Source organism: Neobacillus rhizosphaerae, from assembly GCF_050477885.1.
Classification (GTDB): domain Bacteria; phylum Bacillota; class Bacilli; order Bacillales; family Cytobacillaceae; genus Neobacillus; species Neobacillus rhizosphaerae_A.
This window is the reverse complement of sequence record NZ_JBCNAC010000031.1, coordinates 1-57,671: the sequence shown is the minus strand read 5'-3', so window position 1 is coordinate 57,671 and position 57,671 is coordinate 1. Positions and strand designations below refer to the sequence as shown.

The window sequence follows — 57,671 nt, the reverse complement described above, 5'->3', positions numbered from 1 at the left end:
AAAGAAGACAGAGGAAAAGCCAAAATTTATTAGTATTCTTACAGGCGGTACAGGGGGGACCTATTATCCGCTAGGTGGATCGTTTGCAAAAATAATTAAGGATGCAACAGGAATTGAAGCAAATGCGGAAACCTCTGGAGCATCTGCAGAAAATATGACAACTCTTAAAATGGGCGATGGCGAAATTGCATTTACCCAAACAGATATTGCTTCATATGCCAGTCAAGGGCAGTTGATGTTTAAAGATAATAAGGTAGACAATGTCAAAGCAATTGCTACTCTATACCCTGAAACTATTCAACTAGTAACAACCAAAAAATCTGGGATTAAATCCGTAGAAGATTTAAAAGGTAAAAAGGTATCCATTGGTGCTCCTGGTTCTGGAACGGCTGCGAATGCTGAACAAATCCTAGAAGTGCACGGGATGAGCTTAAATGATATAAAGAAACAAGACCTATCATTTGATGAATCCACACAAGGAATTCAAGATGGAACCATTGATGCAGCATTTGTGACTGCAGGTACACCAACAGGCGCTGTCGAAGGACTTTCGGCAACTGAGGATGTAGTAATTGTCCCAATTGAACAGGACAAAATTGATGCCCTTATCAAAAAGTATCCTTATTATGTAAAGGATGAAGTGCCTGCGGGTACGTATGGCTTAAAGGATAAGGTAACCACTGTCGCTGTTCAAGCAATGTTAGTGGTAAGAAGTGATCTTTCTGAAAATGTAGTCTACGATATTACGAAGGCCATTTTCGAAAATCTAGACCAAGTAACCCATGCAAAAGGGAAATTAATAAAAGTTGAAAATGCGCTAAACGGTGTAGGGATTGATGTCCATCCGGGGGCACAAAAATATTTTGATGAAAAGGGAGTAAAGGCACCGTAAGGAATAGGGTTCATTATTGACCAGTGACCGGCAGCTAAAGCATGCCGGTCTACCTTTTCTAGTTTTCTACACTCGATAGTAAGGAGGTTATATGAAAAAAGAAAATTCGTTATTAGTTATCACTATGCTAGCGATTTGCTTTGGTTTAGCTATATTCCTATTAGTACATATTCCACTAACGCTAGCAATTGTTTTTCAACCCGTTCATTCTAATGCCAAGCTAGCATATATTCCAATAACTGACGAATCTCAGTTTAAGATTAAATACACCCATTCCATTCATTTAACAGATGTAGTCGAAAGCTACAAAATTACAACTAATCAGCAAATACAACAATATGAGTTGATGTATGAGAATTTTTCGATAGGTATGCCTTCTAATGCGGAGGAGGGTGAAACATTCGAACAAAAAAATGGAAAATACTACATTAAGAATATGGCAAGGGTCTTTCCTTATTTTTATTTACGCATAGGTCAGGTTCGGGCTAATCATCGGGTGATTTTTCATAAAAGGGAATATCCTTTATCCCGATCGATTAAACCCGGAACCTCCGTAAAAGTAGAAATACAAAAATTATCCTTTTTTCAACAGTGGAAAGGAGTGAATATCCTTGAGTCATTATGATGGAACGCTTTCTGATAAAAAACAACAAGAATTATTAGAGAAATATGACCCAGAAGCCGGAACAAGGAAATTAAAGGGTATTTTAGGATGGGTTGTATTTGCGGGATTATTAGCCTTTTCTTTGTTTCATCTATATACGGGAATCTTTGGTATGTTAACCGCACAGCTTCAACGTTCGATTCACTTAGGCTTTGCTCTTGCACTCATTTTTTTACTTTTTCCTGCACGAAAAAAAAATAGAGGGAAAGAACATAAAGTAGCCTGGTACGATATGATTCTGGCTGGTATTTCAGTTGTTGTCGGTGCCTACTGGCCATTAATGATCGACGAATTAGTACTAAGAACGGGTAACTTAACTAATCTTGATTTTTATGTTGGATTGGCAGGGATTTTATTAGTTTTAGAAGCAACTCGTCGTGCGGTAGGTCTTCCAATTACCATTATCGCTATACTCTTTATGGGTTATGCTATTTTTGGTCAGTACATGCCTGGGTTTATTGCCCATAGAGGGCTTGACTTAAGTCGTTTAGTACAAACAATGTTCTTTACAACTGAAGGTATACTAGGTACTCCACTTGGTGTGTCCTCGACTTTTATTTTCCTCTTCTTATTGTTTGGATCATTTCTTGTTAAAACAGGTGTCGGACAATACTTTAATGACCTTGCTATTGCAGTTGCTGGAAGGAGTATAGGAGGCCCTGCAAAAGTAGCCGTTTTTTCTAGTGCCCTACAAGGAACAATAAGTGGAAGTTCTGTAGCAAATGTTGTGACTTCAGGATCCTTCACCATTCCAATGATGAAAAAATTAGGTTATAAAAAGGAGTTTGCTGGTGCTGTAGAAGCTGCCGCATCAACTGGAGGTCAATTGATGCCCCCTATTATGGGAGCAGCAGCCTTCCTAATGGTTGAATTTATTGGGGGTGGCATTACTTATTGGGACATTGCTAAAGCCGCAGCTATTCCTGCTGTCCTTTATTTTAGCGGGATTTGGATCATGACCCATTTTGAAGCCAAACGAATTGGCCTACGTGGCTTAACGAAAGAAGAAATGCCAAATAGAAAAGAAGTACTTAAAAAGATTTATTTATTACTCCCAATAATAGCAATCATTTTATTGCTAATGTCAGGTATGAGTGTAATCCGGGCAGCGTTATGGGCAATCGTAATCACAGTTGTAGTAAGTGCGATAAAAAAGGATACTAGAATTGGTTTTAAAGGGTTCGTTGAAGCCCTTGTAGATGGAGCTCGCTCGGCGCTAGGAGTAGCGGCTGCTACTGCAGCAGCTGGTATCATAGTTGGTGTGGTTACCAAAACTGGTTTGGGATTGAAGCTTGCTAATGGTTTATTAGATTTAGCAGGTGGTGCATTACTACCGACCTTATTCTTAACAATGATTACCGCCATCGTGCTTGGAATGGGTTCACCGACGACTGCCAACTATGTCATAACCTCTACGATTGCAGCACCAGCAATTATTTTGTTAGGAATTCCTGATTTATCTGCCCATTTGTTTGTATTTTATTTTGGAATTATTGCAGACATTACGCCTCCTGTTGCATTAGCGGCTTTTGCAGCAAGTGCAATTTCAGGTGGGGAGCCATTTCGAACGGGTGTAAATTCTTCAAAACTAGCTATTTCTGCTTTTATTATTCCATATATGTTTGTGCTGTCACCTGAATTATTAATGATAGATACGACTTGGACTTACTTAATATGGGTAGTCTTTACAGCCTTTTGTGGGATGTTTGCTATTAGTACCGGTGTCATTGGATTCTGGGTTCGCGAAATGTTTTGGTATGAAAGGGTTGTTGCGATTGTTGCCGGTTTATGCCTAATCTATCCGGAAAATATTACCGATATCACTGGACTTGTTGCATTTGGTGTATTATTTACCTTGCAACTTATGATTAAGAGGAATCGAATGCCGCGTACTGGAATATAAACCAGCTCACTGAATAAATAATTGTTGGGTCCTCATATATGTGAGGACTTTTGTTTATTAGGACTTTCAACATAAAAATTGACTACAAGGCATTCATCAGAGCAGCACTATCACATTCCAATATGACTAATTGTGCAATTTTCGACATTTCCTGTTGGAACCTTTTCCAAAGTTTAGTAGAATAGTAGGAAAGATAAAGTGCGAAACTATTTCTGATAGGGTAACTTTCTCACTATATAAAATACCAGTATAGTTTGCTAAAATAACAATATGTAGAATTGATTTCTACAAAATACATAGTAACAAAGTCTATGATGAATTTTTTGAATAATGTGGCAACGTGGTAGCCGAGTAGGAGGAATTATTAATGTGGGATTTTAATATGGACATAGATCAGGTAGCCAGAATAAAAGTAATAGGTGTTGGCGGTGGAGGAAACAATGCCGTTAACCGAATGATTGAGGCAGGAATTCAAGGTGTGGAATTTATTGCAGTTAATACTGACGCACAAGCTCTCAATCTTTCAAAAGCAGAGATTAGGATGCAAATTGGTGCAACATTGACAAGAGGGTTAGGTGCAGGCGCAAATCCAGAAGTAGGTAGGAAAGCAGTCGAGGAAAGCAAGAGTCAACTACAAGAGGTGTTAAAGGGTGCAGATATGGTTTTCGTTACAGCCGGAATGGGCGGAGGAACCGGAACAGGTGCTGCGCCTGCGATTGCCCAAATTTCCCGTGAACTCGGGGCATTAACTATTGGAGTAGTTACACGTCCGTTTGGATTTGAAGGAAAAAAGCGTGCAACAAACGCTCAGAACGGAATCGAATTAATGAGGAAAGCGGTCGACACTCTTATAATTATTCCAAATGATCGCTTATTACAAATTGTAGATAAAAAAACACCGATGATCCAAGCCTTCCGAGAAGCAGATAATGTTCTCCGCCAAGGGGTACAAGGGATCTCGGATTTGATTGCAGTTCCGGGATTAATCAATCTTGATTTTGCTGACGTTAAAACGATCATGTCTAATCAAGGTACAGCTCTAATGGGGATTGGAGTAGCAAAAGGCGATGGACGTGCAGTGGAAGCGGCCAAAAAGGCAATTTCTAGTCCATTACTCGAGACTTCAATCAATGGTGCACAAGGGATCTTGATGAATATTACAGGAGGAACTGATTTAAGTTTATACGAGGTACAAGAAGCGGCAGACCTAGTCGCTTCTGCAGCAGACCACGAATTAAACATGATTTTTGGTTCTATAATTAATGAAAATTTTAAAAATGAAATTATGATAACTGTTATTGCAACTGGTTTCTCACATGATGAGATTGAAACCAAAAATGTTCCATCATCTCCTACAAGGGAAGGTAAGTCCAGACCACAGTTTGGCACTTTCCAAACCAAACAGGAATCAATGGTACATGAGGAATCAGTTCTTGAAAACAGTCGAAAATGGCAGGAGAAGGAAGAATTAAAATCTGATCATAGTCATCATCAAGTACAGGAGTCGGATGATTCACTTGATATTCCAACATTCTTACGAAACCGGAATAGAAGGAATAGATAGATTCCGTTTGGGTAAGTGGACTAATTGAAATAATAAAAGTGAGCTCATTTCTTTTATAGAGATGAGCTTTCCTTTTGGGATATGATAAATTAGTCATAGGTCAGGAAAATTGAACAAGAACCCAACCGATTTTTTCGACATTAAGTTGGAATATTCGCAAAATAAATTTTATTGAAAGCGTATGCTATAATGATGATATAAAAATCACTGCAAGGAGTAATCGCTATGTTGAAAGATATTTTTATGAGTTTATCTCAAAACCAATTTCTGAATAGTGCTGCCAAAAAATATGGTTTAAAAATGGGGGCACAAAGTGTCGTTGCAGGAACGAATATTGAAGAAGTTATTAAAAGTATAAAAGAGCTGAACTCACACGGAATTTCTTGTACAGTGGATAATTTAGGAGAGTTCGTTTTTAAAGAAGAAGAGGCAAATGCTGCAAAAGAACAAATCCTTAATGTAATTGAAGCTATTCATGAGTCTAAAGTGGATGCGCATATCTCATTAAAACCAACACAGATAGGCTTAGATATTGAATATACTTTTTGTTTAAATAACTTAAGAGAAATCGTAGACCTAGCTAATCGTTATGGTATTTTCGTAAATATTGATATGGAGGATTATAGCCATTTAAGTCCTACATTTGATTTACTTGACGATCTTTCTTTAGAGTACGATAACGTTGGAACAGTTATTCAGGCTTATTTCCATCAGGCACAAGAATATCTTGAAAAATATAAAAATTATCGTATTCGAATTGTAAAAGGTGCATATAAAGAATCACCAGAAATCGCTTACCAAGATAAAAATGATATTGATTCTAATTTTATTAAAATATCTGAATGGCATTTATTAAATGGTAAATTTACATCAATTGCTACACATGACCATAGAATAATAAACTACTTAAAAGATTTTATTAAAAAGAACAATATCCCAAATGATCAATACGAGTTTCAAATGTTATATGGGTTTAGAAAAGAGCTTCAATTAAAGTTGGCAAGTGAAGGGTACAATTTCTGCACATATGTTCCTTTTGGTAATGACTGGTATGGATATTTCATGAGACGTCTAGCTGAACGGCCACAAAACTTAAATCTTGTGGCTAAACAAGTGTTCAACAAAAAAACAAATACCATTATTGGTGTAGCAGCAGGTGCATTCCTATTAGGTAAAATGACCAATAAGCAAACCAAGAAAAAAAGAAAATAATACAAACAATAATCCTTTCATCAAATAGATGAGAGGATTTTTTATTACAGGTGAAAATTTGCCTCCCTTATGGATTTAAAAAAGGCACCTAGCCTTTGTGGTTATACAATCACAAAGGTTAGGCACCCGGTTTTACGGCATTATAGGAAAAATTAGTATCATCCCATTGGAATATGCCTTCTTGAAGCTTTATTCTAAAATCAAAGGGACACGTAGAAGGGTTTATGTTTGACTCTTCTTCTCCGGTTGTCATTTGCTCCAATATTAGTTGCTTGAAACGTAGCAAATCTGTTTTAGATGCAATCCGAATTATTCGATCTAAAGTAATACTTTTCTCACTGATTCCATGACAGTTACATATGCTTGTTTGAAAACCTTTATTAAACTGAATCATCATGTGTAAATCATTGATACTCGCAACCCCAAAAACCTCTTTTATTACATCCTCATAACGTAGCTGTTTCCCAGTTGCAAATTTAATCATATTCCTCTCAGGATTTTCTAAGAAATAAACGGTTTCAATCGAACCTTCCATGTATAGCACCTTTTTTCCAATTATTTTTCTATCGCAATGAATAAAGAATGGTGGTGGAATGATAAACCTTCTTCTAAAAAAACACTCATTCTAATCCCTTCTATTCATATTATACCATACTTTATATGGTTGCCGGAAAAGCAATCGTTTTGTGTCGATATAACCACAGTAATAATGACATGCAGTGGCGAATAAAATGGGTGAATGGGATTGATTCCCATAGTAATCAATAAATTGGGATTAGAACACCACTGAATATTCAATAAGAGGAGTAGTTGGGCAATGAGCAAACGAAATTGGGCTATTTCTATTTTTGTCATTAGTAGTCTAATAGGATTGACGGGGTGTACAGAGGAAACAACAAAAGAGGTGGCACGAGAGAAAAAGGTTATACAACCTCAAAAGCAGCCCGAAAAACAGCCGAAAGAAGAACCACCGAAGGTAGAGGCACCAAAGCAAATTGTTGTTAATGTCATTGACCCGAATACGAAAAAAATTATTAAGAGCTTTATACCGAAGGATTTGGGGTTTGAAAACAACAAAGAGACCTACCAAAAGGAAATTGAAAAATGGGCTAAAGATTTAGCGAGAGGAACTGAAACGTCAACGGGGTATGACCAGCGAATGGTACTCGATAAAATTGATGCAAATGGGCAAATCATTAAAGGAAAACCGAAAGTGATATTAGAGGAATCGGAATTAGTAGAAAAAGTTATGACCGCATCTCTTGTAGGTGGAGAAGTTGAACTACCCTTGTATGTTACTGAAAGTGGCTATAAGCCTGAGGATATTGCTCATTTAGGTGAAGTAGTGATAGGAAGATTTACAACAAGATTTAGTAGCGGAGTGGTGGGGCGTTCAAAGAATATCGAGTTATCAGCACAAGCTATCAACAATATCATTGTTGGATCCGAAGATATTTTTTCCTTTAATACTACAGTTGGACCTAGTGATGCTGCACACGGATATCAAAAGGCAAAAGAAATTGTAAATAAAAAGATGGTCGATGGGATTGGTGGGGGAATATGCCAGACTTCTTCCACGTTATTTAATGCGGTGGATTTATTAGCAGTTAACTATGTAGAAAAACATCACCACTCATTATCAGTTGGTTATGTTCCCCCCGGTCGTGATGCAACAGTTTCATATGGAGGCCCAGATTTTCAATTTAAGAATACAACAGGGTATCCTTTTTTAATTAAAGCAATTTATGGCAAAGGTACATTAACTGTGGAAGTAAGAACATCAGCTGCTTACCAAAACCTCATAGCAAAGAGATAAAAAAGAACACAAAAGGTGACAGGCACTGCATTTGCTTGTCACCTTTTATTATTATACAGCAAATGCATATTCCACCTTTATCAAGCAAAAAATACATTTGGTTCTTTTAGTTAAAAATAGGAGGTAATATATGAAATGGTTTTATAGGATAATTATGTATTCAGTAATACTTGTCTTATTTGGGTGGGCCGGACAGCATCAAGCTTTAGCACGGGTATTAGATGATCAGAATCATTATGGTGCAAACAAAACAAAAAAAGATGTTCTTCAAGTAGCAAGGCAATATCCTCCAGGGGATCAAGGCCTATCCGAAGAATATCATGGACATCAATCTGATCGTCCTGAAGCCAAAAATCCTAAAAAGGCTAAGCCACCTTCAGCTGACAACCGGCTTGTTCAAGTTCAACTTTTAGGTATCAATGATTTACATGGTCAGTTAAATGTTACTCGTAAAGTAAATGGTAAGCCTGCAGGGCGCATTGACTATTTAGCTACTTATCTAAAACAAAGAGAAGCGGAGAATAAAAACACGCTTCTTGTTCAGGATGGAGATATGGTTGGAGCAAGCCCACCAGTATCGGCACTTTTACAAGATGAACCAACTATTGAGCTACTTAACAAACTTGGATTCGATATTGGAACTGTTGGAAATCACGAATTTGATGAAGGTTTAAATGAACTCCTTCGTCTAATTAATGGTGGCTCCCATCCAAAAACAGGGAATTTTGCTGGTTCCACATTTCCATGGATAGTAGCAAATGTAATCAATGAAAAAACAGGAAAAACCATTTTACCTCCCTATCACGTGATAAAGGTAAATGGAATGCCAATTGGTTTCATCGGGGTGGTAACAACTGAGACACCGACTGTCGTTGTACCAAGTGGTGTAGCAGGCTTAAAATTCACCGATGAGGTAGAAGCGATTAACCGCAATGTAGCTGAATTAAAAAAACAAGGAGTAAAATCAATTGTTGTTTTGGCCCATAATCCAGGTTCATCTGGCCCAAATGGAGAAAACCCTACAGGCCAGCTTGTAGATATCGCTAATCGAGTAGACGATGAAGTAGATATTATTTTTGGCGGTCATAATCATGCCTATATGAATGCTACAATTGATAATAAATTGGTGGTTCAGTCATATTCCTATGGGACGGCTTTTTCAGACGTTGATATTGAAATTGATCCGAAAACGAAAGATATTGTTTCCAAGCGGGCAGAGATTGTGACAACTTTTCAAGAAGGAATAGAGCCAGATCCTGAGATTAAGAAAATGCTTGAAGGCTATGAAGCGAAGGTAGAACCAATTGTTAAACGTATTGTTGGATCTACAACAGATAACTTAACAGCAAAGCAAAATGAAAATGGTGAATCTGTTCTTGGGGATTTCATTGCCGATGCACAAAGAAAGGCGATGAATACAGATTTCGCCTTTATGAACCCTGGAGGTATACGAGCCGATATTGATCCAGGTGATATTACCTGGGGTGAGGTATATACGGTACAGCCTTTTAATAATGAATTGGTAAAAATGACAATGACCGGGCAGCAAATTCGTGACTTACTTAACCAGCAATGGGGTACAAGAACTGCGATCCTGCAAATTTCTGGTTTAACATATACATGGGACCCTAATAAACCTGTTGGTAACAGGGTAGTGAGTGTCAAGCTTTCGGACGGTACAGAACTTGATTCTGCTAAGTCATATACGGTAACAGCAAACATCTTCTTATCTGGTGGGGGAGATGGTTTTACGGAATTCACTAAAGCCCAAAATAAAGAAGTTGGTCCAGTTGATTTAGAAGCAGTTGTAAATTACATTGGGGAACAACCAAAACCGTTCTCCTATCTTATTCAAAATAGGATTCAGAGAGTTCAATAAAACAATAAGGATGACTCTTCTGTAAATGAGTCATCCTTATTGTTTAGTTAGGCTTTACTTAAATTAGATAGAACATTTAGAATAATATATAAACGATCCTTTTTAATGAAAGGGGGAAGTATCGATGTATAAAAAAATAATTGAGCCACGTGTTTCTGAAACAGATGGGGTCGGGCACATCAATAACACTACCATACCGATTTGGTTTGAAGCTGCTAGAAATGAGATTTTTAAATTATTTACCCCTGACAGTTCCTTTGAAAATTGGAAAATGATTATTTTAAACATGAACGTGGACTATATGAAGCAAATTTATTTCGGTAAGGATGTGGAAGTTTTTACATGGGTCAAAAAAATCGGAAATTCCAGTTTACAACTTTATGAGGAAATCCACCAAGAAGGAAGAGTTTGTGCAAAGGGAACAGTCACCTATGTAAATTTTAATCTCAAAAAACAACAATCTGAAACAATACCACAAGAGATTAGAAAAGAATTGGAGTTGCGCCTTTATCAATTGAATAAGTGATTAGTTGAATGTAACCTTTCAAAAAAATTTTGAAAAAGGTTCTTGAAATAGATTAATAAATAGACTATTATTTTATTTAACCGCTAAGTACTACATATCGTTATTAATTGAAATAAAAACAACTATATATTGTGTTTGCCTTGAGAAAAGATGCCATTAGGCTTAAAAGGGAATCTGGTGGAATTCCAGAACTGCCCCCGCAACTGTAAATGCTGACGAAATGAGAAAACCACTGTATAAGAGAGTTTAATTGATTAGGCGCTTATACGGGAAGGGCTCAAAGTAGGGAGATGCATAAGTCAGGAGACCTGTCTTTCTTAAGATGTTTCAACTTCTTCGGGGATTGAGAAGATGAAATGGTGGCGACAGGAGACACTTGACTACTTTTTTCATCCTTCTGTATTGTTATCGTTTCATCCGCTCAATTCACCTTGAGCGGATTTTTTAATTTAGGGGGAAAAAATATGACTACTAGGGTACGATCTGAACTTGATTGTTTTTTAGAATCTATTAATCAAGTTGAACAGAAATACAACATTGATGCTTCTGAACTGAGGAAGCAAATTAGTCATCTGGAAGGAACAGCGACTGAAATGAATAAGCATGCATTATTCTATGCAGTCAATCAAATAGCGATAGATCAACCAGATTGGACGTTCGTTGCTGCCAGTTTCTATCTGAATGAATTATATTTTAAGGCGGCCGAAAACCGAGGTTATAAGAGTTCAAATAAATATGGAGACTTTTATGGATTACTAAAACAACTAACGGATATAGGAGTCTATTCCAATGATTTATTAAGTCTTTATAGTAAAGATGAAATAGATACATTAGCGAAAGCGATTAATCCAGAAAAGGATCATTTATTTACTTACATAGGATTATATCTATTAGCAGATCGATATCTTGCCCGTGATTATAACCGAAATATTTATGAACTTCCCCAAGAGCGATTTATGATTATTGCTATGACACTAATGAAGTTTGAAAAAGAAACCATTCGTCTAAGTTTAGTGAAAGAGGCATATTGGGCTTTAAGCAACTTATATATGACAGTTGCAACTCCTACCTTAGCGAATGCCGGAAAAAGCTTTGGTCAGCTCTCCTCATGTTTTATTGATACGGTTGATGATTCACTTGATAGTATTTATTTAAATAATTGGGATATTTCTCGGTTAAGCAAAGATGGCGGTGGCATCGGGGTTTATTATGGAAAGGTTCGTGCTCTTGGTTCTGATATAAAGAAATTTAAAGAAAACTCATCCGGGGTAGTTCCATGGATAAAATTAGTGAACGATACGGCTGTTAGTGTTGATCAGTTAGGTCAGCGGCAGGGAGCCATTGCTGTATATTTAGATCTATTTCACAAAGATATTATGAGTGGATTTCTTGACTTAAAAACGAATAATGGCGACGAGAGACGGAAAGCTCATGATATATTTACCGGCGTGACCATACCAGACTTATTTATGCAAAGGCTTGAAGAAATAGATGAGAACGGAAGGAGTATTGGAGAGTGGCATGCATTTTGTCCTCATCAGGTAAAACAAATCATGGGCTGGAAAGATGAAAAGGGTAACCCTCTAGGCTTGGAAGATTTTTATGATGAAAGTAATCATAAATATTTTACCGAGAAATATGAGGAGGCAGTAAGAAACCCACTTCTTCCTCGTAAAACATATCGAGCTATGGATATTATGGCACGAATCATGGTTTCACAACTAGAAACAGGGACTCCGTACATGTTTTACCGTGACGAAGTGAACCGGCAAAATCCGAATAAACATCTTTTAGGCAAGGGGCGTACTTCTATCTATTGCAGCAACTTATGTACAGAAATCACGCAAAATATGTCACCTACAATGATTGTTAAGGAATATCAGGACGAAGAGGGAAACCTCGTAATGGTACGTAAACCAGGGGATTTTGTTGTATGTAATTTATCCTCTGTTAATCTTGCAAAAGCTGTACCAGCGAACGTCTTAGAACGACTAATACGGATACAAGTAAGAATGTTAGACAATGTCATTGACTTAAATACAATCTCAGTGGGTCAGGCGCAACTTACGAATAAAAAGTTTAGAGCTGTTGGACTTGGTACCTTTGGGTGGCATCATCTTCTTGCACTAAAGGGAATTCACTGGGAATCCAATGATGCCGTTCATTTTGCAGATGTATTATATGAAGACATTGCTTTTTACACGATTCGGTCGTCAATGGAACTAGCAATGGAGAAAGGTTCGTATAGTCAGTTTAGTGGTTCTGAGTGGCAGACTGGTGACTATTTTACACGTAGAAATTACCAGACTGATAGGTGGAATGATTTAAAGAGGAAGGTAGCTATTCATGGACTACGAAATGGGTGGCTTATGGCTATTGCACCAAACTCTTCAACAGCAAAAATTGGTGGTTCAACAGATGGAATTGATCCCATCTATTCAGTTGAATACGCTGAAGAGAAGAAAAATTTTAAATTTAAAGTGACAGCACCTGACCTAAACCATCACACTTACAATTATTATCGTCGTGTAAGGCATGAAATTGATCAAGTTTGGAGTATTAAACAGAATGCTGCTCGTGGACGTCATATTGATCAGGCAATTAGTTTCAACCTGTATGTTCGACATGACATAAAAGCGAAAGAGTTATTAAATCTTCATTTGGCATCTTGGAAGCAGGGGCTGAAGACAACTTATTATGTAAGAAGCACCACACAATCTGAAATAGAAGATTGCGAGGCGTGCCATAGTTAATGGGAGGAGAACTCAATGGACATTCATTCACCTTTATTAAAAATTAAACTACTAAATCCGAAGTTTCCGAATAAAACGACAGGAATAATTAATGGGCAGTCTTCAGGATTGCTTAACTGGAATGATATCGCTTACCCACAAATGTACGATTTGTATCAAACATTATTATCAAATTTTTGGAAAGCACAAGAAATTAATATGCAAGATGATATTAAGCAGTGGGACCAACTTAGCTTACCAGAGAAAGATGTATTTTTGCGCATTAATACCCAACTGGCCTCATTGGACAGCCTGCAAACACCAACGATGTGCCAGGTGATGGATTATGTGTCAGATTCAAGTATGAAAGCCATATTTGCAGTGATTGCTCAGCAGGAGGCGGTACATAACGAATCATATTCCTATATTCTAAGTTCTCTTGTACCTTTAAGTGAGCAAAATGACCGATTCAATCAAGCGAAAAGTGATCCAATCGTCCAAAAAAGAAACCAACTCATATTAAATTCGTATGAAAGTTTTCGAGAAAATCCTACTCCGCAAAATCTATTTAAATTAGGTGTAAATTCTATCAATCTAGAGGGTATTTATTTTTATGCAGGCTTTGCTTTTTTCTATTATCTTGCCGGACAGCAAAAAATGTTAAAAACAAGCACAATGATTAGCTATATTCAACGTGATGAAATGCAACATGCTTATTTTATGGCTCAGTTTTTACGGATTCTTTTAACAGAAAATCCAAAATTAAATAATGAGGCAAACATTGATTATATTTATCATACAGTTGGACAAGCTGTTGAGCTAGAAAAAGAATGGGCACGAGTGATTTTCCGAGAGATAGATGGCATTGATTTGAATGAGTATGAGGAGTACACCGAATATCTTGCTAATAAACGGTTACGTCAGCTTGGTTTGCAAAATCTCTACGAGGACAGAAGTAATCCAATGCCGTGGATTCATGTGTTCAGCGATGAAATGATGAATGAAACGAAGTCTGATTTTTTTGAACAAAAATCAAGGACTTATTCAAAGGTTACACAATCCAATGGATTTGATGAATTATGAAAATAGCTATCGTGTATTCTTCTAAAACTGGGAATACAGAAGAATTAATTCATTTGATTCAAGAGCTATTCATTAAGAAGAATGTTGTTGTTAATCTTTTTAGAATTGAGCAATTTCAATTCAATGTTTTAAAAAACTATGAAGCTATTGTGATTGGAACCTATACATGGGGAAACGGAAATATACCACATGAAATGATGGACCTTTTTCGTGCTTTTGAAACGCAAGACGTGAAGAATATAGTTACTGCAGTTGTCGGGACAGGGGACAGTGGCTATCCAAATTTTTGTGGGGCTGTTGATGAATTTAAAAGCATGCTTTATTATCACACTCATTTAGCTGTTACACTTAAAATTGAGGTTTCACTTCAACAGAAAGACATGAGCCGCTGCATACGGTTTGTTGAAATTGTTTTGGAAAAAATTCTACTTTATCGAAGCAATCTAAAGATAAAGAGTTAAAAGGAAACAAGAAGAGGTTGCAATGGAGGCAACCTCTTCTTTACTAATTACTTAAATGAATCTTCTAATTCATCTATCAATGAACCTACAAAAGCCACAGCTCTACTGATAGGTTCTGGCGTAGACATATCAATTCCGGCATGTCTCAACAACTCAAGTGGCTCCATTGTTCCACCTGCACGCAGTACCTCTAACCATCTATCTACGGCAGGCTGGCCTTCTTCTTGAATCATTTGCGCAACAGCTGTTGATGCAGTTAACCCTGCAGAATAGGTGTATGGATATAATCCCATGTAATAGTGTGGTTGGCGCATCCAAGTTAAGCTTGCTCCTTCATCTATTACAACCGTATCTCCCCAAAACTCGGTAAGTACGGATTTGGTTACTTCTGTTAATATTTTAGCTGTTAGTGCTTTTCCATCTTCAGCAAGAGTGTATATTCTACGTTGATATTCCGCTTCAAGTAAATGGGTGACAAAATTATGATAATAGGTTCCTAGCAGTTGAAGAACAACCCAACGGCGCATTTGTTTATCTTTATATTTATGGAGTAAATGCTGGCCTAATAGCATTTCGTTCATAGTTGATGGTGCTTCTACAAAATACATGGAAGGGCGCACATTCATGATTCGTTGATTTTTATTGGCTAAAAAGAAATGTCCTGCATGCCCAAATTCATGTGTTAAGGTAAAGCATCCACGCATATTATCCTGCCAAGTAATAAGGATATATGGATGAGACCCATACGGGCTGGAGCAAAAAGCTCCTGTGGATTTGCCAACATTATCTGCTAAGTCAACCCATCTTTCCTTAAATCCTCTTTCCATGATTTCGGAATATTCAGGACCCATTATTTTTAAAGAATCCAATATGAGTTGGGTCGCCTCTTCATAAGTAGTTTTTGGGTCGAAGTCTGGGTCAAGTGGTGCTTTCAAATCACAAAAAAGCATTTGCGGAAGACCAAGAACTTTTTGTTTTAATTGGGCAAATCTCCTCATATGTGGGGCAAGTTCTTTATATATAATGTCTATTTGATTATTATACATCTCCAATGTTACCTGCTGGGGCTCTAGTAACATATGGGTAACGGACTCGTAATTCCGTAAGTGTGCAAGAGTGACTTGCTTCTTTACCTCTGTAGCATAGGTTGCAGCCATCGTATTTGTGTACTTTTTTAAAGTTTCAACAAAAGAGTAATAGGCCTTTCTTCGAACCTCTGTATTTGCTGAGAATTCGTAGCGGCTCTCAAATAAAGAAAAAGAAACAGGCAACTCTTGACCACTTTCATCTTTTATCGGAGAAAAATCCATATCCGCCAATTTTGTCATTTGGTAGATTTGATAGGGGGCTCCTTGTAGTTCACCTAAAGCAGCGAGGGCTTCTTCTGTTTCAGGAGAAAGTCTATGTTTTTTCGTTTCTAGAATCTCCATTAAACTTTTTTGGAAGGCCTCGAAATCAGGCTCCGCTTGGATGTATTTTTCGACAATTCCTTCATCAAGGGCAAGAATTTCAGAATGAATGAACGATAATGCAGCGATACATTTCGTTTGTAATGCTGAAAATTTTGCTGAGTTTTCCTGATTAACTGGGTCAGTTCCATCTGCGGATTGTCTAAGGTTCGCATATGTCCCAGCCTTTGTAATTTTCATGGAAAGCTGTTCCTGTGCACATAGGCAATCTAATAATGCCTTTGCACCTGTATGTAAAGTTCCCTTATATTGATCAAACTTGTTGATTTCATGGTCAATTGTTATTAGTTCTTCTTCCCATGACTTCTCTGAGGGGAATAAGTCATCCAGATTCCATGTTAAATGTTCGGGTACTTCTGAGCGGTTTAACCGTTTCACTACTGGTTTTTTCATCAATTCTCCTCCTAACATTCTTTCGAGCTACTAAATTTATCATATATTATTAGAAAATTAAGTCAAATAAAAACTAATTCACCATCTGTAGGGTTTTCCTAATTTTTTGACTATTTATTGACCATTTATTTTTTTGAATGATATCATATTATTGGAAACGCTTACTATAAAAGGGGGTAACTACGATGGGTTTCGGTAATCAAGTGCAATTTAAAGTTTATCAAGAAATAGAGAATAATATTGTTCCGGTTTCATATGAAGAGTTAGAAGCTAAGGCTAAAGAGCAACTTGAGGCAAAACCCTATTACTATGTTGCCGCATCAGCTGGTGCTGAAGTAACAGCAAGGAACAATAACAAGTCATTTGAAAAGTGGCATATCGTCCCACGCATGTTATGTGATACCGTATCAAGAGATCTAAGTATCGAGTTGTTTGGCAAAAAACTTCAGTATCCTTTATTGCTCGCACCAATAGGAGTTCAATCGATCGTCCATCCTGAAGGCGAGCTAGCAACTGCACGGGCTGCGGCTGACATGGGTGTGCCTCTCGTGGCTAGTACTGCTTCTACATATAGTCTTGAAAAAATCTCTGCAGAAATGGGAGAAGGGGATAGATGGTTTCAGCTGTATTGGAGTAGCGACAGGGAAATTGCTGCAAGTATGGTAAAAAGAGCTGAGGCAGCGGGATATAGTGCTATAGTGATTACACTTGATACCCCAATGATGGCATGGCGTGAAAAAGATATTGAACATGCATATTTGCCATTCTTAGAAGCAAAAGGTATTGGTAACTATTTAGAAGATCCTGTTTTTTGTTCACGCTTAGAGAAGTCCCCAAAAGAGGATATAAAATCTGCCATCATGCTTTGGGCTCAAGTATTCGGAAATCCTTCATTAACTTGGAAAGACATTGAATATATCAAAGGACACACCACTCTACCTATTTTGTTAAAAGGGATTTTACATCCTGAAGATGCCAAGCTGGCATTAGAGCATGGTGTGGATGGAATTATAGTCAGCAATCATGGTGGCAGGCAAGTGGATGGAGCAATTACAGCTATTGATGCATTACCAGAAATTGTAGATATTGTGAGAGACGAAATCCCAGTTTTAATGGACAGTGGGATTAGAAGAGGCTCTGATGTAATCAAAGCGATTGCATTAGGGGCAAAAGCTGTACTTGTAGGACGCCCTTATATGTATGGATTAGCTTTGGCGGGAGAGGAAGGAGTTAAACAGGTACTTCGAAACCTGATTGCAGATTTTGACTTAACCCTAGCCTTGTCAGGAAAGCGTACGGTAAGCGAGTTAAATCGGGATTTATTGAAGAAACTATAAGATTTGGGGGAGAAACAGTGGAAGAAAAACTAGTTAGAGCAATTCAAGATGAATATCCTGATGATTTTGCCTGGTGCTATGGTTGTGGCAGATTAAATGAAGAGGGGCACCACTTTCGTACTTGTTGGCAAGAACAACAGACGGTGACAATCTTCAACCCGGAGTCAAGGCATCTAGCATTACCAGGATTCGTTTATGGTGGAATAGTTGCTTCGTTAATTGATTGTCATGGAACTGGGTCAGCATCATTGGCCCTTCATCGTAAAAACGGTCATGAACCAGGAGATGGGGCGGAACCTCCGCGGTTTGTCACAGCTTCACTGAGCGTGAATTTTATCAAGCCTACTCCTCATGGTGTGCCATTAAAAGCGGTTGGTACAGTACATGAAATACACCCGAAGAAATTTAAAGTAGAAACAGAGGTTTATGCAAATGATACTCTCTGTGCTCGTGGTGAGGTTGTGGCGGTCGTAATGCCAAATTCGTTTTTACAGAAAGAATGATCTAATAACCCGAGGCTAACTCAAGAACTAAGGAGTTAGTTTCTTGTTCTATTGTCATCAAAATGAAATGTTTTCTTTTGAAACAAAAAAAGACCTCCTGCCGTCAAATATTATAGGAATTGTTTGAACGGGAGGTTAACTGATGGGGAAGATGAAAATCTTAGTCATTTCCTTAGTGATTGTTTTTGCCATGGGTTCCGGTTTGGTAATGAGCGCATTTGGTTCTGCCTTTTTTCAAGAAGGAAATCCACTGCCTATCCTTGTGTCTGCCATAAAACTGCAATTCTCTGAGACAGAGTATGTTCAGTTCTCGAAAACGCAAAAAAGAAGCAGCTACTTGTCAGAAAGCAAGAGTAATGACAGCTATTTAGTTGTGGAAGATTTTATGAAATCAAAAGGATGGTCGTTTCAAGAAAAAATGGGATCAGGCCTTATATTTACCAAAAATGGTGAGGATGCTGTGGTGGAGGTACGACAATACTCAAGACACTACTTTATCTGGGAGATTCAGAAAGCTTTTTTTCAGTAAAAGAACTAATACATAAACAACACATTAAAACCCCTAATCTTTTTAGAATAGGGGTTTTCGTTCGTATCAATCCTCTATTTGGCTAAAATAATCATTAACCAACTGTTCTAGTGGTTGGAGTTCTTTTTCCAAGTGAGTGTTTGCTTTCAATGATGAAAGGGCACTTTCAATAATAAATTTGCGGGGTACACCTGAATGTAATATTTCATCAATAATAAAGTCCAGTAGTTCAATAAATTTAGCCTGTTCTGCTTCATTAGAAATATGCTTTGCAATCGTTTTTCTTAATGTGACCGAGTGTTGAAGAAGTTGAGTTTTAAATCCCTTATCATTTTTTTGACAGCCAGGAAGCCACTTTTCAATCAGTTCTGATTGAAGCAATTGATCATTGGATTCGACTACATCTTCCACCATTTTCACTAGACGGCTAACACTATAACGTACTACTTGACTGATTTTTTCTCCCGTTTCATACGCCATTCGATTGTAATGTACGTTTATTTGGAGAATTCCTTGAAACATTATTGCGCAATCTAACAAATAAGGTCTTTTGTCCTCGCCAAAAATTTCAACCAAACGCTTATAGTACCAGTGAAGAGAATTTAAGCGACTACGTAGAATAAATTGTTTTAGGTCATTATCATTCGAGGCCATAACCTCTTCAAATAATGCAATTAACTTATTTTTTCTATTTGTTATCATTTGTAATTCAATCTGTTTTATAAAAATCTCAATATCTGACGGGTCTTGACCAACTAGCAAGTCATTTTTGTCTTTTTCTAGCTTTTTGTAAATGGATTTGTAGATTCCGATTAATAATTCATTCTTTGAAGAAAAATAATTATAAAATGTACCCTTTGAAATACCGCTATAATCTAAAATGTCTTGAATAGATGTCGCTTGGAAACCCTTTTCAATAAATAATTGGTGGGCAGAATGAATAACATTTTGTTTCCGATTGTACATATAATCACCCTAAAATGGATTTGTACTGACTGTATAAAATAATAGTACATTATTTCTAGATTCTTTACAAACCCATAAATTTGTAGATATTTTTAATTGCAAAAATTGAACTCACAGTATATTATTATGTAAGTGTGAAACAGGGGTATAAAAAATTGAACTAAAAGTTTATAGGGGGAAATTCAATGGATCAATCAAAAGCTGAGGCTAAACGTCCTCCATACGGGATTATTGCGGTCTTAATGATTGGAGCCTTTATTGCATTCTTAAATAACACATTACTAAATATCGCACTACCTTCCATTATGAAGGACTTAGAAATCGAAGCTTCGACGGTTCAATGGCTAACAACAGGATTTATGTTAGTAAATGGAATTCTTATTCCATTATCAGCATTTTTAATTCAGAAATTCTCTGTTCGTCAACTTTTCTTAGCAGCAATGATTTTATTTACTCTCGGTACTGTTTTAGCTGGATTTGCACATGCCTTCCCGTTATTACTAACCGGTCGAATGACTCAGGCTGCTGGTTCTGCCATTATGATGCCTTTATTAATGAACGTAATGTTAACAAGTTTTCCAGTTGAAAAACGTGGTATGGCGATGGGCGTATTTGGATTGGTATTAATGTTTGCACCAGCTATTGGACCGACATTATCAGGCTGGATTATTGAACACTATGATTGGAGAATGCTTTTCCATTTTATTACACCAATCGCGATTGTTGTTGTATTAATTGGCTTTTTCTTACTTAAAGATAAAAAAGGAAAAGTTGATATCAAACTTGATTTCTTATCTGTTATCTTATCTAGCGTAGGGTTTGGAGGATTATTATACGGATTTAGTTCTGCAGGTAAAGACGGATGGGATAGTCCAAAGGTATATGGCACCCTTGCAATTGGTGTTATTGCATTGGTAACCTTTATTTTACGTAATTTAAACCAAGAACGACCACTGCTTAATTTTAGGATTTACAAATATCCAATGTTCGCTTTATCATCAGCGATTTCTATGGTTGTTACCATGGCAATGTTTTCAGGGATGCTTCTTTTGCCAATTTATGTTCAAACGATTCGAGGAATATCGCCGATAGATGCTGGATTATTGTTGTTACCTGGAGCAATCGTAATGGCTATTATGATGCCGATTACTGGTAAATTATTTGATAAGTTTGGCGGACGTCTACTGGCTATCATTGGTTTATCGATTACAGTGATCACAAGTTATCTTCTTAGTAATTTAACTCTTGATATGTCTTATAAACACTTAATATTTTTATACACTTTGCGTATGTTTGGTATGTCAATGGTAAATATGCCGGTTACAACCAATGGTTTAAACCAGTTACCTTCAAGATTTTACCCACATGGTACAGCGATGAATAATACCATGCAACAAGTTTCAGGTGCTATTGGTACGGCTTTATTGGTAACAGTAATGACAACCCGTGCGAAAACACACGCAACGGAACTTGTTGCGGCAGCCAAGGCCAAGATGCTTAGCAATCCGCCGACAACAGCGATTACTGAGGCTATGAAATTAAAAATGCAACACGACATCCAAATGAAAGCTATGCTTGAAGGGATAAATGATGCGTTCTACGTAAGTGTCTTTATCGCTGGTCTTGCTTTAGTCCTTGCACTTTTCATTAAACGTGCAAAACAAGCAGAAGACCCAGGAGAAGCTAAGCCAGCAGGCAATAAAGTAACTGCAAAGCTAGCTGAGAATTAAGGATTGAAGTGCCAAGCACAAAAGTGCCTGGCACTTTTTTTATATTTAGACTATCCTATATTTGCTTTTTAGGGGAAAATACTCAATATTAGTAATGGAAGTTATTTTAGGAGGATGCTTTATGGTGAATTTTTCAGATGCCTATATTGAACGTTGTGATAAAGAAACAGAAAATATGATAAAGAATGAAACAATGACTTTTTTAGCTCAACCACTCACTTACTTGAAAAAGAATAAAAATGAGTTTATCTATCTAGAGTCAAACTGGTTTGAAGGGATTAGAGTAGAAGCTGTTTCGTTAGAGGCTGATGATGTGTTTGGAACGTATGACGTGATGTTAGGGCTAAAGCTTCAAAAGAAATTCGATAAAATATTAAAAGAACATCTAAATACAACTTTACATGGAAATGAAGCTAAATTTGATTTGATGTTTAGTCAAGACGATGGCCTATGGAATTTAAACTTTGCTTTGAATTATGTCGAAGGTTTTAAGGAAGATATGACCTTAAATGAAGCGTTCCAAGTAATTTATCAATTCCTAAATAATTTAGTCGAATCAGTAAAATAGATGGAGGAACGATGCGAGTTATTTCCTTATGCCCGAGTAACACAGAAATTATAGAATTTTTGGGTCTGACACATTTATTAGTAGGTGTGGATGATTTTTCTGATTGGCCTGAGTCTATTGCCAGTCTACCAAAATTGGGGCCCGATCTATCGATTAATATGAATCAGGTAGAAAAATTAAACCCTGACATGGTTCTAGCTTCTTTAAGTGTCCCAGGAATGGAGAAGAATGTGGAGCAATTAAAGGAACGAGGGATTCCTCACATCATCTTGAATCCGCAATCTCTATCGGATATAGAACAAGATCTTATTACTACTGCAGAGGTACTGGGATACCCGGAACGAGGCAAGCAGGCGGCCGAACAGTACCACACAAGACTCGCAAAGGTAAAACAGCAATATACCCATAATCATCGTGCACTCACGCTATATTGGGAATGGTGGCCGAAACCAATATTTACACCAGGCAAGCTAAATTGGCTTACAGAAATATCGGAAGCAGCAGGAGCGGTCAATTTATTTCACGATGTTGAATTGGCAAGTGTTCAAACAGATTGGGAAGATGTGTTGATTCGGAAACCCGATTATATTTGCCTGGTTTGGGTGGGTGTTAGAAGGGAAAAAGTACAAAAAAGTGTTGTAAAAAAACGTCCTGGTTTTGAATCACTTAATTATTTTAGTGATGATCAAATCCTTATTCTAGAGGAAGAACTCTATTGCCGCCCTTCACCAAGACTACTTGATGGATTAGAAAAATTAGTGGGTTTAATTCAAAATTAAGAGCTTTTGCTGAAAGTAAGCAAAGGCTCTACTTTTTTAAAAAACTTGGTAAAATATATTTACTTTACAAAATACCCATAAGGGTATAAAATTAATTTTGTAATAAACATCTTGGAGGAAACTTAATGGTTATTTCATCGATTATTGGAGCGGTAATAATTGTATCTATATATCAACGATATGTTCCTGTCATAGGAATTTCTTCTGTACAAAATTTTTCCGATCATGGGGAACTTGTATTACTGGATTTAAGAGATTATCAAACATCTTCAAAAGAGGTGATTCCGGACTCAGTAAACATACCGTACGCCTACTTAAAGCGGTACTACAAAGAAATACCTAAGAAAAAGCTTCTTATAATTGCTTCAGATTCAATAGAAAAAAATTTGGCCATCCGTTTTTTAAAGAAAAGGCAATTTTCCATTCACGGTTTTATGATTTTGGATGAAAAAAGGAGGGAGAAGCATTGGAGTATGATAAGCAAACAAAAAATAGGTTAAAACGAACAGAAGGGCAAATTAGAGGTATTTTACGTATGATGGAAGAACAACAGGATTGTGAGAAAGTTATTAACCAATTATCAGCTGTTAGTTCTGCCATTAGCCATACAGTTGGAGTCATTGTAAGCGAAAACCTTAAGTATTGTTTAATTGAACAAGCCGATGCCAGCAACAAAGATGAACTTGTCAATGATGCAGTAAAACTCTTGGTTAGAAGTCGAAAATAAAAAGTGTTGACATGAATTTTTTTAAGTGTTAATATACCCCTATGGGTATTTGAATAATAAGCTCTCAAGATATTAGAGAGAAAAATTAAGGAGATGTTTGCACTTGAGTACAAGTACGATAATCATGATTATTTTATTGGTTGGATTTTTTGCTTGGAGGCTTATTCCTGTAAAAGGAGTGCGCAATATAACAACTGGTCAATTGAAAGCTGAACTTGGTGACAAGAACAAACAATACATTGATGTTCGTACGCCAATGGAGTTTAAAGGCCGAAATATTAAAGGATTTAAGAATATTCCACTTGATCAATTAACTAATAAAGCAGCTACACTAGCAAAAGATAAAGAAGTTATTGTTATTTGTCAAAGTGGAATGAGAAGTACACAAGCTTCAAAAATTCTTAAAAAATTAGGTTTCAAACAAATCACAAATGTAAAGGGCGGCATGAGCGCCTGGAATTAAAAATTAGGAGGAATGGAAAGATGAAACGTATTACAGCTAAGGAAGTAGAACAAAAACTTGTAAATGGTGAAAAGTTAAATATTATTGATGTTCGTGAAGTTGCAGAAGTGGCTACTGGTAAAATTCCAAACGCAGTTAATATTCCATTAGGATTAGTTGAGTTTAAAATGCCTGATCTTAATAAAAAGGAAAAGTATATTATTGTTTGCCGATCAGGAGCAAGAAGCTCACAAGCTACCATGTTCTTAGAAAGCTATGGCTTCGATGTAACCAACATGGACGGCGGTATGATGGCTTGGGAAGGCGAATTTGAATTTTAAACCAATCAATTATTATATACACAGGGAAAATCTTAAAAATTTTTAAGAAAAATAATACCATAGGGGGTAATTAATGATATGTCTGTAAAAGTAATGCTTGCTAATGAAGTTGCGGATATGACAGTAAATAAAAAACCGTTATTTATCTTAGATGTTCGTAATGAATCTGACTATAAGGATTGGAAAATTGAAGGGGAATCAGTTACAAGCATTAATATTCCTTACTTTGATTTAATTGATGGCGTTGATCAGATACTAGATCAACTACCTAAAGACGAGCCAATTCTTGTGGTATGCGCCAAAGAAGGTTCATCTGTATTTGTTGCAGAAAGCTTAGCAGAAGCTGGACTTGAACAAGTTTCCTACTTATTAGGTGGTATGAAGTCTTGGAGCGAATACTTGTATCCAGCAAAAGTGTATCAAGATCAAGATTTAAAGGTATATCAATATATTCGCGTAGGTAAGGGTTGTCTATCTTATATGGTTGTTTCTGGTGAGGAAGCACTTGTGGTTGATCCTTCCCGATTTATTGATACTTATGAAAAAGTTGCTGCCGATGAAGGTGTAAAAATCACTCACATCGTTGATTCGCATCTACATGCAGATCATATTTCAGGCGGTAGAGATTTAGCTGAGCGTCTTGGTGCACATTATTACCTAATGAAGAGCGAGGGAGCGGTTTTCTCGTTTAATGCACTCGAGGATTTCACAAAAATTGAATTTGAAAGAGTTAGTCTTGAAGTACTTGCTGTGAAAACACCGGGGCATACTCCAGGAAGTGTTTCATTCTTAGTCAATAATAAACTTCTTTTCTCAGGTGACACTATTTTTGTCGGCGGTCTTGGTCGTCCTGACCTAGGTGGAAAAGTGGCAGAATGGGCAGAGGACCTATATGAGACTGTGTATGAAAAGGTCGCAGCTATTACAGATGATGTAGTAGTGCTTCCCGGTCACTATGCTAGTCTTGATGAGGAAATGAATGGTGAAGGCTTTGTAGGGGATACATTAGGTAGCATACGAGCAAAAAATGACATGATGAGAAACAAGGCAAAAGAAGACTTTGTTGAAATGGTTGTAGCTAATGCAAATAGTGAAACACCACCAAACTTTGAAGAAATTGTGGGAATCAACCGAGGTGTAATCAGTGCGACAGCTGATAAACAACAAGAGTTAGAAATTGGGCCAAATCGTTGTGCCCTTCATCACACACATTAATTGGAAGGTGGCTGTTCTATGCAGGACGAACCAAAAAATCAGGTGGATTGCAATACAACGGGTTCTTGAGGTATTAGCAGATCTAATACGACTGGGAATGATGGGAACAAAGGAAAACAACCTATTCCTATATGACCTGGAACGTTAGTATGGCTCCTGGTAGGAGGCATTTACCTTATTATTAAAGCTGTTAGTAAATTTTTTTAATAAAGGAGAGGTATCAATGAATCAAATTACGGTTTATACAACTAATACTTGTCCGTATTGCACCATGTTAAAAAATTTTTTAAACACACAAGGACTTACTTACAAAGAAGTTAATGTTCAAATGGACCAAGCAGCTGCTAACAAGCTAGTTCAAACAACTGGACAGTTAGGTGTTCCGCAAACAGAAATTAACGGACAATGGGTATTAGGATTCGACCCAGAAACAATCATGAGCTTAGTAAAATAATTGTAAAAAAAGAAGCGGTGAGTGTCACTGTTTCTTTTTTTATTTAAACTTTCCTTAAAGTATCTACATTAAAATCCCCTTAAGATGAATAATAATGAAATAGTTGTTCATAATATTGACAAATATACCTGTATAGGTATATTATAATTCCTATTACATCATTAAACTATCCAAATGCTACTTTAAGAGCAAACCATATAAATAAACAATCATCATATGGAGGTGGGAACATATGGAATACAATGATCAAATGAAAAATAGAATTAAACGGATGGAAGGTCAGCTTAGAGGAATCTTAAAAATGATGGAAGAAGATAAAGATTGTCGTGCGGTTATTACTCAATTGTCAGCAGTTCGCTCAGCCGTAGATCGAACAATTGGAGTAATTGTTAGCTCGAACTTAGTGGAATGTGTACTTGATGCTGAAAATAATGGTGAAAAAACAGATGTATTAATAAAGGATGCAGTAAATTTACTTGTCAAGAGCAGATAAAAAAAGTTCATAGTGTTGACACATTTATATATATTTAGTAATATACCCATAGGGGTAATGATGAATATTAAAAACGACCTCAAATTATTAAAAGAAAAAACAACCTCAAAGGAGATTATAAAAAAATGAATGCAGATAAAATTCTAGATGCTAAAGGATTAGCATGTCCAATGCCAATTGTAAAAACAAAGAAAGCAATAAACGAACTAACCTCTGGTCAAGTATTAGAAATCCATACTACTGATAAAGGTGCGAAAAACGACCTTTCTGCTTGGGCGAAATCCGGAGGACACGAGCTTTTAAATTTTGAAGAAGATCAAGATGTGCTTAAGTTCTGGATTAAAAAAGGATAATTTTTTTTAAAATATTAAATACCTGTACAGGTATAGGTAAAAACAACTATATATCAGGAGGAATTATTTTGAACGAAAAGAAAAGGACAACAATTGTTTTGTTTAGTGGAGATTACGATAAAGCTATGGCAGCATACATCATTGCAAACGGAGCTGCTGCCTATGACCATGAAGTAACCATTTTCCATACATTTTGGGGATTAAATGCCTTACGTAAAGATGAAAATATTATGGTTAAAAAAGGTTTCATTGAAAAAATGTTTGCGAAAATGATGCCAAGAGGCGCTGACAAAATGGGTCTTTCCAAGATGAATTTTGCAGGATTTGGGCCAAAGATGATTAAAGATATTATGAAAAAGCACAATGCGATGCCTTTACCACAGTTAATTGAAATGGCACAAGAACAAGATGTAAAGCTAGTTGCATGTACCATGACAATGGACCTTTTAGGTCTTAAGCAAGAAGAGCTATTAGAGAATATTGAATACGCAGGTGTAGCAGCGTATTTAGCTGATGCTGAAGTGGGCAATGTGAACTTGTTTATTTAATAGAATGATAGAATTTTATAAAATCTATACCTTGTTGGTTAACAAATAGGAGGCACATTATGACATCGTTAAAAACGGATTTGGTTTTAGATGCAAAAGGATTAGCATGTCCCATGCCGATCGTGAAGACAAAGAAGGCTATGACCGGTTTAGAAGCAGGTCAAGTATTAGAAGTATTAGCAACTGATAAGGGTTCGAAAGCTGATATCAAAGCTTGGGCTCAAAGTTCAGGTCATCAATATTTAGGCACAATCGAAGAAAGTGATGTGCTTAAACACTACCTAAGAAAATCTTCTTCAAACGAGGAAGCAATCGAAAGAAAACATCCGCATGTAACTTCAAATGATGAGCTTGCAGCGAAGTTACATGCAAATGAAAACATTGTTGTACTCGATGTAAGAGAAGAAGCTGAATATATGTTTAATCATATTCCAAACGCAGTTTCTATTCCATTAGGTGAATTGGATGAACGAGTAAATGAATTAAGTAAAGAAGCTGAAATTTTCGTTGTCTGCCGAACAGGTAATAGAAGTGATTTTGCAGCACAAAAATTAACAGAAAATGGCTTTAGTAAAGTCTTTAATGTAGTACCTGGTATGAGCGAGTGGACTGGTAAAACAACAAGCTTAAACAGTTAATCAAATGGGGCTTAACCGCCCCACTCTTAAAAATATTCTTTTTTTTGAAATTAAATATACCGTAGGGGGTAATACAAGCATGACAGTTAAAGCGATGACTTCAAAAGAAGTAACTAAAAAGGTATTTAATAAGGAACCATTATTTATTCTTGATGTTCGTAACGAAAGCGATTTTCAAGACTGGAAAATTGAAGGAGAAAACTTTGAGTATGTAAATATTCCATACTTTGAATTGCTTGATGGAGTAGAAGAAATTTTAAATAAAATCCCAACTGATAAAGAGGTTTTAGTTGTATGTGCTAAGGAAGGCTCTTCTGTTATGGTAGCAGAGATGCTTTCAGAAGAAGGTTTAACAGTTTCCTACCTTCAAGGTGGTATGAAAGCGTGGAGTGAACACCTAGAGCCTGTAAAGGTGGGAGATTTAAAAAACGGAGGAGAGATTTATCAATTTGTTCGTATTGGTAAAGGCTGTCTATCGTACATGGTGGTTTCAAAAGGTCAGGCTGCAATTATTGACGCAACACGAATGACAGACATTTATCTTGATTTCGCAAATAGTGTTAATGCAACAATTACTCATGTGTTTGATACACATTTACATGCGGACCATATTTCCGGTGGTCGTGAGATTGCTGAGAAAACAAATGCAACTTATTGGTTACCTCCAAAAGATGCAACAGAAGTTACGTTCGAATACCAGCCATTAGAAGGTGGTCAAGATGTAACAATTGGAGGCACAACTATTAATATCCATGCATTGTATTCTCCAGGTCATACTATCGGATCTACATCATTCGTTGTAGATGAAAAATTCTTACTATCTGGAGATATCTTATTTATTGATTCAATTGGACGCCCTGACCTTGCGGGTATGGCAGAGGATTGGGTTGCTGATTTAAGAGAAAGTCTTTATAAGCGTTACAGAGAGTTATCTGAAGAATTAATTGTGTTACCTGCTCATTTTATGATCATTGATGAATTGAATGAAGACGGAAGTGTGTCAGAAAAACTAGGTACGTTATTCGCAAAGAACCATGGATTAAATATTGCAGATGAAAATGAGTTTCGGAAATTAGTTACCGAAAATCTACCACCACAGCCAAATGCTTATCAGGAGATTCGTGAAACAAATATGGGGAAAATAAATCCTGACCTTGAAAAGCAACGTGAGATGGAAATTGGACCTAACCGCTGTGCAGTACGTTAATACGAAGTGAAGAAAACCAAATCAATAAAACTTGGAGGTAATATATAATGGAAGTAACAAAAGTGTTAGATGCTAAAGGACTTGCATGTCCAATGCCAATTGTAAAAACAAAAAAAGCAATTAACGAGCTTGAAGCTGGGCAAATTTTAGAAATTCATACTACAGATAAAGGTGCTAAAAATGATCTTGCTGCATGGGCAAAATCAGGTGGTCATGAATTACTTAAGCATGAAGAAGAAAATGAAGTATTGAAGTTCTGGATAAAAAAGGGATAAATAATAGTGGGAACCGTAAATGGTTCCCTTTTTAGGAGGAGAAAAAATGGGTATCGATTTTGTAATTACCATATTCTTAATTGGTTTTGTAGGGTCATTTATTTCAGGTATGTTAGGAATCGGTGGTGCCATCATTAATTTCCCAATGCTTTTGCTAATCCCTGCTGCCCTGGGGGTAGCTCATTTTTCAGCTCATGATGTCGCAGGAATTACTGCAATACAAGTATTCTTTGCCACAATCGGCGGAGTCTGGGCTTACCGAAAAGGCGGTTACCTAAATAAAACCTTGATTGGTTATATGGGTGTGAGTATATTAATCGGAAGCTTTTTGGGTGGTTTTGGATCTACACATCTCCCGGAAAGCGGAATAAATATCGTCTATGGTGTTTTAGCGTTATTAGCTGTAATCATGATGTTTGTTCCTAAAAAGGGGATTGATGATATCCCTATGGAACAAGTTAAATTCAATAAGTGGCTTGCTGCCATTCTTGCACTAATAGTAGGAGTCGGTGCAGGTATTGTTGGAGCAGGTGGGGCGTTTTTATTAGTCCCAATCATGCTTGTTGTTTTAAAAATCCCAACAAGAATGACCATCGCATCTTCTTTAGCGATAACTTTCATTTCCTCTATTGGGGCAACTGTTGGTAAAATATCAACAGGACAGGTAGAGATTATTCCATCTCTCATTATGGTAGTTGCAAGTCTCCTTGCTTCTCCATTAGGTGTTAAACTCGGTAAAAAAATGAATACAAAGGTTTTACAAGTAATCTTAGGAATCTTAATCTTTTCAACTGCAGTAAAAATTTGGGCAGATATTTTGTAAATGAGCGATCTTTAATTCAAAAATAGGAGGGATTTAATTGACGAACAAGAGATTGGTTTATTTTGTCTCGTTAAGTTCCAATGCACCCTTTGTATTAAAAGAAGCTCTCCATTATGTAAGCCAAGGAAATGAAGTATCTGTTTTCTTTGATTTAGATGGAGCCCGTGTCTTAGATCCAAGATACTTTAAAACTATAGAAAACACACATAACATGGATATAGGGTCATTATTAACCACTGCTCTATCTAAAGGTATTAAATTGTATGGTTGCCAATTGAATGTATTAATGGCGGATGGATTTGAATTAGTTGATGGAGCAGAGTTAGCTGGAGTTGCAACCTTTTTGGATATAGCATACAAAGCAAATGCAGTATTAAGCTACTAAAGAGGTGACTTAGGAATGGAAGCAAAGAAAGTAGTTGTTTTAGCCCTTCATGACGAATTAGAATCTGCCTATCCACCACTTAATATTGCCGTTGGTGCTGCTTCTTCTGGTGCTGATGTCGTTTTAGCTTTTTCGAGAAAAGGAGTTAATATATTAAAAAAAGACTATGTACCTAAGCCGTCCCATGGTGTTGAGTACCTTTCAAATGCATTGCAAAATTTTGGCGCTCCTACGATCCATGAATTGCTTGGATTGGCCGTTGAAGCTGGCGTGCAGTTATATGTAGTTGATTTAGATATGGATGATAAAGTGAATTTTCTTTATTATGCAGAACAAGTCCCTATCAAATGGGTGTTAAACGAAGCAGGATCTGCAGATCTATTTGTTCATTTTTGATTAAAGTGGGGCTAATTATTTAGCTCCCTTTTTTATTTTTCCTTTCTTAACAGATTCTTAACAATGAGATGGGAATATTAAAGAGATATAGTGGGGGAATAATTTATGGGAAAATCTTTTGCGTTGTGGGGGCTGAATACATGAGTGTAATCCAAATAGGTTCACTTTCCATTATGCTGAAATGGGTTCTACTTGGTGCCGCAATTCTACTAGGACTCGTGATTATAAAATTATGGTTGCAACGGACACAAACAGAAGGAAGTAAAAAAGAAATCTTTGATACCTTAACAAATAGCCTTTTTATCTTGATTTTAGCTTGGAAAGGAAGTCTCATTTTATTAGAACCGAAGCTAATTATAAAAAGCCCTATTTCGCTTCTTTATTTCACTGGAGGAACGAAGGGACTAATAATTGCGGTACTGATTTCCCTTATTTATTTTATTAATAAGAATAAGCAATCAAAAATTTCTGCTAGGGTTATTTTTCAATCCATACTTATATTTATTTTATCTGTTCTAAGCTGTTATCATTTTACTTCCTTATTTGCCCTAGATGGTAATGATTTATACCATTTACTAGTAGGTACCTTCACACTTATCATTCTGTATTTTATTCTAATACCAAGGGAGTGGCGATTTTGAACAAGAAAAATTCAATGATTGTAATTGCATTAATTGGTCTAATTGGATGGGGAATCTATGATACCTCAATATCGTCGTCAAATAAAACAGAAAAAAGTAATCAGGTGAAAGAAGCTGCAACAACATCAAAAGATCTTGAAATTGGGCTGCAAGAAGGAAATAAGGCACCGAATTTTGGATTAAAAACTTTGGATGGACAAGAAATTAAACTTTCTGATATGGTAGGGAAGAAAGTAATTTTAAATTTCTGGGCAACATGGTGTCCGCCATGTAAAGCTGAGATGCCGCATATGCAAGAGTTTTATGAAGAACAAAAAAATAACCAAGTGACGATTTTAGCTGTAAATTTAACTACTTCAGAAAAAAGCAGTAATAACATTGGGGCGTTTGTTAAGGACTATGGTCTAACTTTCCCAGTAGTACTTGATAGTGAAGGGCAAGTCGGACAAACGTACCAAGCCGTTACTATACCAACTAGTTATATTATTGATACCAAAGGCGTTATTAGAAAAAAAATTGTAGGTCCTATGGATAAAGAAATGATGACTGAGTTAATACAAGGGATGGATTAAACGAAGAGTAGGGATAAAATGCAAAAGGAAGAAATAAAGGAGCAAGAAATTAGGCAGACAGTAGATTCAAAATATATTCAACAGCATCTTGCAAATGAACGGACATATTTAGCATGGATCCGAACAGCTATCGCAATAATTGGTGTAGGCTTTTTAGTAACTAATTTACATTTCAATATGAAAGCAACTCTCTCCCCAATTGGCGATTTATTAGCAAACTTAATTGGGATCGCTTCTGTAGGACTAGGGATTGTTACTATTCTAATGGCTACAATTGTATATTTGAGAAAGGTTACTACTATTAACCGACAAACTTTTATTGCTTCCAAAAAATATATCATTACACTTAGTATTTTAATTATCTTTATTACCTTGTTATTCGGAGCCTATTTTCTTATGTTTTAAAGGAAGAAATTACATATAGACAAATAAAAAAGCACTTGGAAGTGCTTTTTTATTTTGTAAATTATTTGTTAATCATACAATCTGTATTCGTTTCTTTTTTCATTTTTGCAGCACAGTCCTTATGCATTTCCTTAAGTTGTTTTTCACTTAATTCAGGATGTTTTTCCTGCATAAATGGGAGCATTTCTTTAAAATCACCGACTTTACATGCAATCTGGTCACTAGCAGCCATGACCCCAGTTCCCAGCCCTAGTAGCATAACTGCAGTAAAAACACCTGTTATTAATTTTTTCATCATGAAATCCTCCTAACCTTGATTCCTTTACAAGTTAAATTTTATATTATTTTTAGTATAAGAAACGGGGTAAATGTTACAGTATCTAAAACTTTATTGGTAAAATAAATCCAAGAAAAACGACTGCTTTTAGGCAGTCGTTTATAAATATATTATACTGTAGCTTCAGCCTTTTGATTGAATACGGATGAATAAGTTTTCCAACCACCATCTACATTTTTGACTTTAAATCCATTCTCAGAAAGAATTCTTGCTGCTAAATAACCTCTTAATCCAACCTGACAGGATACATAAATGGTCTCATTTTTTGGGAAAGTATGCAGTTTTTCTCTAATCTCTCCGAGTGGAACATTAACTGATCCTTTGATAAAACCTTTTTCTCTTTCATTTGGCTCACGTACATCAATGAGTAATCCACCGTTTTTGACAATCTCATCAATTTCATGCCATTGAACGGTTTCAACATCTCCCTCCATAATATTGGAAGCCACATAACCTGCCATATTAACAGGATCCTTGGCTGAAGAATATGGTGGTGCGTATGATAATTCTACTTCTGTTAAATCAAGTACTGATAAGTTTCCTTTTATTGCTGTGGCAATGACATCAATCCTTTTATCCACACCATCTTTACCAACAGCCTGTGCACCAAGGATTTTTCCATTAGTTGGATCAAACAATAATTTCAAAGCGATTGATTCCGCACCAGGATAGTAGCTAGCATGACATGCTGGGTGGATATGAATGGCTTGATAGTTTGTATTTAACTGCTTTAACCGTTTTTCATTATTTCCTGTAGCAGCAACAGTTATGTCAAATACTTTCGCAATGGATGTTCCTAGTGTTCCTTTATATTTTTCAGCCTTACCATAAATGTTGTTGGCTACAATTCGACCTTGACGGTTAGCTGGTCCCGCAAGTGGAATCATAGCAGCATTGCCATTGATATAATCTGTTACTTCAATGGCATCACCGATTGCAAAGATATTTTCATCATTTGTTTGTAAAAATTCATTAACCTGAATCCCACCGCGCTCTCCGATATTTAAGCCAGCGTTAATCGCAAGTTGATTTTCTGGACGGACGCCAATCGATAAAATTGTTAAATCTGAATTTAATTTAGTTCCACTAGAAAGTTCGATTATGCTTCCATTTTCCTTAAATGCTTTTACACCGTCTTCTAGGATTAGGTTAACTCCTTTATTAAGGAGATGTTCGTGAACAAGGGAAGCCATTTCATAATCAAGTGGAGCCATAACCTGATTGGACATTTCCACTACAGTTACATTGACCCCACGCTCAGCAAGATTCTCTGCCATTTCAAGACCAATAAAACCACCACCAACAACAACAGCTTTTTGTGGATCCTGTTGGTCAACCGCATTTTTTATTCTATCGGTATCAGGAATATTTCTTAGTGTAAATATATTTGTTGCATCGTTTATGCCTTCAATTGGTGGGAAAATAGGCTTCGCACCAGGTGAAAGTACTAAGGTATCATACCTTTCTTCATAAACTTCGTTTGTTTTTAAATTTTTTACGGTAACAGTTTTTTTGTCTCGATTAATGTTGGTAACTTCACTTAAATTTCGAATATCCAAGTTGAATTTTTTGCTCATTCCTTCTACGGTTTGGACAAGTAGCTTTTGACGATCCTTTATGGTTTCTCCAATATAATATGGAAGGCCACAATTGGCAAAAGAAATATGTTCACCTCGTTCAAATAGCACAATTGTTGAGGATTCATCTAATCTTCTTAAACGTGCTGCAGCAGTTGCCCCTCCAGCTACTCCACCGATTATTACAATTTTCTTAGTCATGTCTATTTCCTCCTTTTAATATACCCTTATAGGTATACTAACATGGGTAGAACAGTTAAGCTGTGATAATTATCACAAAAGGACTTTTAGTAAGTTCACAAACATTGAAAGTTAGTGGAAATAATAGATAAGCATTGATTTGGATTTTAGAAAAATAATAAGGGTTATAAGGGGGGATTCCATGGATGTAAATAAAGTTTTAGACGCAAAGGGATTAGCATGTCCAATGCCAATAGTAAAAACTAAAAAAGAAATGACTACATTAGAACCTGGCCAGGTATTAGAAATCCAAGCTACGGATAAAGGTTCTACTGCTGATTTGAAAGCTTGGTCAACAAGTACTGGTAATCATTACCTTGGAACGATTGAGGAAGGTGATATTCTTAAACATTACCTCCGTAAAGCTAGTGCTGAAGAAGAGAAAAATGAGACCACACATCCGGATATTGTTTCATTGGAAGAGCTGCTAAATAGGATAGAAGGTAATGAAACAGTAACGGTGTTGGATGTTCGAGAGCCAGCGGAGTTTGCTTTTGGCCATATACCAGGCGCGATTAATATACCATTAGGAGAATTGGAAAAAAGATTTGAAGAACTAAATAAAGAAGATCATCTCCATATCGTTTGCCGGTCGGGTAATCGCAGTGATTTAGCTGCCCAGCACCTTGCTGAAAAAGGTTTCCAAAATGTTAAAAACGTGGTGCCCGGTATGAAAGATTGGTCTGGACCAGTTATTAAAAGTCACTAAATAGGAGGAAATAAAATGAAAGTAGCAATTATCGCCGCAAATGGCGGTATGTTTGATGCATATAAAGTGTTTAATATCGCAACGGCTGCAGCAGCTACTGACGCAGAAGTAGGTATTTTTTTTACATTTGAAGGGTTAAATCTTATTCACAAAGAAGGTTATAAAAATTTACCTATGCCTGCAGGGACTGAACATTTTCAAGAGGGCTTTAAAAAGGCGAATGTTCCTCCAGTTCATGAACTTGTTGGAATGGCTTCTGAAATGGGTGTCAAAATGATTGCATGTCAGATGACCATGGATGTAATGAGTTTAGAAAAAGAACATTTTGTGGAAGGGATAGATGTGGGTGGGGCTGTGACATTCTTAACATATGCTAAGGATGCTGATGTCACACTTACCTTCTAAAATGAGATTGGAATGGTGGTGCACACATGTCAGAGCAGGCTGCAGCAGTTAAAACAATAAATGTAAAAGAATTAACAAAAAAAATACTAAACCATGAGGAAGTCTTTATCCTCGATGCTCGAAACACAGATGATTTTGATGATTGGAAAATTGAAGGAAAAAACGTTCATATCATTAATGCACCATACTTTGATCTCCTCGAAGGAGTAGACTCAATAGTAGATAAACTTCCAAAAGACACGGCTATATATGTGGTTTGTGCAAAAGGTGGTTCCTCCGAATTTGTTGCAGAGCAAATAGCTGAAGCAGGATTTACGAATGTTTACAGCATTGAAGGTGGAATGAAGGCATATAGTGAACATTTAGAACCCATTAAAATTGGGGATTTAAAAAATGGTGGAGCTATATATCAATTTGTCCGAATTGGAAAAGGATGTTTATCCTACTTGGTTGAATCACAGGGAACAGGTGCTATGATTGATACGAACAGAATGCTTGAACCATACGAGCAATTTATTAAACAACATAATATAAAACTAACCCATGTATTGGATACACATTTACATGCTGATCATATTTCTGGTGGAAGAAAGCTTGCAGAAAATCAGGAAGCTACCTACTATTTACCACCAAAAGATGCAGAAGAAGTGACTTTTGACTTTACACCTATACAAGATGGAGATGTATATAATTTAGGAGAAACTACTATAAAGGCGATTTATTCTCCAGGTCATACAATAGGAAGTACTTCATTTCTCATTGATGATCAATACTTATTAACTGGCGATATTCTATTTATCGATTCTATAGGACGTCCTGACTTAGCTGGTAAAGCGGAAGACTGGGTGGGGGATTTACGGAATACTCTGTACAATCGCTATAATGACCTTCCTGAGGAACTATTAGTTTTACCAGCACATTATATGGGTATAAACGAGATGAATGACAATGGAAGTATTTCTAAAAGACTTGGCATATTATATAAGGAAAATCACGGTTTAAATATTGAAAACGAGGCAGAGTTTAGAAAAACTGTCACAGAAAATCTACCGCCACAGCCTAATTCGTATCAAGAAATACGTGAAACCAACATGGGGAAAATAACTCCTGATGAAGAAAAGCAAAGAGAAATGGAAATAGGGCCAAATCGCTGCGCTGTAAGATAATGGATGAAGGGAGAATAGTCCATATGTTTCATTACACAGTTGAGTCCAATAAATCAATTACTGAGGCTGTAAAGGCTGTAGAGGAAGCTTTAAAAGAAGAGAAATTTGGTGTGCTGTGGAGCTTTAATATACAAGAAAAACTGAAAGAAAAAGGGGTAGACCTTGAAAAGGAATTCATTGTTCTAGAGGTTTGCAATCCGCATGAAGCAAAACGAGTACTGACAGAAAATAATCTTGTTGGCTATTTTCTTCCTTGTAAAATTGTTGTTTATAAGGATGAGAACCAGACGAAAATAGGCATGCCAAAACCGTCAGCATTAATGACCATGGTTGAAGATGAAAAACTTGGTCAAATTGCCCTTGAAATAGAAAATAGATTAATTTCCTGTCTTGAGAAAGCAAAATAAATAAATGATTGACAAATGACAAAAAGTAGCATGACAAACGATCGTTTTATGATTTTGTCATGCTTTTTCCTTTCTAGCTTAAGTCGTGTTCTGAAATAGAAATGGCTGAACCTGTTGATGTATGCTGATTAACCCAACCAAGTGAGGTTTCAGAAACGGCTTCCCAATTAGGAATTTCATTCTGATGCTGTTCCACCCAGCTCATGCAATACTGGGGATCAATATTATATTCCAAGCACTGAGATAAAAAAGATTGAATAGTCTCTTCATTACAATTCTGCCATGAACCACATGTATACCCCCATACATTCTCCATTTTTGCTTGGATGGATACCTCATTAATAAATTCACTAAAATGACTTTCGTTTACCACTAGTATTCCTCCCTTTCATATAATTTCACTCCATTCAGTATTTCCAAAGAATCGAAAAAAAAGCCGTTGGAATTTGTTAATGGAAATGGGAGAATAAGAAGTGAAAATAAAAAGCACAGTCTTAGTTTTGGAATGATTGTCCTAGGAGGAACAAAAGTGAATAATCAAGGAAAAACCGCATTAATCTTAGGTGCTAGTGGACTTGTAGGAAAGGAATTAACAAAAATACTGATTCAAAAAAATACATATGAAAAAATTTTTTTGTTGGTACGTAGACCTATTGAAATGATTGATTCTGTTTGCGAACCGCATGTGGTTGATTTTGATCATTTACATAACTATGAAGAATTGTTTCATGCTACTGATGTTTTTTGTTGTTTAGGTACTACTATTAAAAAAGCAAAAACGAAGGAAGCCTTCCGTAAAGTTGATTATGATTATCCAGTAGACGCTGCTAAATTAGCTTATAAGGGTGGAGCTGAGAATTTCCTTATAGTAACAGCAATGGGTGCAAACCCTAAATCATTATTTTTTTATAATCAAGTGAAAGGTGACGTAGAGGAAACACTTAAAAAAATGAATTTACCTTCCCTACATATTTTTCGCCCATCCTTATTGCTAGGGGATAGAGGTGAATTCCGCTTGGGAGAAAAAATAGCAGCAAAAGCAAGTGGTCTAATTAATGTACTAATGGTTGGGCCATTACGAACATATAAAGCAATCGAAGCAAAAAATGTTGCAGCAGCAATGGCAGAGGTAGCTCTTTTAAATAATAAAGGAATTCATATTTATCCCTCACAGGAAATAGAACAATTGGCAAGAAGGAAGAAAGTCTAATGGGAAAAGGTTTAATTGGTAAACGAATTGTCATCTGCGGTTCAAGAAAACTTGAAGAAATTAAAACATTAATAGAAAAACAAGGAGGCTTGCCACTAGTACATTCCCTTCAAGGGACTGTATTTTTAGCCGAAAAGGAAGTAGCGCCTGACTTAGTTGAATTAATAAAGCAAGGTGCGGATTGGGTTGTTTTTACAACCGGTATTGGCCTTGAAACGATGGTCAATATAGCTGGAAAGCTGGAGTTGGAAGAAGAGTTTCTATCTATTTTACGTATGGCAAAGATTGCTTCAAGAGGTTATAAGACACTTGCCGCACTTAAGAAATTAATAATTACGCCTGTGGTCGTCGGTGAAGATGGAACGACAAAGGGATTAATTCGATCTCTACAACACTTTGACTTTTCAGGAAAGAGAGTCATGATTCAGTTACATGGAGAAACTGCACCGGAATTAACAAAATTCTTTGAAGACCGAGGCGCGATTGTACAAAAAATTCTTCCCTATCAACACATAGCCCCTAATGCGGAGTCGGTGAATAGATTATGTCGTGAAATGCAGTGTAAACAATGTGATGCAGTATGTTTCACGACAGCCACCCAAGTACGGTCACTTTTTAATTTTGCAAGAGAAAATGGTATTCATAAAGAAATAGTTGATGCACTTAATCAACAAGTATTAGCAGTTGCAATTGGGAAAGTTACCTTAGAAGCCTTAAAAGAGGAAGAGATTGAACGTGTACTCGTTCCAGAGCACGAAAGAATAGGTGCGATGATTATCACGCTTACAAAATATTATCAAAATGAAAGTTCGATTTAGAGGTTGACTCATAAGGGGTCTGACACCACTAAAAAAACAATATCTAGAATAGATTTCACTAGGTTTTAACTAGATATTGAATTGTGGGGTCTGACACCTTTGCTTTTGAGTCAGCCTCTTTTTGTTATTCATTCTTTTTAAGGACAACTGTAGAAAGGTGTCGAGAAAAAACCATGTTAGATAAATTTACAGTTCGATATATTTTTACAATTTTTTTATTATACTTATGTTAAATTGAAAAAGTATTCAGAAAATGTACAAGAATTCAGTAGATTCACTTTTTACATAATGGATAATCAAATGCTTGCATCATTTAACAAAATGTAAGGTGCAATGCCTATTTCAGGTCTGTAAAATAAGATTAAGATGCAGAATTTTCTGCAAAATGTATACGTAAGGAGAAGGAGGCTGGTTATATTCCAAAATCCATTACAAAAGAACAATCTTTTTAAAGCGCTTTCATTTTTTTACTTTCCGATTATATTTAATGTAATTGGAAATGAATTTTATATGTTAAAGGAGGACTTCTCTTTGCCAAACGATAAAATGCAGCGTATATCCTTTTCCGACCTTGAAAAGAATTTTTTAGAGGTGGAACAAGGTCTAACAAACAATGAAGCGGTTGAAGAATCCAATCGATGCCTCTATTGCTATGACGCCCCATGTATTAAAGCCTGTCCAACAGGGATTGATATTCCAACCTTTATTAAAAAAATTGCCTCAGGAAACTTACTTGGCTCAGCAAAAACCATTATGTCTTCAAATCCAGTAGGTGCAAGTTGTTCAAGAGTTTGTCCCACAGAAGAACTTTGTGAAGGAGCTTGTGTCCTAAATCATTCAACAAAACCAATAATGATTGGCAATCTGCAAAGGTATGCGACAGATTGGGCTATTAGAAATGAACAAACACTTTTCCGGCCAGGTGACTCAAATGGTCTTACAGTAGCCGTAATTGGTGGTGGACCTGCTGGATTATCAGCGGCTAGAGAATTAGCTAGATTAGGATATGACGTGACCATATTTGAAGCTGCAGACAAAGCGGGTGGATTAAACACTTACGGTATCGTCTCCTTCCGCTTACCTCAAACGATTTCCTTCTGGGAAGTAGAACAAGTAGAAAAATTAAATGTAAAAATAAAAACCAATACCGCGGTTGGAATAGATGTCTCCGTTGAAGAAATCGCTGAAAACTATGACTATGTCATTTTAGCAGTTGGTATGGCTCATGTACCGAACCTTGGTATTGATGGAGAAGATTTAAATGGTGTCTATGATGCTATTGAATTTGTCAAGACCACTAAAAGCGGGCAACTATCCAAAGACTTTGTGGGTAAAAGAGTAGTCGTTATTGGTGCTGGAAATACTGCGATTGACGGTGCCACTTGCTCTGTCCGATTAGGGGCAGAAAACGTTAAAATTCTGTACCGAAGAACGGAAGATGAAATGACAGCTTATGACTTTGAGTATGAATTTGCTAAACAAGATGGAGTCGAGTTCCGATGGTTAACTGCACCGAAAAGGCTCATTGGTGATGAAGGTGGGAATGTAAAAGGAATTGAGTGTATTAAGATGAGGCTTGGTGAACCAGAAAAGGATGGGCGTCGTAGACCAGTTGAAATTGAAGGGTCTGAACACGTCTTACCGGTTGATGCAGTAGTGAAAGCAATCGGTCAAACAAGACATCTGGAGCTCATTAATAAGTTTGGCCTTCAACACGAAGGCGGGGTTGTAAAAGTAAATCAGGAAACATTCCAAACCTCCAATCCGAAAATATTTGCCTGTGGTGATGTTGTGTTTGGAAAAGGAAAAGGTGACGCAATGGTCGTAACCGCAGCCCAACAAGGGAAGAATGTGGCTTATGCTATTCACAAGCAATTTTCAGTTGTGGGATCTGCATAGTATTTATTTGAAAGCAAAGGAGAGAAATTACGATGGCTGATTTACGAATTAATCTTGCAGGGATAAAATCTCCTAATCCATTTTGGCTGGCGTCAGCACCTCCTACCAATTCGGGTTATCAGGTACAGAGAGCATTTGAAGCGGGGTGGGGAGGAGCGGTATGGAAAACATTAGGAGACCCTATTTTGAATGTTTCTTCAAGATTTGCTGCTATTAGTTTTAACGGACAAAGAGTTGCTGGCTTCAATAACATAGAGTTGATTACCGACAGACCATTGGATGTGAACTTAAAAGAAATCTACGAAACTAAAAAGAGATTTCCAAATCATGCAATCATTGCTTCTTTAATGGTGGAACCAAAACAGGAGAAATGGCATGAAATTGTTAAGCGTGTGGAAGATGTAGGTGTCGATGGACTTGAATTAAATTTTGGTTGTCCACACGGAATGGCAGAGCGAGGTATGGGGGCTGCCTCTGGGCAGGTGCCTGCTTTAGTAGAGCGTCAAACTTACTGGGTGAAAGAAGTGGCTAAAACACCTGTAATTGTCAAATTAACTCCAAATATCACCGATATTACAGCAACTGCTGAAGCTGCTTGCAATGGCGGTGCAGATGCAATTAGTATGATTAACACGATTAATAGTTTGATGGGAGTGGACCTTGATTCCTGGAATACCATCCCACATGTGGCAGGAAAAGGAGCACATGGAGGCTATTGTGGACCTGCGGTTAAACCTATTGCTTTAAATATGGTGGCAGAATGTGCACGAAACCCGCATATTAATGTACCTATTTCTGGTATTGGCGGAATATCCAACTGGAAGGATACAGTAGAATTTCTGTTAATGGGAGCAACTGGTGTTCAGGTATGTACGGCAGCGATGCATCATGGCTTCCGTATTGTCGAGGACATGATCGAGGGACTTAACAATTATTTAGATAGTAAAGGGATTGCCTCAGTTACAGATATTATTGGGAAATCAGTACCAAGATATTCCGACTGGGGTAACCTGGACCTAAACTACAATATTGTTGCAAAAATTAATACAGAAGTTTGTATTAATTGTAATAAGTGCCATATCGCTTGTGAAGATACCTCTCACCAGTGTATTGATATGCTGAAAGACGAAAATGGAAAAAGCTATTTGAAGGTTAGGGAAGAAGATTGTGTGGGCTGTAATCTTTGTTCGATTGTATGTCCCGTAGATGGAGCTATAGACATGGTAGAGGCACCAAGAGAAATGCCTCCAATGACTTGGAATGAACGCCAAGCTGCATTGAATGGTGCACTTGAATGCAAAGCAGACGTAGCAAAATAGAATAAATTAGGAGGGAAAAATTGATGAAGAAAATAATAAAAAACGGAACAATTGTCACAGCAACAGATACCTATCAAGCTGAGGTTTTAATTGAAGATGGGAAAATAACACAAATTGGTTCCAATCTTTCCGCTATAGGAGCGGAAGTCATTGATGCAAAAGGCTGTCTTGTTTTTCCAGGGGGGATTGATCCACATACCCACTTAGATATGCCATTTGGGGGAACTGTCACAAAGGATGATTTCGAATCCGGAACGATTGCAGCTGCTTTCGGGGGTACGACTACAGTAATTGATTTCTGTTTAACGAATAAAGGGGAACCTCTGAAAAATGCCATTCAAACCTGGCATGATAAATCCCGAGAAAAGGCAGTAATTGATTATGGGTTCCATTTAATGATTTCAGAAATCAACGAAGAAGTCCTAAATGAACTTCCACAGGTTATAAATGATGAAGGAATTACATCATTTAAAGTATTTATGGCTTATAAAAATGTGTTTCAAGCCGATGATGAAACATTATTCCGAACACTAGTAACCGCGAAAGAGCATGGCGGCTTAGTTATGGTTCATGCAGAAAACGGAGATGTGATTGATTATTTAACAAAGAAAGCGCTTGAGGAAGGAAAAACAGAACCGATTTATCATGCACTAACAAGACCACCAGAACTCGAGGGAGAAGCCACAGGCCGTGCAGCCAAGCTTACGGGTCTCGCAAACTCGCAATTATACGTAGTCCATGTATCTTGCGCAGATGCCGTTGAAAAAATTGCGGAAGCACGCAGTAAAGGGTTTGATGTATGGGGGGAAACGTGCCCGCAATATTTAGTTCTTGATCAAAGCTATTTAGAAAAACCTAATTTTGAGGGAGCAAAATATGTATGGTCGCCTCCACTTAGAGAAAAGTGGAATCAGGAAGTTTTATGGAACGCACTGAAGAGCGGCCAACTTCAGACACTTGGTTCTGATCAGTGTTCATTTGATTTTAAGGGGCAAAAGGATTTAGGTAGGGAGGATTTCACTAAAATCCCGAATGGCGGCCCAATAATTGAGGACCGTTTATCCATATTATTCTCTGAGGGGGTGAAGAAAGGGCGAATTAGTCTGAACCAATTTGTTGATATTACTTCAACACGTATTGCCAAGCTCTTCGGATTATTCCCTAAGAAAGGGACTATTGCAATTGGTGCTGATGCAGACCTCGTTATTTTTGACCCTAATGTTGAAAGAGTAATATCTGCAGAAACCCATCATATGGCGGTTGATTATAATGCCTTTGAAGGAATGAAAGTTACGGGTGAGCCAGTTTCTGTTTTAGTCCGCGGGGAGTATGTTGTTCGCGACAAGCAGTTTGTTGGTAAACCAGGTTCAGGCCAATATTTAAAGAGAGCAAGATATAATTTGAATACTACGCTAAACCAAGGTGAAACTCTATCAATCTAACAACTATTACAGCTCAAGTCTCCAACAATAGTTGAACTACACTCCGGCAGGCTGACTTTAAGGGGTCTGACCCCATTGTTTTAGTCAGTTTGCTCCTTTTATTATTTTAAATTGAAATTTTGTCGGTTGTTTGAATTTTGGGATGTTACATTCTATAAAATTAAACCGAAACAAGGAGTGTTTCCATGAAAAAAAGCCATTTAAAATCACCAGATTTATTACCGATTCATCAAAAAGACCGGACGATTACTAAATTAGGGTACTCGTTCATGTGGGTAGGAATGGTCGTTGTACTTGCAACGTTTGCAATTGGCGGTGCAGGGGTTATTAACCTATCATTGCCATGGGTTATTCTCGCAACTGTGATTGGAAGTCTTGCGATTGGTTTCTTCATTTCTTTAATTTCGGATATTGGGATCGAGCATGGTATATCTTTTCCTGTTTATATGAGAGCACCGTTTGGGACAATTGGTACTCACATCCCATCTATTACCCGTGGCGTAGCTGCATCGATGTGGTTTGGTATAAATACCTATTTTGGTGCAACAGCGATGAATGGTATTTTAAATATTTTATTTGGCTTTGATAATTGGTTTGTTTGTTTCCTTATTTTTGCTGTTGTTCAATTAGTCAATACTGCCCTTGGAATAAAATCCATTGAACGGTTTGCTGATTTAGCGGCCCCTATTATTCTCCTCATTTCATTATGGATGTATGTGACATTATCGGATCAGGCAGCAACTGCAGGAAGAGATGTTTGGAGCTGGGTGGAATCACCAGTTACAGGTGGTGCAGCCTTTTCAGCCTTCTTAGTTGTTGTTTTTAGTAACATGGGCTTTTGGGCTACACTAAGTGCGGATATCCCTTCTATTTCTCGTTTTATTAAAGCCCCTGTTAATGAAAAAAATTGGTTTAAGCGAAATAAAGGCTCATTAATTGGCAACCTTATAGCAATGCCATTAACTCAGACTTTTATGATTATCATTGGTGCCGTTTCTTATATTGCTGTATTAAATTATGATCCCGTTGTAGCACTACAAAAAGCAGCAGGCGGATTTATCCTAGCTATTTTATTATTAATGATTGTATTAGCTCAATGGTCTACAAATACTGCAGCAAACGTGGTTCCAGCGGCAACGATTTTCTCAAATGTAGGTGGTCCGAAGTTTCCATTTTGGGCAGGAGTAATCACGGCCGGAGTTGTTGGAACGATCGTTCAGCCGTGGACATTATTTGGGGTTATTATTCCTATTTTACTCTTTGTAGGTGGGATTCTTTCAGCGATTGTCGGTATCCTGTTTGCTGATTATTACCTGCTACGTAAACGGCGTGTGAATGTGCCAGAATTATACGAAGACAAAGGTCAGTATAAATACATGGGCGGAGTAAACTTAGCTGGATTTATTGCTTGGGTAATAGGAGCTGTAGCATCTTATTTTGTACCGAATTATGGTTTCTTAGTAGGATTCCTAATTGGTGCGGGAATCTATTATGTCCTAGCAAAATACTGGTGGTTCCAAAAGTATCGTCAAGCAGAAATTGAAGATCCAAGTGATGAGAAGTACTTAGGAATTAGCGTGGGGCGTGATTGGGTAATCGAGGAAAATACCTACGAACCTGTCATTGAAGAAATTCCTAATAATGTAGATTTATACTAAATTAGGTTTATTGGAGGGAGGAATAGGATGTCAGAGCATCAACAATTTTTAGATGAACGAGATAAAATTGACTTTCTTATCCAAAAAGGATGCAGGATTAGCGGTGTGAGAGAGCATTTAAATGGAGCTTCTGTTGACTTCGTACATCCAAGTGGAAACGTAACTGAAACACTCCATATTGGTACAGCCAATGCAAGAAAATATTTTTCAAGTTTATTAATCAAACAGAATCAGGATATCTAAGGTATTACATTTGAAAGAAAAGGATTGGTGGAAAGAGCCAATCCTTTCTTTGCTACTATTCACTTCTTATATTTAAGGAGAGTAATCTATGAAAGAACATTTTCAGTTAACGGTTGCAGATGTTTTTAAGAGGAAACATTTTGAACATGCCAGAGTTATTGCAGGTGAGGGGGGGATCCATCGAATTGTTAAATGGGTTCATGTCGTTGAAGTAACGAGTATCCGTAATCTGTTAAATGGTAACGAGCTAATTTTATCAACAGGTGTTGCTTGGAAGGATCATGTAGGTTTATTTGTCTCACTTGTCAAAGAGTTAATCGAAAACAAGGCTGCTGGATTATGTATTGAAATAGGAACGTATATTACGGAGATACCGGGCGAGGTAACTACATTAGCAGATGAACATCAATTCCCTATTATTGTATTTCAACAAGAAGTACCGTTCGTAGAAATCACTCAGGATCTTCATTCGACCATTATTAATCAGCAATATCAAAAGATATCTGATTTAGAGAATTATTCTCAAAGCTTAAATAAACGCTTATTAACAATTGAAACATATGAAGATATTCTTCAATTTATATTTTCAGCATTAGATCTGCAAATCGTCTTTCGATTGAAGGACCAGGAGCATGAATTCGTGCCTGAAATCAGTCGCAATGAACAAATAGCAATTATTAACCAGTTAGGAAAAACAAAAACAGAGCCGTGTGAATGGATCGCATCCTCACCCATTTTTTTATTCGGTCAAGAATACGCTGAGTTGTTTATCTATTCAGAGGATATTCCCATTAGTGAATATGATTTATTGATTTTAGACCGAACAGCAACCGCTTTAGCTCAGCATTTATTAAGAGATTTGTATGTTGAGGAAAAAAAGCGAGTGGAAGAATATGAATGGCTTCATGGATGGTTAGAGGGTGAGCATGCACTTGAGGACATACAAGAATATTTAATAGAAAATGGTATAAAAACAAAATCGAGTGATGCAGCTGTCTTAATCACCAAGCTCATTTCCTTTAAAGACAAACTTAGTCAGGATGTTACCTATTTAAAATTATTATTTCGTTCTGTATTCGAACAGAATGGTTTTGCCGTTATCTTTGTGGAAAAACGAAATGAAATTACCTTTATTCTTCTAAATAATCGACCGAAGAAAAATCTTAAGGAACGAATTAAAAGGGCCATTGATTCCATTCAGGACTCAGAATTCATTAGAAAACAGAGTTCTGCAAAGCTTATTATTGCTGCTGGTAAATTTATTCAAGCATTCGATGACATACATAAGAGTTATCAAACGGCAAAAGAGACTCTTCGAATTCAGCAAAAAATGACAAATAAACAAATCTATCATTTTTATGAGGACTTACATTTATATCGGCTGATTTCGCAAATGAGTAAACATACTGACTTACAGGAAATTGCCTCTGAATACCTTCAACCGGTGATACAGTATGACCAAAAATATAATGGTAAATTGCTAGAAACATTAAAGGCCTACTTAGAATGTAATGGTTCCAAGCAAGAAACCTCCAATAAGCTATTTATAGTTAGACAGACACTCTATCATCGTTTACAAAAGCTTGAGAATTTATTAGGAGAGGACTTTATGGAACACGAAAAGCGGGTAGCCATTGAATTCATGCTGCTTGTTTATGATTATCTGGCAGCCTCTCAGCCTAAGAAGGTTAATCAAGTACTTTAAAATTGGCTCTGTTATCGTTCATTGTTGATTTTTGTGTAGGTAGTAGATTCATAAGCGGAAAAATTCCCACTATTGTATATAGAGTAAGCTTGAGAGGCAGAATTAAGGGGAGAAATTCCCGTTATTGTATAAAAAGTGAGGTTAAGAGGCCGAATTAAGGGGAGAAATTCCCTTTAACTGCTCTAAAATAAGGCAAAATCCAACGATTTGGACCATATAGATGGAAAAACTCCCCTTATTTTTTTAGGGAAATATGGGTATTTCCCAATTTAAGGGGAATTCTTCCCTTTATTTTTTCAAATACGGTGAAATCAACAGACACCTTTAACAAAGCCTTAAAATTAAGAACATGTTCATTTTGTCGAAGAAATACTTCTTTAGGTTTTACGGAATGTCTAATGAAAGCGGGAAGTAGTTTCGAGATAATAAGAGTATAAGTTATTAATTAACCGAATTTTGCGATTATATCTGAAGAATGAGGAGGATAAAACATGAGCGTAACAAAAAACGAAACAGTAGTACTTAAAAATTTTATTAACGGTGAATGGGTAAGTTCGAACAGTGTTCAAACCCTAGATGTTCCTAATCCTGCAACGAATGAAGTGATCACAAAGGTACCGGTGTCTTCAAAAGAAGACGTTAATCTTGCTGTTGGCGCAGCTAAGGAAGCATTTAAAAAGTGGAAAAACGTACCGGTTCCAAAGCGTGCAAGGATTCTATTTAAATATCATTATTTATTAACAGAAAACCATGAGGAATTGGCTAGATTGATTGTTCAAGAGAATGGAAAGGCTTACAAAGAGGCGTATGGAGAAGTTCAACGTGGGATCGAATGTGTTGAATTTGCCTCAGGCGCTCCTACCTTAATGATGGGTGAAACCTTATCTGGTATTGCTGAGGATATCGATTCAGAAATGTTCCGCTACCCATTAGGTGTTGTAGGCGGAATTACTCCGTTCAACTTCCCAATGATGGTACCTCTATGGATGTTCCCACTAGCCGTTGCATGTGGAAACACCTTTGTATTAAAGCCATCTGAACGGACACCAATTTTAGCTAATCGATTAGCCGAGCTCTTTACTGAAGCAGGAGCACCAAATGGGGTGTTAAATGTAGTACATGGTGCACACGATGTGGTAAACGGCCTACTAGAACATAAGGATATTGCAGCAATCTCCTTTGTAGGTTCACAACCGGTCGCAAAGTATGTATATGAGCGTGCTGCAGCAGAAGGAAAACGTGTTCAAGCACTTTCAGGAGCAAAAAATCACCACATTGTTATGCCAGATGCCGATATGGATAAGGCGGTACAACATATCATCAGTTCTACATTTGGCAGTGCAGGTCAACGCTGTATGGCATGTAGTGCAGTTGTCGTGGTGGGAGACAATGATCCATTTGTAGCAGCATTAAAGAAAAAAGCGGATGAATTAATTATCGGAAATGGTATGGACGATGAGGTATTATTAACTCCTATCATTCGTAAAGAACATCGTGATAAGGTACTCACTTACATTGAAAAGGGAATCTCTGAAGGTGCTGATTTAATCAGGGATGGGCGCAGAGAGATGGATGCACTTCCAGAAGGGAACTTCTTAGGACCTACCATCTTTGATCGTGTTACCCCAGATATGACCATTGCTAAGGACGAAATCTTTGCTCCTGTCTTAAGCTTACTACGAGCAAAGGACTTAGACGAGGGATTGGAATACATTCGAAAATCTAGGTATGGAAATGGTGCAACCATCTATACAAATAATGCAAAAGCGGTTCGACAGTTCCGTGAAGAAGCAGACGCAGGGATGCTTGGTATCAACGTTGGGGTCCCAGCAACAATGGCCTTTTTCCCATTCTCAGGCTGGAAGGATTCATTCTATGGTGACCTTCACGTCAATGGAAAAGACGGGTTAAACTTCTATACACGTAAAAAAATGATTACTTCAAGGTTTGATGCATAAACATGGTATTTATAATACTTTTGGTGTCAGGCACCATCTAAAGAATTGGAGGCATACGAGATGGTTCAAACAAGTCGACCGAATGAGACGTTATTGGAACAAGATGATAAGTATGTTTGGCATTCGATGAAGCCATACAATCCGAAGGCAACGATTGTTGCGTCAAAAGCAGAAGGTTCATGGGTAACCGACGCAGATGGTAAACGCTATTTAGATGCTATGGCTGGCCTGTGGTGTGTGAACGTCGGCTACGGCAGAACTGAGTTGGCTGAAGCCGCATATGAACAATTAAAAGAAATGGCTTATTTTCCACTTTCACAAAGCCATGTTCCGGCGATAAAATTGGCTGAAAAATTAAATGAATTACTTGGCGATGAGTACGTCATCTTTTTCTCAAACAGCGGGTCGGAAGCAAACGAAACAGCCTTTAAAATCGTACGGCAATACCACCAGCAAAGAGGTGAACATAATCGCTATAAAATCGTTTCACGTTACCGTGCTTATCACGGAAACTCAATGGGGGCTTTAGCCGCAACAGGGCAGGCTCAAAGGAAATACAAATATGAGCCACTTGCACCAGGGTTCATCCACGTCTCACCACCGGATTCCTACCGGGACGATACAAATGTGACAGACGCAAGGGAACTTTCCTCTGTTAAAGAAATTGACCGGACAATGACTTGGGAGTTAAGTGAGACGATTGCTGCTATGATTATGGAACCAATTATTACCGGTGGAGGAGTCCTTGTTCCTCCAGACGGGTATATGAAGGCAGCAAAAGAGGTTTGTGAAAAACATGGAGCTCTACTGATTGTTGATGAGGTTATTTGCGGCTTTGGTCGGACCGGTAAACCATTTGGGTTTATGAACTACGGTGTAAAGCCAGATATTATTACAATGGCTAAAGGGATTACTAGCGCCTATTTACCACTTTCAGCAACTGCCGTCCGTAAAGAGATTTATGAAGCCTTTAAAGGCTCGGATGAATATGATTACTTCCGTCATGTGAATACCTTCGGTGGTAATCCAGCAGCATGCGCACTTGCTTTGAAAAATATTGAAATTATGGAAAAGGAAGAACTGTTTGATCGTTCAAGGGACCTAGGTGAACAGTTATTAAATGATTTAACTAATCTTCTCCAGGATCATCCCAATGTAGGGAATGTCCGTGGAAAGGGATTGTTAATTGGGATTGAACTAGTAAAAGATAAAAATACAAAGGAACCTTTGAACACAGAACTCGTCAATCAAGTTATTGCGCATTGTAAACAGGAAGGGATTATAATCGGTAAGAATGGAGCAACTGTAGCTGGTTTTAACAATGTTTTAACCCTAGCTCCACCATTGAATATTGAACACAAGGATCTACAATTTATCACTAAAATACTTACTGAAGCCATTAGAAAACTTAATTAGAAGATAAAGAGAACATTTGTCAGCTTACATTTTGTAATTGACAAATGTTCTTTTTTTCATGAAAGAAAATGTTCACGAAATGGACAAAACAGGAAAAATCCAGGTCAATTCTGTAATCCAGAGAAAAAAATGTCGAAATACTCCGAAAGAGTGATTGACAGAAAATGAGCATCGGTTATAATTGAATTAGCAAATGTTCATCCAGGATTTACATAATTTCATATATCTATATTTTTTTTATCAAAGATGTAACCGTTTACTTGTTTGAAAAGAAAGGGAGTTTCAAATTTTCATACTATTAAAGATTAGGTGAAGGTACTTATGGCGGATGAAAAAATTTCGCGCCTTGTTGAAGTGGCAAAATTGTATTACCAATTAGACTATAGTCAACAGGACATTGCGAAAAAGTTAGGTATTTCCCGCCCCACCGTCTCAAGGCTTTTGATGCAAGCCGTCCAGGAAGGCGTTGTTCATATTAAGATATGTGATCCGGCTGAGGATGTTCAGGAACTCGCAGCACAGGTTAAGGAGCTTTTTCAATTAAAACATTGTATTGTCGCTCCAATTCCTGAGTACGAAGATGAACTGATAAAAGATAAGCTAGGAGAAGTTTCCGCGGGTTACTTAAATGACATTGTCCAAAGCGGCGATACCATTGGAATTACTTGGGGAACAACCCTTTTTCAACTAGTGAAAAATTTGCAGCCTAAGAACGTGAAGGATGTCACTGTTGTCCAGCTTAATGGTGGGGTGAGTTACTCGGAGTCAAACACTTATGCTTCAGAAATTATCAATGGATTAGCCAATGCTTTTCATACGACACCCCATTTTTTACCTGTTCCTGCTGTTGTTGACCATATTGTTGTCAAGCAAGCAATCATTGCTGACAGGCATGTCAATAAAATATTAGAACTAGGGAAACAGGCAAACATTGCTATTTTTACAGTGGGCGAGCCAGGTGAAAACTCTACTTTGATGCATGCAGGCTATTTTTTAGACAATGATGTAGAAATTCTCAAATCGAATAAAACAGTTGGGGATATATGCTCTAGATTTATTGATATTGAAGGGCGAATAAGCCATGAAGCTTTAAATGATCGAACAATCGGTATTGAACTCTCCCATTTAGCGGAAAAAGAGTTTGGCATTCTTATTGCAGGAGGAAATACAAAAATTGATGGGATATTTGGTGCCTTAAAGGGCAAGCATACCAATGTTCTCATAACCGACCAATATACTGCCAAGGCTTTACTCGAAATGGGAGGTGATTAGCAGTAATGGATAAAGAAAAAATTAGAGTACTAGTTGAAGAGATTGTCAAAGCCACTCTAAAACGACCAAAGCAAATACCAATAGCAGCTTCGAATCGGCATATTCACTTATCACCCGAACATGTGGACAGATTATTTGGAAAAGGACACCAATTAAGCAAGTTGAAGGATTTGTCACAACCCAATCAATTTGCAGCAAAGGAAACAGTCACATTGATTGGTCCGAAGGGCAAGATTCAAAATGTCCGAGTTCTTGGTCCTGCTCGAGGAAGTACACAAGTGGAAGTATCTATATTTGATGGCTTTACACTTGGTGTAAAACCGCCTATTCGTAATTCTGGAGATATTAAAGGATCAGCCGCTATTACTATCCAAGGACCACGAGGACAAGTCACGATTAATGAAGGATTGATTTGTGCAGCACGTCATATTCATATGCATACAAGTGATGGTGAAAGTTTTGGTGTTTCTGACGGAGAACGTGTTCAAGTAAAAGTCGAGGGTGAACGCGGAGTTATATTTTCAAATGTACTTATTCGTGTTTCACCAAAATACAAACTTGAAATGCATATCGATATTGATGAAGCAAATGCTGCAAACATCAAAAATGGACAACTGGGTGAAATAGTGGCCATTGAAAGTCCAGTGCAAGTGAGCGGGGGTTGATGGTGATGGATATTCAATCTCAGATTAAAAAATTAGTCCAGCAAGTGGTCGAAGCTTACTTAAAAGAAAAAGTACTAGAGAATGAGAAAAAGCCGATTGCTATTCTATTGGGCTACCAATCACCAAATCCTTCACATGTTTTGGAAGCGATTACCCAGCTCCTTAATACTTACGAAGTAAAATTGATTGTATCTAAAGAGTGGGTTACCTCATCTTCAACTATTAGCGAACGACCATTTGTGTTATTGGAAGAGATTAATCAGCAAGAATTGACTGCGATTATTGAGGAATCATCCGTTCTTGTTGTTCCTGCTGCTTCCTATCAATTGATATCCAAGCTGGCATTAACAATGGATGATGAACTGGCAGTTTGGGTTGCTATTCAATATCAATTACTTGGAAAGCCGGTTGTTATCGCAAGCAATGGGGTAGAACCAAATGTTTATCAACAAATTCATGCTCCACATACTGTGCAGGAGCGCATACAGTCTTACATAAGACAAATTCAGGTCGACCAGGTGAAATGGGTACCGTTAAATAAGCTTACTCAAACGGTGGAACACCAATTTACTGCCTATGAAGAAAAGCAGTCTCTTATTCTAGCGAAGCATGTGGAAAAGGCCTTTCAGGCAGGATTAAAGGAATTGGTTGTTCCGGTAAAGAGTAAGATTACTCCTTCAGCAAAGGATTTAGCAAAAGAATTAAAGATTGTGATTACGAAATCAGACGCTTGAAAGGAGGGACGCAATGATTATTTGTAAGGTAGTTGGTTCCATTGTATCCACCACTAAAGCAGAGAAGTTGACTGGTAAGAAACTTCTTATTGTTCAGCCATTAGATATGAAGAGTATCGAGGAAGACGGAAAACCACTCGTTGCTATCGATACTGTAGGGTCTGGCGTCGGAGAAGTAGTGTTACTAGTCAGCGGAAGCTCAGCAAGACAAACAGAAATTACAAACGGTGTCCCCGTTGATGCGGCAATTGTAGGGATTGTCGATCAAATTGAAATACTAGGGTCATTAACCTTTAAAAAAGGAGGTAATTAATTTTGCAAATAAATGAAACCGATATCAAAAAAATGGTTGAACAAGTGCTTCAGCAATTAGGTCAAAACCAAACACCTGATACACCTGCTTCCCCACAAAATGATATTAGCTTAGGTGATGGTGTGTTTGCTACTGTTGACGAAGCTGCAGCTGCAGCAAGAGTTGCATGGGAAAGACTTCGTAAACTGCCATTGTCAACAAGAAGACAAATGATTGAAAACATGAGAGAAACAAGCCGTAAGCATGTCAATGAATTAGCACAGCTTGCAGTAGAAGAAACAAAACTTGGTAAAGTCGGAGATAAAGTTGCTAAAATTCTTTTAGCAACAAATAAGACACCTGGTGTAGAAGATTTAGTTAGTACTACTTATTCTGGTGATGATGGTTTAACACTTGTTGAATATGCACCAATCGGAGTATTTGGTTCCATTACACCTTCTACAAACCCGGCAGCAACCGTCATTAACAATTCGATCTCATTGATTTCAGCAGGTAATACGGTTGTTTACAATCCACATCCAAGCGCAAAACAAGTTTCAATTAGAACACTTAAGCTTTTAAACCAAGCGATTGTAGCTGCAGGTGGTCCGGAAAATACTCTAACATCTGTGGCAGCACCTAACTTAGAGACGTCAGCACAGGTCATGAACCATTCAAAGGTAAACGCACTTGTGGTTACTGGCGGAGGACCTGTTGTCAAAGCAGCGATGTCTGTTGGTAAAAAAGTTATAGCAGCAGGACCAGGTAATCCTCCTGTTGTTGTAGATGAAACAGCAATTATTTCAAAAGCAGCAGCAGATATTGTAAAGGGTGCAAGCTTTGATAACAATGTTTTATGTACAGCTGAAAAAGAAGTCTTTGTTGTTGACAAGGTGGCTAATGCCCTTAAGGCAGAAATGGTAAAGAATGGGGCTATAGAACTTAAAGGCTTCCAATTCGAAAAACTACTTGAAACAGTCCTTGTTAAGAAAAACGATAAGTTTTATCCAAACAGAGACTTTATTGGAAAAGATGCCTCTATTATTTTACAAGCTGCAGGTATTCAAGCAGGTCCAAACGTGAAGTTGATTATAGCTGAAACGACAAAGGATCACCCATTAGTGATGACAGAAATGTTAATGCCAGTTTTACCGATTGTAAGAGTTCCTGATGTCGATAAAGCTATTGAGTTAGCTGTTATTGCTGAAAAGGGTAACCGACATACAGCGATTATGCACTCACAAAATGTTACCAACTTAACAAAAATGGCACAGGAAATTCAAGCGACGATCTTTGTTAAAAATGGTCCATCTGTTGCAGGACTCGGCTTTGAAAGTGAAGGATTCACCACACTAACCATTGCCGGCCCAACAGGTGAAGGTTTAACAAGTGCTAAAACATTTACGCGCCAGCGCCGCTGTGTTTTAGTTGATGGATTTAGAATCGTATAGTGGGGTGTTTGTAATTGGCTAAGGCAAAAGAAGAAAAAACCGTCACTTCACAAGAAGAAAAAGTAAAAAAACAAGAAAAACCAAAATTAGAGGTTATAACTAAAGGAGGAATTAAAATGGGTCAAGAGGCATTAGGAATGATCGAAACAAAAGGTTTAGTAGGTGCAATTGAGGCAGCAGATGCAATGGTAAAAGCTGCAAACGTAACGTTAGTCGGAAGAGAATTAGTTGGTGCTGGACTTGTTACTGTAATGGTTCGCGGTGATGTAGGTGCTGTTAAGGCTGCAACAGAAGCTGGTGCAGAAGCAGCTCAGCGTGTGGGCTCATTACTATCTGTACATGTCATTCCACGTCCAAACGGAGATGTAGAAGGTATCCTACCAAAGACTGAATAAGGGGCAACATGATGGAACATTCCATTGAAAGCTATATCAAAAATCTGGTAAGAGATGTCATTGGTCAGACTCTAGGTGAACTACAGCTTCAAACCGATCGGCAAACATATGTCATTGCCAATTGGAAAATGAATAAAAATTTAGCTGAGACTGCTGAATTCTTCCAAAATATAAATAGTAGTAATGAAGTTTCAGTAGTTGTATGTCCTCCGACACAGCTCCTGTATCCAGCCCATCTCTTTATCAACCAATCAAAGAAACCCATTGGGTTGGGTGGGCAAAACGTCCACTGGGCAGATAAAGGTGCCTATACAGGTGAAACATCTATCAGTATGTTAAAGGATGTTGGCTGTGATTATTGTATCATCGGGCACTCTGAAAGAAGACAATATGCAGGTGAAGATGATCAACTAATTAATCAAAAGGTTAAGCAGGCGATTCATGCTGGCATTACCCCAATTATTTGTATTGGCGAAACACTAGAAGAAAAAAATTCAATGCGGACAGAACAAGTTTTATCAACCCAGCTTTTCGGTGCATTGAAAGAAATTGCATCAAGCAATTTTATTCTAGCTTATGAACCGGTATGGGCAATTGGAACAGGACAATCTGCTACAGCTGAACTTGCCCAGCAAACACATGCCTACATTCGATCAATTTTAACAAAGATGATTGGACAAAAAGCAGAAAGCATTTCGATTCTTTACGGTGGATCTGCAAATGAAAGTAATGCAGCCGAGTACAGTGCAATGCCAGATATTGATGGAGTACTTGTAGGAGGAGCTAGCTTACATGCACATTCATTTGATGCAATTATAAATGTATTTGCCAAAGGAGAACAAAATCAATGAAAAAAGTGGCAATCGGTTGCGACCATGGTGGATACGAACTAAAAGAAAAGTTAAAAGCTTATTTAACGGAATTAGGCTATGAATATTTAGATTATGGATGTAAGGCCAATGAATCAGTAGATTATCCGGACATCGCTTTCCTTGTAGGTGAAACAGTCGCTACAAATGAAGAGTATGTAGGGATCATGATAGATGGAGTCGGCGTTGGCAGCGGAATGGTATTAAATAAAATACCTGGTGTACGGGGTGCTGTTTGCTGGGATTTATCATCGGTAATAAACAGCCGTGAACATAATAATGCAAATGTGCTATCCATCGGCGGTCAATTTATTGGTGAAGGTCTTGCCAAGCAATTAGTAAAAACATGGTTGGAAACAGATTTTGCTGGCGGACGTCATGACCGTCGAGTAACGAAAATCATGGAAATAGAAAGCCGTTTCTTAGGGCGTTAATTTTTTGAAATGGCTCTATTAAAGATCATTGTTGAATGTATACTCTGTTGATTGGAGCGGAAGGCGCGAAGATCCTCGAAAATGCTATCGCATTTCCTTCGTGCGGTGCAGATTCGATGAAGCTTATTC

63 protein-coding genes and 1 riboswitch (1 of these 64 running past the window's edge) are annotated in these 57,671 nt (G+C 37.3%); of the genes, 57 read left to right on the top strand and 6 right to left on the bottom strand.

Going from position 1 to position 57,671, the window contains the following annotated elements; translation table 11 throughout:
- The 5 genes from ABES03_RS04600 to ABES03_RS04580 form a co-directional block, all read left to right on the top strand.
- Nucleotides 1-892: the 3' portion of a TAXI family TRAP transporter solute-binding subunit gene (locus tag ABES03_RS04600; RefSeq protein WP_430115564.1), read on the top strand. 110 nt of this gene lie to the left of the window's left edge; only the last 892 of its 1,002 coding nucleotides appear in the window; its start codon lies off the left edge, out of view; it ends in the stop codon at nucleotides 890-892.
- A 91-nt stretch (nucleotides 893-983) separates the two neighbouring features.
- Nucleotides 984-1,517, top strand: coding sequence for a DUF1850 domain-containing protein (locus ABES03_RS04595; protein ID WP_430115563.1), 534 nt, complete (start codon nucleotides 984-986; stop codon nucleotides 1,515-1,517).
- Nucleotides 1,504-3,459: a TRAP transporter permease gene (locus ABES03_RS04590; RefSeq protein WP_430115562.1), complete on the top strand. Its 1,956-nt coding sequence runs from the start codon at nucleotides 1,504-1,506 to the stop codon at nucleotides 3,457-3,459. The genes ABES03_RS04595 and ABES03_RS04590 overlap by 14 nt, the downstream gene beginning before the upstream one ends.
- 367 nt (nucleotides 3,460-3,826) lie before the next feature.
- Nucleotides 3,827-5,023 (top strand): cell division protein FtsZ, encoded by a 1,197-nt coding sequence (gene ftsZ, locus ABES03_RS04585; protein ID WP_430115561.1) that lies wholly within the window; start codon nucleotides 3,827-3,829, stop codon nucleotides 5,021-5,023.
- Between the two features lie 225 nt (nucleotides 5,024-5,248).
- The gene (locus ABES03_RS04580) at nucleotides 5,249-6,235 is read left to right on the top strand and encodes a proline dehydrogenase family protein (RefSeq protein ID WP_430115560.1); all 987 of its coding nucleotides are present in this window, start codon (nucleotides 5,249-5,251) and stop codon (nucleotides 6,233-6,235) included.
- 118 nt (nucleotides 6,236-6,353) lie between these two features.
- Here the strand turns inward: ABES03_RS04580 and ABES03_RS04575 are convergent, their stop codons facing one another.
- Nucleotides 6,354-6,770, bottom strand: coding sequence for a hypothetical protein (locus ABES03_RS04575; protein WP_430115558.1), 417 nt, complete (start codon nucleotides 6,768-6,770; stop codon nucleotides 6,354-6,356).
- A gap of 282 nt (nucleotides 6,771-7,052) precedes the next feature.
- Here ABES03_RS04575 and ABES03_RS04570 point away from each other — a divergent pair, with 282 nt between their 5' ends.
- The 6 genes from ABES03_RS04570 (at nucleotide 7,053) to ABES03_RS04545 (ending at nucleotide 14,732) form a co-directional block, all read left to right on the top strand.
- Nucleotides 7,053-8,051 carry a VanW family protein gene (locus ABES03_RS04570; RefSeq protein ID WP_430115556.1) on the top strand — a complete coding sequence of 333 codons (999 nt, stop codon included), beginning with the start codon at nucleotides 7,053-7,055 and terminating at the stop codon, nucleotides 8,049-8,051.
- 130 nt (nucleotides 8,052-8,181) lie between these two features.
- On the top strand, nucleotides 8,182-9,930 hold the full coding sequence (locus ABES03_RS04565) for a bifunctional metallophosphatase/5'-nucleotidase (protein ID WP_430115554.1): 1,749 nt from the start codon (nucleotides 8,182-8,184) through the stop codon (nucleotides 9,928-9,930).
- A 124-nt stretch (nucleotides 9,931-10,054) separates the two neighbouring features.
- A complete protein-coding gene (locus ABES03_RS04560; RefSeq protein WP_430115553.1) occupies nucleotides 10,055-10,456 on the top strand; it encodes an acyl-CoA thioesterase in 402 nt (133 codons plus the stop codon).
- 130 nt (nucleotides 10,457-10,586) lie between these two features.
- Nucleotides 10,587-10,786, top strand: a riboswitch (cobalamin riboswitch).
- A gap of 134 nt (nucleotides 10,787-10,920) precedes the next feature.
- Complete coding sequence (locus ABES03_RS04555) at nucleotides 10,921-13,209, top strand: ribonucleoside-diphosphate reductase subunit alpha (RefSeq protein ID WP_430115552.1); 2,289 nt, start codon at nucleotides 10,921-10,923, stop codon at nucleotides 13,207-13,209.
- A 15-nt stretch (nucleotides 13,210-13,224) separates the two neighbouring features.
- On the top strand, nucleotides 13,225-14,271 hold the full coding sequence (locus tag ABES03_RS04550) for a ribonucleotide-diphosphate reductase subunit beta (RefSeq protein WP_430115550.1): 1,047 nt from the start codon (nucleotides 13,225-13,227) through the stop codon (nucleotides 14,269-14,271).
- Nucleotides 14,268-14,732 carry a flavodoxin domain-containing protein gene (locus ABES03_RS04545; RefSeq protein ID WP_430115548.1) on the top strand — a complete coding sequence of 155 codons (465 nt, stop codon included), beginning with the start codon at nucleotides 14,268-14,270 and terminating at the stop codon, nucleotides 14,730-14,732. Before ABES03_RS04550 ends, ABES03_RS04545 begins: the two co-directional genes overlap by 4 nt.
- A 47-nt stretch (nucleotides 14,733-14,779) precedes the next feature.
- Here the strand turns inward: ABES03_RS04545 and pepF are convergent, their stop codons facing one another.
- On the bottom strand, nucleotides 14,780-16,594 hold the full coding sequence (gene pepF / locus ABES03_RS04540; RefSeq protein WP_430115547.1) for an oligoendopeptidase F: 1,815 nt from the start codon (nucleotides 16,592-16,594) through the stop codon (nucleotides 14,780-14,782).
- 185 nt (nucleotides 16,595-16,779) lie between these two features.
- On the opposite strand from pepF, the gene ABES03_RS04535 reads away from it, so the two are divergent.
- The 3 genes from ABES03_RS04535 to ABES03_RS04525 all read left to right on the top strand — a co-directional run bounded on the left by ABES03_RS04535 (nucleotide 16,780) and on the right by ABES03_RS04525 (nucleotide 18,963).
- Nucleotides 16,780-17,931, top strand: a complete 1,152-nt coding sequence (locus ABES03_RS04535) for a lactate 2-monooxygenase (RefSeq protein WP_430115545.1) — start codon at nucleotides 16,780-16,782, stop codon at nucleotides 17,929-17,931.
- 17 nt (nucleotides 17,932-17,948) lie between these two features.
- Nucleotides 17,949-18,434, top strand: a complete 486-nt coding sequence (locus ABES03_RS04530; RefSeq protein WP_430115543.1) for a PaaI family thioesterase — start codon at nucleotides 17,949-17,951, stop codon at nucleotides 18,432-18,434.
- A 142-nt stretch (nucleotides 18,435-18,576) separates the two neighbouring features.
- Nucleotides 18,577-18,963, top strand: a complete 387-nt coding sequence (locus tag ABES03_RS04525; protein WP_430115542.1) for a hypothetical protein — start codon at nucleotides 18,577-18,579, stop codon at nucleotides 18,961-18,963.
- 66 nt (nucleotides 18,964-19,029) lie between these two features.
- Here ABES03_RS04525 and ABES03_RS04520 read toward each other — a convergent pair whose 3' ends face one another.
- On the bottom strand, nucleotides 19,030-19,929 hold the full coding sequence (locus ABES03_RS04520; RefSeq protein WP_430115541.1) for a TetR/AcrR family transcriptional regulator: 900 nt from the start codon (nucleotides 19,927-19,929) through the stop codon (nucleotides 19,030-19,032).
- 185 nt (nucleotides 19,930-20,114) lie between these two features.
- Here ABES03_RS04520 and ABES03_RS04515 point away from each other — a divergent pair, with 185 nt between their 5' ends.
- The 21 genes from ABES03_RS04515 (at nucleotide 20,115) to ABES03_RS04415 (ending at nucleotide 32,921) form a co-directional block, all read left to right on the top strand.
- Nucleotides 20,115-21,659, top strand: a complete 1,545-nt coding sequence (locus ABES03_RS04515) for a DHA2 family efflux MFS transporter permease subunit (RefSeq protein WP_430115540.1) — start codon at nucleotides 20,115-20,117, stop codon at nucleotides 21,657-21,659.
- A 121-nt stretch (nucleotides 21,660-21,780) separates the two neighbouring features.
- Nucleotides 21,781-22,227 carry a branched-chain amino acid aminotransferase gene (locus ABES03_RS04510; protein ID WP_430115538.1) on the top strand — a complete coding sequence of 149 codons (447 nt, stop codon included), beginning with the start codon at nucleotides 21,781-21,783 and terminating at the stop codon, nucleotides 22,225-22,227.
- A gap of 11 nt (nucleotides 22,228-22,238) precedes the next feature.
- The gene (locus tag ABES03_RS04505; RefSeq protein WP_430115537.1) at nucleotides 22,239-23,006 is read left to right on the top strand and encodes a cobalamin-binding protein; all 768 of its coding nucleotides are present in this window, start codon (nucleotides 22,239-22,241) and stop codon (nucleotides 23,004-23,006) included.
- A gap of 125 nt (nucleotides 23,007-23,131) precedes the next feature.
- On the top strand, nucleotides 23,132-23,506 hold the full coding sequence (locus ABES03_RS04500) for a sulfurtransferase (protein ID WP_430115535.1): 375 nt from the start codon (nucleotides 23,132-23,134) through the stop codon (nucleotides 23,504-23,506).
- Entirely contained in the window at nucleotides 23,473-23,733 is a 261-nt protein-coding gene (locus tag ABES03_RS04495) for a metal-sensitive transcriptional regulator (RefSeq protein ID WP_430115533.1), read from the top strand. Before ABES03_RS04500 ends, ABES03_RS04495 begins: the two co-directional genes overlap by 34 nt.
- Nucleotides 23,734-23,857: 124 nt before the next feature.
- A complete protein-coding gene (locus ABES03_RS04490) occupies nucleotides 23,858-24,196 on the top strand; it encodes a rhodanese-like domain-containing protein (RefSeq protein ID WP_430115604.1) in 339 nt (112 codons plus the stop codon).
- Between the two features lie 20 nt (nucleotides 24,197-24,216).
- The gene (locus ABES03_RS04485; protein WP_430115531.1) at nucleotides 24,217-24,516 is read left to right on the top strand and encodes a rhodanese-like domain-containing protein; all 300 of its coding nucleotides are present in this window, start codon (nucleotides 24,217-24,219) and stop codon (nucleotides 24,514-24,516) included.
- A gap of 78 nt (nucleotides 24,517-24,594) precedes the next feature.
- Entirely contained in the window at nucleotides 24,595-25,731 is a 1,137-nt protein-coding gene (locus tag ABES03_RS04480; RefSeq protein WP_430115529.1) for an MBL fold metallo-hydrolase, read from the top strand.
- A 223-nt stretch (nucleotides 25,732-25,954) separates the two neighbouring features.
- A complete protein-coding gene (locus ABES03_RS04475) occupies nucleotides 25,955-26,185 on the top strand; it encodes a glutaredoxin family protein (protein ID WP_430115527.1) in 231 nt (76 codons plus the stop codon).
- Between the two features lie 232 nt (nucleotides 26,186-26,417).
- Nucleotides 26,418-26,678 carry a metal-sensitive transcriptional regulator gene (locus ABES03_RS04470; RefSeq protein ID WP_430115526.1) on the top strand — a complete coding sequence of 87 codons (261 nt, stop codon included), beginning with the start codon at nucleotides 26,418-26,420 and terminating at the stop codon, nucleotides 26,676-26,678.
- Between the two features lie 125 nt (nucleotides 26,679-26,803).
- Nucleotides 26,804-27,031, top strand: a complete 228-nt coding sequence (locus tag ABES03_RS04465) for a sulfurtransferase TusA family protein (protein WP_430115525.1) — start codon at nucleotides 26,804-26,806, stop codon at nucleotides 27,029-27,031.
- A gap of 68 nt (nucleotides 27,032-27,099) precedes the next feature.
- Nucleotides 27,100-27,579: a DsrE/DsrF/DrsH-like family protein gene (locus ABES03_RS04460; protein ID WP_430115523.1), complete on the top strand. Its 480-nt coding sequence runs from the start codon at nucleotides 27,100-27,102 to the stop codon at nucleotides 27,577-27,579.
- Nucleotides 27,580-27,638: 59 nt separating this feature from the next.
- A complete protein-coding gene (locus ABES03_RS04455) occupies nucleotides 27,639-28,217 on the top strand; it encodes a sulfurtransferase TusA family protein (protein WP_430115521.1) in 579 nt (192 codons plus the stop codon).
- A 79-nt stretch (nucleotides 28,218-28,296) separates the two neighbouring features.
- A complete protein-coding gene (locus ABES03_RS04450; protein WP_430115519.1) occupies nucleotides 28,297-29,424 on the top strand; it encodes an MBL fold metallo-hydrolase in 1,128 nt (375 codons plus the stop codon).
- A 47-nt stretch (nucleotides 29,425-29,471) separates the two neighbouring features.
- Entirely contained in the window at nucleotides 29,472-29,699 is a 228-nt protein-coding gene (locus ABES03_RS04445) for a sulfurtransferase TusA family protein (protein WP_430115517.1), read from the top strand.
- Between the two features lie 46 nt (nucleotides 29,700-29,745).
- Nucleotides 29,746-30,522, top strand: a complete 777-nt coding sequence (locus tag ABES03_RS04440) for a sulfite exporter TauE/SafE family protein (protein WP_430115515.1) — start codon at nucleotides 29,746-29,748, stop codon at nucleotides 30,520-30,522.
- Between the two features lie 37 nt (nucleotides 30,523-30,559).
- Complete coding sequence (locus ABES03_RS04435; RefSeq protein WP_430115513.1) at nucleotides 30,560-30,907, top strand: DsrE/DsrF/DrsH-like family protein; 348 nt, start codon at nucleotides 30,560-30,562, stop codon at nucleotides 30,905-30,907.
- Nucleotides 30,908-30,922: 15 nt separating this feature from the next.
- Nucleotides 30,923-31,303: a DsrE/DsrF/DrsH-like family protein gene (locus ABES03_RS04430; protein ID WP_430115510.1), complete on the top strand. Its 381-nt coding sequence runs from the start codon at nucleotides 30,923-30,925 to the stop codon at nucleotides 31,301-31,303.
- Nucleotides 31,304-31,443: 140 nt separating this feature from the next.
- On the top strand, nucleotides 31,444-31,944 hold the full coding sequence (locus ABES03_RS04425; protein ID WP_430115508.1) for a hypothetical protein: 501 nt from the start codon (nucleotides 31,444-31,446) through the stop codon (nucleotides 31,942-31,944).
- A complete protein-coding gene (locus ABES03_RS04420) occupies nucleotides 31,932-32,516 on the top strand; it encodes a peroxiredoxin family protein (RefSeq protein ID WP_430115506.1) in 585 nt (194 codons plus the stop codon). Before ABES03_RS04425 ends, ABES03_RS04420 begins: the two co-directional genes overlap by 13 nt.
- Before the next feature lie 18 nt (nucleotides 32,517-32,534).
- Nucleotides 32,535-32,921: a YidH family protein gene (locus tag ABES03_RS04415; protein WP_430115504.1), complete on the top strand. Its 387-nt coding sequence runs from the start codon at nucleotides 32,535-32,537 to the stop codon at nucleotides 32,919-32,921.
- 61 nt (nucleotides 32,922-32,982) lie between these two features.
- On the opposite strand, the gene ABES03_RS04410 is transcribed toward ABES03_RS04415, so the two are convergent.
- Together ABES03_RS04410 and ABES03_RS04405 are read right to left on the bottom strand one after the other, a co-directional pair.
- Nucleotides 32,983-33,219 carry a hypothetical protein gene (locus tag ABES03_RS04410; protein ID WP_430115502.1) on the bottom strand — a complete coding sequence of 79 codons (237 nt, stop codon included), beginning with the start codon at nucleotides 33,217-33,219 and terminating at the stop codon, nucleotides 32,983-32,985.
- A 149-nt stretch (nucleotides 33,220-33,368) separates the two neighbouring features.
- On the bottom strand, nucleotides 33,369-35,036 hold the full coding sequence (locus ABES03_RS04405) for a CoA-disulfide reductase (RefSeq protein WP_430115500.1): 1,668 nt from the start codon (nucleotides 35,034-35,036) through the stop codon (nucleotides 33,369-33,371).
- A gap of 181 nt (nucleotides 35,037-35,217) precedes the next feature.
- On the opposite strand from ABES03_RS04405, the gene ABES03_RS04400 reads away from it, so the two are divergent.
- The 4 genes from ABES03_RS04400 to ABES03_RS04385 are packed head-to-tail and all read left to right on the top strand — an operon-like array spanning nucleotide 35,218 to nucleotide 37,762.
- Nucleotides 35,218-35,784 carry a sulfurtransferase TusA family protein gene (locus tag ABES03_RS04400; protein WP_430115498.1) on the top strand — a complete coding sequence of 189 codons (567 nt, stop codon included), beginning with the start codon at nucleotides 35,218-35,220 and terminating at the stop codon, nucleotides 35,782-35,784.
- Nucleotides 35,785-35,799: 15 nt separating this feature from the next.
- A complete protein-coding gene (locus ABES03_RS04395; protein WP_430115496.1) occupies nucleotides 35,800-36,189 on the top strand; it encodes a DsrE/DsrF/DrsH-like family protein in 390 nt (129 codons plus the stop codon).
- Between the two features lie 26 nt (nucleotides 36,190-36,215).
- Nucleotides 36,216-37,355, top strand: coding sequence for an MBL fold metallo-hydrolase (locus tag ABES03_RS04390; RefSeq protein WP_430115494.1), 1,140 nt, complete (start codon nucleotides 36,216-36,218; stop codon nucleotides 37,353-37,355).
- Nucleotides 37,356-37,378: 23 nt separating this feature from the next.
- Nucleotides 37,379-37,762, top strand: a complete 384-nt coding sequence (locus ABES03_RS04385; RefSeq protein ID WP_430115492.1) for a DUF302 domain-containing protein — start codon at nucleotides 37,379-37,381, stop codon at nucleotides 37,760-37,762.
- Between the two features lie 73 nt (nucleotides 37,763-37,835).
- Here ABES03_RS04385 and ABES03_RS04380 read toward each other — a convergent pair whose 3' ends face one another.
- Nucleotides 37,836-38,135 carry a hypothetical protein gene (locus ABES03_RS04380; RefSeq protein WP_430115490.1) on the bottom strand — a complete coding sequence of 100 codons (300 nt, stop codon included), beginning with the start codon at nucleotides 38,133-38,135 and terminating at the stop codon, nucleotides 37,836-37,838.
- A gap of 156 nt (nucleotides 38,136-38,291) precedes the next feature.
- Between ABES03_RS04380 and ABES03_RS04375 the strand changes: the two genes are divergently transcribed.
- The 18 genes from ABES03_RS04375 (at nucleotide 38,292) to rpiB (ending at nucleotide 57,542) form a co-directional block, all read left to right on the top strand.
- Complete coding sequence (locus ABES03_RS04375; protein WP_430115488.1) at nucleotides 38,292-38,972, top strand: oxidoreductase; 681 nt, start codon at nucleotides 38,292-38,294, stop codon at nucleotides 38,970-38,972.
- Nucleotides 38,972-39,790 (top strand): uroporphyrinogen-III synthase, encoded by an 819-nt coding sequence (locus tag ABES03_RS04370; protein ID WP_430115486.1) that lies wholly within the window; start codon nucleotides 38,972-38,974, stop codon nucleotides 39,788-39,790. Before ABES03_RS04375 ends, ABES03_RS04370 begins: the two co-directional genes overlap by 1 nt.
- Nucleotides 39,791-40,336: 546 nt before the next feature.
- Nucleotides 40,337-41,689: an NAD(P)-dependent oxidoreductase gene (locus ABES03_RS04365; protein WP_430115602.1), complete on the top strand. Its 1,353-nt coding sequence runs from the start codon at nucleotides 40,337-40,339 to the stop codon at nucleotides 41,687-41,689.
- Between the two features lie 32 nt (nucleotides 41,690-41,721).
- Entirely contained in the window at nucleotides 41,722-43,008 is a 1,287-nt protein-coding gene (gene preA / locus ABES03_RS04360) for an NAD-dependent dihydropyrimidine dehydrogenase subunit PreA (RefSeq protein ID WP_430115484.1), read from the top strand.
- Nucleotides 43,009-43,031: 23 nt separating this feature from the next.
- The gene (gene hydA / locus ABES03_RS04355) at nucleotides 43,032-44,450 is read left to right on the top strand and encodes a dihydropyrimidinase (protein ID WP_430115482.1); all 1,419 of its coding nucleotides are present in this window, start codon (nucleotides 43,032-43,034) and stop codon (nucleotides 44,448-44,450) included.
- A gap of 185 nt (nucleotides 44,451-44,635) precedes the next feature.
- Nucleotides 44,636-46,108: an NCS1 family transporter gene (locus tag ABES03_RS04350; protein WP_430115480.1), complete on the top strand. Its 1,473-nt coding sequence runs from the start codon at nucleotides 44,636-44,638 to the stop codon at nucleotides 46,106-46,108.
- Between the two features lie 27 nt (nucleotides 46,109-46,135).
- A complete protein-coding gene (locus tag ABES03_RS04345) occupies nucleotides 46,136-46,351 on the top strand; it encodes a hypothetical protein (RefSeq protein ID WP_430115478.1) in 216 nt (71 codons plus the stop codon).
- Between the two features lie 88 nt (nucleotides 46,352-46,439).
- Entirely contained in the window at nucleotides 46,440-48,056 is a 1,617-nt protein-coding gene (locus ABES03_RS04340; RefSeq protein ID WP_430115476.1) for a PucR family transcriptional regulator ligand-binding domain-containing protein, read from the top strand.
- Between the two features lie 491 nt (nucleotides 48,057-48,547).
- Nucleotides 48,548-50,014: a CoA-acylating methylmalonate-semialdehyde dehydrogenase gene (locus tag ABES03_RS04335; protein WP_430115473.1), complete on the top strand. Its 1,467-nt coding sequence runs from the start codon at nucleotides 48,548-48,550 to the stop codon at nucleotides 50,012-50,014.
- A 60-nt stretch (nucleotides 50,015-50,074) separates the two neighbouring features.
- On the top strand, nucleotides 50,075-51,430 hold the full coding sequence (locus tag ABES03_RS04330) for an aspartate aminotransferase family protein (protein WP_430115471.1): 1,356 nt from the start codon (nucleotides 50,075-50,077) through the stop codon (nucleotides 51,428-51,430).
- 321 nt (nucleotides 51,431-51,751) lie between these two features.
- A complete protein-coding gene (locus ABES03_RS04325) occupies nucleotides 51,752-52,702 on the top strand; it encodes a sugar-binding transcriptional regulator (RefSeq protein WP_430115468.1) in 951 nt (316 codons plus the stop codon).
- Nucleotides 52,703-52,707: 5 nt separating this feature from the next.
- On the top strand, nucleotides 52,708-53,367 hold the full coding sequence (gene pduL, locus ABES03_RS04320) for a phosphate propanoyltransferase (protein WP_430115465.1): 660 nt from the start codon (nucleotides 52,708-52,710) through the stop codon (nucleotides 53,365-53,367).
- A gap of 5 nt (nucleotides 53,368-53,372) precedes the next feature.
- Entirely contained in the window at nucleotides 53,373-54,101 is a 729-nt protein-coding gene (locus ABES03_RS04315) for a hypothetical protein (protein ID WP_430115463.1), read from the top strand.
- Nucleotides 54,102-54,114: 13 nt separating this feature from the next.
- A complete protein-coding gene (locus ABES03_RS04310) occupies nucleotides 54,115-54,414 on the top strand; it encodes a EutN/CcmL family microcompartment protein (RefSeq protein WP_430115461.1) in 300 nt (99 codons plus the stop codon).
- Nucleotides 54,415-54,416: 2 nt separating this feature from the next.
- Nucleotides 54,417-55,844, top strand: coding sequence for an aldehyde dehydrogenase family protein (locus ABES03_RS04305; RefSeq protein WP_430115459.1), 1,428 nt, complete (start codon nucleotides 54,417-54,419; stop codon nucleotides 55,842-55,844).
- 116 nt (nucleotides 55,845-55,960) lie between these two features.
- A complete protein-coding gene (locus tag ABES03_RS04300; protein WP_413310059.1) occupies nucleotides 55,961-56,239 on the top strand; it encodes a BMC domain-containing protein in 279 nt (92 codons plus the stop codon).
- An 8-nt stretch (nucleotides 56,240-56,247) separates the two neighbouring features.
- Nucleotides 56,248-57,090 (top strand): triose-phosphate isomerase, encoded by an 843-nt coding sequence (tpiA, locus tag ABES03_RS04295; protein WP_430115457.1) that lies wholly within the window; start codon nucleotides 56,248-56,250, stop codon nucleotides 57,088-57,090.
- Entirely contained in the window at nucleotides 57,087-57,542 is a 456-nt protein-coding gene (gene rpiB, locus ABES03_RS04290) for a ribose 5-phosphate isomerase B (RefSeq protein WP_308083964.1), read from the top strand. Before tpiA ends, rpiB begins: the two co-directional genes overlap by 4 nt.
- Nucleotides 57,543-57,671 lie beyond the last annotated feature (129 nt).

Bases quoted from the DNA above. Each gene is read 5' to 3' on its own strand.
- ABES03_RS04510 (WP_430115538.1), top strand. From the start codon at position 21,781: ATGGTGAATTTTTCAGATGCCTATATTGAACGTTGTGATAAAGAAACA.
- ABES03_RS04410 (WP_430115502.1), bottom strand. From the start codon at position 33,219: ATGATGAAAAAATTAATAACAGGTGTTTTTACTGCAGTTATGCTACTA.
- tpiA (WP_430115457.1), top strand. From the start codon at position 56,248: ATGATGGAACATTCCATTGAAAGCTATATCAAAAATCTGGTAAGAGAT.
- ABES03_RS04325 (WP_430115468.1), top strand. From the start codon at position 51,752: ATGGCGGATGAAAAAATTTCGCGCCTTGTTGAAGTGGCAAAATTGTAT.
- ABES03_RS04350 (WP_430115480.1), top strand. From the start codon at position 44,636: ATGAAAAAAAGCCATTTAAAATCACCAGATTTATTACCGATTCATCAA.
- ABES03_RS04315 (WP_430115463.1), top strand. From the start codon at position 53,373: ATGGATATTCAATCTCAGATTAAAAAATTAGTCCAGCAAGTGGTCGAA.
- ABES03_RS04575 (WP_430115558.1), bottom strand. From the start codon at position 6,770: ATGGAAGGTTCGATTGAAACCGTTTATTTCTTAGAAAATCCTGAGAGG.
- rpiB (WP_308083964.1), top strand. From the start codon at position 57,087: ATGAAAAAAGTGGCAATCGGTTGCGACCATGGTGGATACGAACTAAAA.
- ABES03_RS04415 (WP_430115504.1), top strand. From the start codon at position 32,535: ATGCAAAAGGAAGAAATAAAGGAGCAAGAAATTAGGCAGACAGTAGAT.
- ABES03_RS04335 (WP_430115473.1), top strand. From the start codon at position 48,548: ATGAGCGTAACAAAAAACGAAACAGTAGTACTTAAAAATTTTATTAAC.
- ABES03_RS04450 (WP_430115519.1), top strand. From the start codon at position 28,297: ATGACAGTTAAAGCGATGACTTCAAAAGAAGTAACTAAAAAGGTATTT.
- ABES03_RS04555 (WP_430115552.1), top strand. From the start codon at position 10,921: ATGACTACTAGGGTACGATCTGAACTTGATTGTTTTTTAGAATCTATT.
- ABES03_RS04490 (WP_430115604.1), top strand. From the start codon at position 23,858: ATGATTATTTTATTGGTTGGATTTTTTGCTTGGAGGCTTATTCCTGTA.
- ABES03_RS04300 (WP_413310059.1), top strand. From the start codon at position 55,961: ATGGGTCAAGAGGCATTAGGAATGATCGAAACAAAAGGTTTAGTAGGT.
- ABES03_RS04365 (WP_430115602.1), top strand. From the start codon at position 40,337: ATGCAGCGTATATCCTTTTCCGACCTTGAAAAGAATTTTTTAGAGGTG.
- ABES03_RS04455 (WP_430115521.1), top strand. From the start codon at position 27,639: ATGACATCGTTAAAAACGGATTTGGTTTTAGATGCAAAAGGATTAGCA.
- ABES03_RS04505 (WP_430115537.1), top strand. From the start codon at position 22,239: ATGCGAGTTATTTCCTTATGCCCGAGTAACACAGAAATTATAGAATTT.
- ABES03_RS04385 (WP_430115492.1), top strand. From the start codon at position 37,379: ATGTTTCATTACACAGTTGAGTCCAATAAATCAATTACTGAGGCTGTA.
- ABES03_RS04560 (WP_430115553.1), top strand. From the start codon at position 10,055: ATGTATAAAAAAATAATTGAGCCACGTGTTTCTGAAACAGATGGGGTC.
- ABES03_RS04370 (WP_430115486.1), top strand. From the start codon at position 38,972: ATGGGAAAAGGTTTAATTGGTAAACGAATTGTCATCTGCGGTTCAAGA.
- ABES03_RS04340 (WP_430115476.1), top strand. From the start codon at position 46,440: ATGAAAGAACATTTTCAGTTAACGGTTGCAGATGTTTTTAAGAGGAAA.
- ABES03_RS04405 (WP_430115500.1), bottom strand. From the start codon at position 35,036: ATGACTAAGAAAATTGTAATAATCGGTGGAGTAGCTGGAGGGGCAACT.
- ABES03_RS04470 (WP_430115526.1), top strand. From the start codon at position 26,418: ATGGAATACAATGATCAAATGAAAAATAGAATTAAACGGATGGAAGGT.
- ABES03_RS04425 (WP_430115508.1), top strand. From the start codon at position 31,444: ATGAGTGTAATCCAAATAGGTTCACTTTCCATTATGCTGAAATGGGTT.
- ABES03_RS04475 (WP_430115527.1), top strand. From the start codon at position 25,955: ATGAATCAAATTACGGTTTATACAACTAATACTTGTCCGTATTGCACC.
- ABES03_RS04440 (WP_430115515.1), top strand. From the start codon at position 29,746: ATGGGTATCGATTTTGTAATTACCATATTCTTAATTGGTTTTGTAGGG.
- ABES03_RS04535 (WP_430115545.1), top strand. From the start codon at position 16,780: ATGGGTTTCGGTAATCAAGTGCAATTTAAAGTTTATCAAGAAATAGAG.
- ABES03_RS04390 (WP_430115494.1), top strand. From the start codon at position 36,216: ATGTCAGAGCAGGCTGCAGCAGTTAAAACAATAAATGTAAAAGAATTA.
- ABES03_RS04570 (WP_430115556.1), top strand. From the start codon at position 7,053: ATGAGCAAACGAAATTGGGCTATTTCTATTTTTGTCATTAGTAGTCTA.
- ABES03_RS04480 (WP_430115529.1), top strand. From the start codon at position 24,595: ATGTCTGTAAAAGTAATGCTTGCTAATGAAGTTGCGGATATGACAGTA.
- ABES03_RS04345 (WP_430115478.1), top strand. From the start codon at position 46,136: ATGTCAGAGCATCAACAATTTTTAGATGAACGAGATAAAATTGACTTT.
- ftsZ (WP_430115561.1), top strand. From the start codon at position 3,827: ATGTGGGATTTTAATATGGACATAGATCAGGTAGCCAGAATAAAAGTA.
- ABES03_RS04515 (WP_430115540.1), top strand. From the start codon at position 20,115: ATGGATCAATCAAAAGCTGAGGCTAAACGTCCTCCATACGGGATTATT.
- ABES03_RS04520 (WP_430115541.1), bottom strand. From the start codon at position 19,929: ATGTACAATCGGAAACAAAATGTTATTCATTCTGCCCACCAATTATTT.
- ABES03_RS04445 (WP_430115517.1), top strand. From the start codon at position 29,472: ATGGAAGTAACAAAAGTGTTAGATGCTAAAGGACTTGCATGTCCAATG.
- pepF (WP_430115547.1), bottom strand. From the start codon at position 16,594: ATGAAAAAACCAGTAGTGAAACGGTTAAACCGCTCAGAAGTACCCGAA.
- ABES03_RS04465 (WP_430115525.1), top strand. From the start codon at position 26,804: ATGAATGCAGATAAAATTCTAGATGCTAAAGGATTAGCATGTCCAATG.
- preA (WP_430115484.1), top strand. From the start codon at position 41,722: ATGGCTGATTTACGAATTAATCTTGCAGGGATAAAATCTCCTAATCCA.
- ABES03_RS04580 (WP_430115560.1), top strand. From the start codon at position 5,249: ATGTTGAAAGATATTTTTATGAGTTTATCTCAAAACCAATTTCTGAAT.
- ABES03_RS04500 (WP_430115535.1), top strand. From the start codon at position 23,132: ATGGTTATTTCATCGATTATTGGAGCGGTAATAATTGTATCTATATAT.
- ABES03_RS04400 (WP_430115498.1), top strand. From the start codon at position 35,218: ATGGATGTAAATAAAGTTTTAGACGCAAAGGGATTAGCATGTCCAATG.
- ABES03_RS04595 (WP_430115563.1), top strand. From the start codon at position 984: ATGAAAAAAGAAAATTCGTTATTAGTTATCACTATGCTAGCGATTTGC.
- ABES03_RS04565 (WP_430115554.1), top strand. From the start codon at position 8,182: ATGAAATGGTTTTATAGGATAATTATGTATTCAGTAATACTTGTCTTA.
- ABES03_RS04550 (WP_430115550.1), top strand. From the start codon at position 13,225: ATGGACATTCATTCACCTTTATTAAAAATTAAACTACTAAATCCGAAG.
- pduL (WP_430115465.1), top strand. From the start codon at position 52,708: ATGGATAAAGAAAAAATTAGAGTACTAGTTGAAGAGATTGTCAAAGCC.
- ABES03_RS04525 (WP_430115542.1), top strand. From the start codon at position 18,577: ATGGGGAAGATGAAAATCTTAGTCATTTCCTTAGTGATTGTTTTTGCC.
- ABES03_RS04545 (WP_430115548.1), top strand. From the start codon at position 14,268: ATGAAAATAGCTATCGTGTATTCTTCTAAAACTGGGAATACAGAAGAA.
- hydA (WP_430115482.1), top strand. From the start codon at position 43,032: ATGAAGAAAATAATAAAAAACGGAACAATTGTCACAGCAACAGATACC.
- ABES03_RS04430 (WP_430115510.1), top strand. From the start codon at position 30,923: ATGGAAGCAAAGAAAGTAGTTGTTTTAGCCCTTCATGACGAATTAGAA.
- ABES03_RS04330 (WP_430115471.1), top strand. From the start codon at position 50,075: ATGGTTCAAACAAGTCGACCGAATGAGACGTTATTGGAACAAGATGAT.
- ABES03_RS04485 (WP_430115531.1), top strand. From the start codon at position 24,217: ATGAAACGTATTACAGCTAAGGAAGTAGAACAAAAACTTGTAAATGGT.
- ABES03_RS04310 (WP_430115461.1), top strand. From the start codon at position 54,115: ATGATTATTTGTAAGGTAGTTGGTTCCATTGTATCCACCACTAAAGCA.
- ABES03_RS04395 (WP_430115496.1), top strand. From the start codon at position 35,800: ATGAAAGTAGCAATTATCGCCGCAAATGGCGGTATGTTTGATGCATAT.